A 55,963-nucleotide genomic window follows, 5' to 3' on the forward strand; every position below is an offset into this window, starting at 1 on the left:
CGGTGTCGTCGACGCGGTCGAGCACGTCGCTTCCGACCCCGCCGCTCACGTGGAGCATGTCGCAGTGCTCGTTGCACCACAGTTCGACGCTCGCGGCGTTGCCCGCCGTCGCCGCCGCGTAGGCGCTGTCGTCCCTGATTCGGAGGCTCGCCTCGTACATACGCGGACCGTACTCTCGGCGTGAATATATAAACCATGCACCGCATGGTGGGGGAATCGCTACCCGTCTCGCGCCCGAAGTCTGTGGTATGCACGACCAGCAATCGTCGGCGCGTCGGGACCGGCTCGGCGACCCGAGCGACGAGTGGCGCGCGTATCAGGGCGCGCCCACCGGGACGGACATCGAGTGCAAGGGGTGGCGACAGGAGGCGGCGCTCCGGATGCTCAACAACAACCTCGACCCCGAGGTGGCCGAGCGCCCCGAGGACCTCGTCGTTTACGGCGGGACCGGCCGCGCCGCCCGCTCGTGGGACGCCTACGACGCGATTCTCGCCGAACTCCGCGACCTCGACGACGACGAGACGCTCCTCGTCCAGTCGGGCAAGCCGGTCGGACGGTTCCCGACCCACGAGCGCGCCCCGCGCGTCCTCATCGCCAACTCCAACCTCGTCGGCCGCTGGGACGACTGGGAGCACTTCCACGAACTGGAGGCCGAGGGGAAAATCATGTACGGCCAGATGACCGCCGGCTCGTGGGCGTACATCGGCACGCAGGGCATCATTCAGGGCACCTACGAGACGCTGGCCGAACTCGCCCGCCAGCACTACGACGCCGACCTGCGGGGCAAACTCGTCGTCACGGGCGGCCTCGGCGGCATGAGCGGCGCACAGCCCCTCGCGGTGACGATGAACCACGGGGTCTGCATCGCCGCCGAAGTGCAGGCCGACCGCATCGAGCGCCGGGTCGAGACGGACTACCTGATGGAGTCCGCCGACTCGCTGGACGAGGCGCTCGAAAACGCCAAGGACGCGATTGAGGCGGGCGAGCCCTACAGCGTGGGCGTCGAGATGAACGCCGCCGACATGCTCGAAGAACTGCTCGCGCGCGACGAGATTCCGGACGTGGTCACGGACCAGACGAGCGCCCACGACGAACTCGAAGGCTACTACCCGAGCGGCTACACCGCAGCGGAGGCCGACCGACTCCGCGAGGACGACCCCGAGAAGTACGTCGAAGAGAGCCTCGACACGATGGAGCGCCACGTGCAGGCGATCCTCGATTTACAGGACGCGGGCGCAATCGCCTTCGAGTACGGCAACAACATCCGCGGGCAGGTCCAGGACCACCGTGGGATGACGACCGCCTTCGACTTCCCCGGCTTCGTCCCGGCGTACATCCGCCCGATGTTCTGCCGCGGGCGCGGGCCGTTCCGGTGGGCCGCGCTCTCCGGCGACCCCGCCGACATCCACCGCACCGACGAGGCGATTCGAGAGCTGTTCCCCGACCACGAGTCGCTCATGCGCTGGATAGACCTCGCACAGGAGCAGGTGTCGTTCCAGGGGCTCCCCTCGCGCGTCTGCTGGCTCGGTTACACCACCGACGACGAGGGGCTCACGGAGCGCGCCCGCTTCGCGCTGAAAATCAACGACCTCGTCGCCTCGGGCGAGGTTTCCGCGCCGGTCGTCGTCACCCGCGACCACCTCGACGCCGGGTCGGTCGCCAGCCCGTACCGCGAGACCGAGGCGATGCGCGACGGCACCGACGCGGTCGCCGACTGGCCCATCCTGAACGCGCTTCTCAACACCGCCGCAGGCGCGGACATCGTGAGCGTCCACGACGGCGGCGGCGTCGGCATCGGCAACTCGCTGCACACGAACAACCACGTCGTCCTCGACGGCTCGGACCTCGCGGCGAAGAAGGCCCGCGCCGTCTTCACGACCGACCCCGGCATGGGCGTCATCCGCCACGCCGACGCCGGCTACGAGGACGCGCTTGACGAGGCGGCCCGGTCGAACGTCCGAATCCCGATGCGAGACCACGACGCGGCCGACCGCGCCGAACGTGCCGACCGCGCGGCCGAAGACGGCGGCCACGCGACCGAGACCGGCGAATCCGCCGCCCGAGGTGACGAATGAGCCGAACCGACCCACCCGCGTGGGAGGGGACGTCGTCGGACCCGAACGACGAGCAGTTTGGCCACGTCATCACCCCGACCGAAATCGAGGACGTGGGCGACTTCCGCGCCGTCCTCGTGGGCGAGCCGTACGACGGGGCCGTCATCGGTCGGCGCGGTGCCCGCGAGGGCCCCGCTGCGATTCGGTGCGCCCTCGCCGGCGTCAAGACCCACCACTTCGACGAGGGGCCGGTCGCCGGCGTCGCCGACCTCGGCGACCTCCCGGTCGAGGCGTACAACGACGCGGACGACCCCGAGAACCACGTCGCGGACGTGCAGGCCGTCGTCGCCGACGAGGCCGCGGCCGTCTACGAGCGCGGCGCGCTCCCGGTCTTCCTCGGCGGCGACAACTCCCTGACGGTCGGGAACGTCACGCCGCTTCTCGGCGGCGACGACTCGGTCGGGGTCGTGAGCTTCGACGCCCACCTCGACTGCCGCGACCCCGCCGACGGCCCGACGAGCGGGACGCCCTACCGCCAGCTGTTCGACGCCGGTCTCGACCGCCTCGCCGTGGTCGGCGCGCGCCACTTCGAGACTTCGACCGCCTACGCCGACTTCCTGCGCGACTCGGGCGGCACCATCCTCACCGCCGACGAGGTCGGTCGCGGCCCCGTCGAGACGGCCGACTTCGCCCTCGATGCGCTGGCCGCTTGCGACCGCGTCTTCGTCAGCCTCGACGTGGACGTGCTGGACCAGACGGCCGCGCCGGGCGCGAGCGCGCCGACCCCCGGCGGCGTCACCACTCGCGAACTGTTCTCGATGCTCCGCCGCGTCGCGGCCGACCCCCGCGTCGTCGGCTTCGAGGTCGTGGAGTGCGCGCCGCCGCTGGACGACGAGGACGGTCGAACCGTCGGCGCGGCCGCCCGTGCGGTCGCCCACTTCCTCGCGGGGGTGACGTCGCGTGACTGACGCGGGTTCCACGGCCGGCCTCACGGTCGTCCACGACGCGGCCGAACTGGTCGTCGGCCCCGACGAGGGAACCGGCGTCGTCGTCCTCGAAGACGCCGCGTTCGCCGCGCTCGACGGCGAGGTAGTCGCCGTCGGGTCGACAGACGAAGTGCTCGCGGACTACCCGCTCGCCGACGCCGACACCGCCGTCGACGCGACCGGCAAGACGGTCCTGCCGGGCTTCGTCGACCCCCACACCCACGCGCTGTTCGCCGGCGACCGCTCCGACGAGTTCGTGGCGAAGCTACGCGGCGCGACCTACGAGGAGATTCTCGCCGACGGCGGCGGCATCCTCCGCACCGTCGACGCGGTCCGAGAAGCCTCCGACGAGGAGTTGGCGGCGAACCTCACGGAACACCTCGACGCGATGCTCGCCCACGGGACGACCACGGTCGAGGTCAAGAGCGGCTACGGCCTCGACACCGAGACCGAACTGCGGATGCTTTCGGCTATCGACGCGGCCGGTTCGGACCACCCGGTGGACGTGGTTCCGACGTTCATGGGCGCGCACGCCGTCCCGCGCGGCGTGGACACCGAGGAGTACACCAAGTCGGTCGTCGCCGACCAACTCCCCGCGGTCGCCGAACAGGGCATCGCGGAGTTCTGCGACGTGTTCTGCGAGCGCGGCGTGTTCACCGCCGAGCAGTCCCGTCGGATTCTGGAGGCGGGCCGCGACCACGGCCTCACGCCGAAGATTCACGCCGACGAGTTCGCCGCCATCGGCGGCACCGACGTGGCGGCCGCGGTCGGCGCGGCCAGCGCGGACCACCTGCTTCACACCGACGGCGGGGGCCGCGAGACGCTGGTCGAAGCCGGCGTCGCGCCCGTGATGCTCCCGGGCACGGCGTTCGGCCTCGGTGCCGACTACGCCGACGCCCGCGCCTTCCTCGACGCGGGCCACGAGGTCGCGCTCGCCACCGATTTCAACCCGAACTGCTTCTCTCGAAGCATGGGATTCGTCGCCACGCTCGCCAGCGTCGGAATGCGAATGACTCCACACGAGGCCATCCGCGGCGTCACGAGCGCCGCCGCGGGCGCGCTCGACCGCGACGACGGCACGGGCACGCTCCGCGCCGGGGCTCCCGCCGACGCCGTCGTGCTCGACGTGCCGACCGCGTCGCACCTCTCGTACCGGTTCGACACGAACCCCGTTTCGACCGTGCTGAAATCGGGGGTGGTCGTCCGTGGGTGACCGCACAGGCCTCCCCGATTCGGTCGTCCTCGACGGCGAGTCGCTGACGCCGGAGGACGTGGCCGCCGTTTCACGCCACGACGCACCCGTCGAACTCGCCGCCGAGTCGCGAGAGCGGATGCGCGAGTCGCGCGAGCGCGTCGAGTCCGTCCTCGACTCCGGCGAACCGGTCTACGGCGTCAACACCGGTTTCGGCCACCTCGTGGAGACCCACATCGACCGCGAGGACATCGAGCGCCTCCAGACGAACCTCGTCCGCAGCCACGCCGCCGGCGCGGGCCGCGAACTCACCCGCGAGGAGGTCCGGTCGATGATGGTCAGCCGGGCCAACACGCTCGCCAAGGGCTTTTCGGGCATCCGACCCTCGGTCGTCGACCTGCTCGTCTCGATGCTCAACGAGGGCGTCCAGCCGGTCGTCCGCTCCCGCGGGAGCCTCGGCGCGAGCGGCGACCTCGCGCCCCTCGCGCACATGGCGCTCGTCCTCATCGGGGAGGGCGAAGCCCGCGTCGACGGCGAGCGACTCCCGGGCGACGAAGCCCTGCAAGCGGTCGGTCTGGAGCCGGTGACGCTCGCCTCGAAGGAGGGCCTCGCGCTCATCAACGGGACGCAACTGACGGTCGGCCTCGCCGCGCTGTTCGTGGTCGACGCCGAGCGGACCGTCGAGGCCGCCGACGCCGCGGGCGCGCTCGCGACCGAGGTGACGATGGGGACGACGGCGAACTGCGACCCCGCCATCCACGACGTTCGCCCCCACCCCGGCCAGCAAGAGAGCGCGGCGGCGATTCGCCGCCTCACCGCCGGTTCGACCGTCCTCGAATCGCACAAGGACTGCGAGCGCGTGCAGGACGCCTACTCGATTCGCTGTCTCCCGCAGGTCCACGGCGCGGTCAGAGACGCCGTCTCGCACCTCCGCGAGGCCGTCGAAGTCGAACTCAACAGCGTCACCGACAACCCGCTCGTCTTCCCGGCGGGCGCGGTGGACGAGCGCGCGCCCGGAACCGACGTGGCCGCCGTCGTCTCCGCCGGCAACTTCCACGGCGAACCGCTGGCGCTCCGCCTCGACTACGCCGCCGGCGCGCTGACGGAACTCGCGGCCATCTCCGAGCGCCGGACCGACCGGATGCTCAACCCGGACGTACAGGAGTCGTACCTCCCGCCGTTCCTGACCGAGCGCAGCGGGCTCCGGTCGGGTTACATGATTGCGCAGTACACCGCCGCGGCGCTGCTCAACGAGTGTCGGTCGCTCGGTCGCCCCTCCATCGACTCGACGCCCGTCAGCGGCGGGCAGGAAGACCACGTGAGCATGAGCGGCCAGAGCGCCCTCAACGCCCGCACGGTCGCCGAGAACGTCGCGACCATTGTCGGCGTCGAACTCCTCTGTGGCTCGCAGGCCGCGGAGTTCCTCGACGAGGGCCTCGAACTCGGGACCGGAACGGGGGCCGTCCGCGACGCGATTCGGTCCGTGGTTCCGCCGCTCGACGAGGACCGCCGACTCGACGGCGAACTGGAGACGGCGGCCGACCTCGTCCGGTTCGGCGCGATTCGCGCGGCCATCGAGGACGCCGGGCTCTCCGGCTGATTCGTCCGCACCCACCATCGGGAGGCGGTGAGTGACCGTCGCCCCCGACTGCAAAAAACGGCCATCGCGTCGCCGGTGACACGCCCGGCGCTCGCCGCGGTTGCCGACTCAGAGGTTCCCGTTGACGATGTCGGCGACGCGCTGCCGGTCGAACAGCTGTTCCTCCTCGGGAATCTCGGGGTACGGCCCCTCGCTGTACTGGGGCCACGCGCCGAACTGGTCGGGGTAGAGCTGTTTCGCGGTCATCTCCAACTGGAACAGATTGAGTATCGGTCCCTGGTAGCGGCCGCCCTGCGCGTAGATGCGGTCGTTCTTCACGGCCGAAATCTCGGCTCCGACGGGGTCGTCCTGGAAGCCCGTCCGGATGTCGGGCATGCTCGTGTTCGGGTGCATCCCGCCGAGCGTGAGAATCACGTCGGGGTCGGCTTCGAGGAGCGTCTCGAAGTCGACGGTCGAGCCGGATTCAACGTCGTCGCCGAACGCGCTGACCGGCCTCAGCGGGCGGGTGTGGGCGGTCAGGAAGCCCGGCGTGCTCAGGTTGTAGGCGTAGATGGACTCCAGGTCGCTCGGGCCGAGGAGCACGGCGGTCGGGCGGTCCTCTTCCGTGGGGAGGTCCGCCGCAATCCCCGCGAGCAGTTCCTCGCGGACCGTAGTGAGCGCCTCGTACTTCGCCTCTTCTTGGAGCACCTGCGCGACCTTGGCGAATATCTCCCAGAGGCCGTAGTACTCGTAGGCGTCGGTCCACTCGGTCGGCGGCGCTTGATGCCGCGCGCTGAAGCTGTTGCCGAACCACGGACTGACGTTCTCCTCGATTTCGTCGAGGTCGTCTTGGCTCCAACTGCCGAGCGCCGAGACGCTGGCGGGGTCCGCGAGGTGCACGTCGCTGTCGAGTTCGTAGAGCCGCTCTTTCGACGGCTCCCACGACGAGTACAGGCCGGTCCAGTCGAGTCCGACGCCGGGGAGCCGCGGCGTGAACTGGTTCCACAGCGCGTCGTAGTAGTCCGGGGCGTGCATCGAGTTGACGGCGTCGCCGTGGCCGAGGGCGAACGCCATCCCCGCGTGGTGGGTCAGCCGCGTGAAGATGCTCTCGGGGACCGATTCGAACGTCACCTCGCCCATCGGGGCCATCGACACCGTGTACGAGTCCGCCTCGGCCGTCGATTCCGCGGTCGACTCGGTCGCCGTCGATTCGGTCGCGGCGGTCTCCGTCGCGGTCACGCCGGTCGTGGTCGCGTCCGACTCGGACGAACCGGTACAGCCGGCGAGCAGTCCGCCGGCGGCGACCGAACCGCCGTAGGTCAAGAACTTCCTGCGCGTTGGTCCGTCGCTGTCTGCCATCGTACTTTTAGGCCCGCCTAATACATATAGGCGTACCGATTTAGGCCGGCCGAAATTCCGAAACGGATTTATCCGTTTGGGAGTGGCTAAAACCATGGACCAAGACCTCGTCGACCGGGCGGCGCGCACGCGCCGAGCGTACCTCAAGGGCGGCGGTGCGCTTCTCGCGGGCGGCTTGCTGGCCGGCTGTGCCGGGCAGAACGACGCGGAATCAGCGACGGACGCGACCGAGACGGCCGCGGCGACGGAGGCCACGACCGAAGCGTCTCCCGAGCCAGAGACCGAGGCCGAACAGGCCGGCTACACGGTGTCGATGTCTCCGGCGGGCGACGTGACGTTCGAGTCGGTTCCGGCGGACGTGATGGTGTACAACCTCGTTTACGCCGACGCGGCGGTCGCCTTCGGCCACGGCGACGCGGTGAACTCTCTCGGCTTCGACAGCGACGCCGGCGGCCGGACGCTCGACGCCTACTACGAGCGCCTCGACGGCGTCTCGTTCGACCGGAGCGAGCTCGCGCAACTCAACTCCGGGTCCGGGAGCGTCAACATCGACAAGGAACTCGTCTACGAACTGGACTCCGACCTCCACCTCGTCGACCCGGCGCTCGTGGCCAGCTTCGACGGCTGGGACCAGTCGGACGTCGAGGAGATTCGCGAGCAGGTCGGCCCGTGGTTCGGCAACGCCTACAGCCGCACGCACGCCCAACCGCCCGAGCCGTACGCCGCCGACTATCAGTACTACACGCTCTGGGAAATCGTGGAGAACGTCGGGCAGGTGTTCCGAGAGGAAGACCGCTACGCGGCGCTCGAGTCGGTCCACAGCGACCTCCTCGACACGATTCAATCGGACCTCCCGCCCGAGTCGGAGCGCCCGACGGTCGGCGTCGTCATCTACATGGACGAGACGTTCTACCCCTCGAAAATCAACGTTCCCGGCTTCGCCACCTCGCACATCCGTCCGCTCGGCGTCACCGACGCCTTCGCGGCCGGCGACGTGACGTTCGAGACCTCCTACGACTTCGAGACGATGCTGGAAATCGACCCCGACGTGTTGCTCCACAGCTACGGTATCGACTCGTACTACGACGTGGCGTCGACTCGCGAGACCCTCGAAGACCACCCCGTCGGGAGCGAACTCAGCGCGGTCCGGAACGACCGCGTCTTCCCCTCGGGCACGCCGGTACAGGGGCCGATTATGAACTTGTTCCAGTTGGAGATGACCGCGAAACAGCTCTATCCCGGCCGCTTCGGCGCGTGGCCGGAGTACACCGGCGGTGCGTACCCCGAGATTCCCGAAGAAGAGCGGCTATTCGACAGGCAGCGCGTCGCCGACATCGTCACCGGTAACTGAGCCGGCCGGTTTTCCCCGGCCGTTTCTCTCGCCACCCGGCGCTGGCGGGTGGCTCGTTCGACCCGCTCGGCCCGCTCGCCTCCACGGTGGCTCGTCCGCCTACCAGAGCTGGACGGCCGGCGTCCCGCAGTCGTCGCAGACGATGGCGTCGTTGTCTTTGTAGCTCCCAGTCACGAGGTCGCCGTCGCAGTAGGTGCAGTCCTCTTCGTCGAACGAATCGAGCAGGTACGCGGATTCGGGCATATCCGACGATTCGGCTCCAGTCGTAAGAACATTTCTCCGGTTCGATATATCGCGGTCCGTGACACTCCCGAGAACTGCTCGGTTCGAACCGTCGTTTCGTCGGCGACAGTCGCGACTCGGGGCGTGGGACGCGCAAAACGGGGAACCGGGAGAACGGTGGTGGGATGCCCGGTGAGGTGGTGGTGGTGATGGATTGTCCGGGCGCAGAAGCTCCCCGGAGGAGCGTGGGAACGCGTCGAGGGGGGAGGCGAGTCGGACTTAGTAGCCCAGTTGCTCGCGGATGAGGACGACGGTGGTGCGGCCCTCTTCGACTTCCTGCCGGAAGATGAGCTGCTTCGCAATCATCGACTCGACGCCGTAGGCCTCCTTCGCGCGCTCGTTTTCGAGGGGGTACGCGACGGATTCGAGGCGGTCGAGCGCGTCGTCGAGCGTCGGCACGATTTTGTTGACGCCGCTGACGATGACGACGTTGCTGGCGGCGAAGGGGTACGCGCCGATGCGACTGCCCGAGAGGTCCGCGGCGACGAGTTCGCCCGTCTGGGCGATGGCGTTGATGCCGCCGAGGAAGTAGTCGGCGGTCTGGGAGTCGCGGCGGGCGGCCTGTCGCTCCGCGTCGTCGTCGATGCTCCAAATCTGGTCCGGCAGGCTCTCCCACTCGTGGTCGCCCTCGCTCAGGTAGTCGTCGAACCCGATCTCTTCGAGAGTGGTCGAGTGGCCGTTCATCACGGAGACGCCCGCGGGGATGTGCGACTGCAGGGTTTCGAGCGCCTCGTCGGCCGTGTCGACGACGACGACGTCGAACCCGCTCGCTTCGAGGTTCTCGACGGTCGCTTCGACGACCTCGTCGTCGGGGAGCTGGTCGAGTTCGGCGTCGATATCGGCGTCGTCTGCGTAGTCAGATTTCTGTTGAGACATGTGTGAGTGTGGTGGTGGAGCCGGTGGGTACTCCGACGCCCGAGTGTAGCGGCTAACGGGTGTTAAACGCTCGCTGACGGCGGTGTCAGGTGGTTACGGTCGTGTTACCGCCCCCGCCGCGACGGGTCGCGGTTTGGTCACTCCGCTACTCCAGTCCGAGCGCGTCGCAGAGCGCCGCCACGTCGAGGTTGTCGGCGACGAGCGCGGCGGCGCGGTCGTAGGGGTCGCCCGACGCGCCGGCGTCCGCGTCGGCCTCGGGCGTTCCCGCTGTCTCCGCTCGTTTTCCCCCTGTCGCGCCCGCCGCTCCCGTCGCCGGACGGTCGCGCCCGGCGGACTCGTACACGGCGTCCACGAACGCGTTCCGCGGCGAGTCGTTGGCGAACAGGTCGTGAATGTACGTCCCCGCGACCCGTCCGAGCGCCGCGCCGTCGCCCGAAACCGGGGTCGCGTCGCCGACGATTCGGCTGTCGCCCATGTGTATCTCGTAGCCGTCGATAGCTCCCGTCGCGCCGGCCAAGGGTCCCGCGCCGTCGAACTCGACGGAGACGGGTTCGACCCGCTTGTCGCGGGAAAAGCGCGTGACTATCGGCAGCAGGCCGAACCCTTCGACCGTCTCGTCGGCCGCCGTGCCCTCGACGTCGGCGTTCTCGATGGTCTCGCCGAGCAGTTGGTAGCCGCCGCAGATGCCGACGACCGGGCCGTCGAAGGCGGCGAGTTCGTCGCCGAAGCCGGCGTCGCGGAGCGCGAGCAGGTCGTCGACCGTGTTCTTGCTGCCGGGGAGGACCACCCCGTCGATGCCGTCGAGCGTCGCGTCGAGCGGGAGGTAGGCGACCCGGACGCCCGGCGTCTCGGCCAGCGGGCCGAAGTCCGTGGCGTTCGAGATGCGCGGGAGTCGCGGCACGCCGATTGTGACGGCGCGCTCGGCCGCGACGCCGTCGTCGTCGCCGACGGTGGCGCGCTCGCCTTCCGCGGGGAGCGCGAGGCTGTCTTCTTCCGGGAGACCGGGGTCGTCGTAGGGAAGCACGCCGAGGACGGGCACGCCGGTCCGCTCCTCGATTTCGTCGAGCCCCGGTTCGAGGAGGCTCAGGTCGCCGCGGAACTTCGTGATGACCGCGCCGACGACCCGCTCGCGCACGTCTTCGGGCAGAAGTTCGAGCGTCCCGAGCAGGCTGGCGAAGACCCCGCCGCGCTCGATGTCGGCCGCGATGAGGATGTCGGCGTCGGCGAAGCGGGCGGTCTCGATGTTCGCCAAGTCGCGGTCGTGGAGGTTTATCTCGGCGATGGAGCCGGCCCCCTCGGCGACGACCACGTCCGCCTCGGCCGCCAGCCGACGGTGCGATTCGACCGCCGCGTTGCGGGCGTCCTCCCAGTGGGTGGCGTAGTAGTCGCCCGCGGAGTTGAGGCCGACCGCCCGGCCGTGGACGACCAGTTGCGACGTGCCGTCGCCGTGGGGCTTGAGCAGGACCGGATTGTGGTCGGTCGTCGGCGCGACCCGAGCGGCGCGGGCCTGCACGTACTGCGAGACGCCGATTTCGCCGAAGCCGTCGCCGTCGGCGGTCGCGACCGCGCGGGCGTTGTTGCTCATGTTCTGCGCCTTGAACGGCGCGACAGAGAGGCCGCGGTCGGCGAACAGGCGACAGAGCCCGGCCGCGACGGTGCTCTTGCCCACGTGGCTCGCGGTCCCCGCGACGAGGAGGGTCGGCGTCGTCATCTGCCGGGAGTCAGGGCCGCGCGGTTCAAAGGTGTTCGTTTCGGGCGCGGGAGGGCGGCCCCATACCGCGACCGACGGCGTCTTCGAACGCCCCGACGACGTTCCCCGCCATACTGTGGTGGTCACGTCGATTCTGTGAAATGTTGCCGGAAGTGGTGCGTTTAGTTCGCTCGCCCGCTCGGTCTATCATGAATGAAGAAACAGTTACTCGTGACGGACTTCCTCGACCGGGCCCGGACGTACTACGGCGATTACGAGGCTGTCGTCGGCGTCGACGGGGAGCGCTTCACCTACGCGGAGTTCGGCGAGCGGGTGGACAGGTTTTCGGCGGCGCTCCAATCCCGCGGCGTCGAGAAGGGCGACCGGGTCGCGGTGCTCGACCCCAACACGCACTGCCACCTCGAAGCGGCCTTCGGCGCGATGCAGTGCGGCGCGCTCCACGTCCCGCTGAACTACCGGCTCACGACCGAGGACTACGAGTACCTGCTTTCGGACTCCGGCGCGAGCGTGGTCTACGCCGACTACCAGTACGCGGGGAAAATCGAGGCCGTCCGCGACGACGTGCCCGCCGAGGTGTTCGTGACGAACGACCCCGCCGCCGTCGACGGCGACTGGCTCGACTTCGAGGCGTTCCTCGACGAGGCCGACGCCGACGACTACGAGCGCCCCGAGATGTCCGAGGACGAACTCATCACCATCAACTACACCTCGGGGACGACCGGCGACCCGAAGGGCGTCTGCCGCACCCACCGCACCGAGTCGCTCCACGCCCAACTGGTGACGATTCACCACCACATCGCCGACGACGACGTCTACCTCTGGACGCTCCCGATGTTCCACGTCAACGGCTGGGGGCACATCTACGCCGTCACCGGCCGCGGCGCGAAACACGTCTGCACCCGCGGGGTCGACGCCGAGCAGGTGTTCGACGCCATCGCCACCGAGGACGTGTCCTTTTTCTGTTGTGCGCCGACGGTGCTGTCGATTCTGCGGGAGTACGCCGAGGAACACGACCCCGCGTACGCCGGCGACAACCCGGTTCGCGTGACCGCCGCCGGCAGCGCCGCGCCGAGCGCGACGATTCGCCACACCGAATCCGAGTTCGGCTGGGAGTTCACCCAGCTCTACGGCGCGACCGAGACCGGCCCGCTCATCGCCACCTCGGACGCGAACCGACTCATCCCCGACGAGGGGGGGCTTCGGTTCTCGCTCAAACAGCGGCAGGGCGTCGCCCCGCTCGGGACCGACCTGCGCGTCGTCGACGAGGACGGCGAACGGGTCCCGCGCGACGACGCCACCATCGGCGAGGTGGTCGTCCGCGGCAATCAGGTGATGGAGAAGTACTGGAACAAGCCCGACGAGACCCACGACGCCTTCAACGACCGCCTCGAAGGCTGGTATCACACCGGCGACCTCGCGGTCGTCAACGAGGACGGCATGATAGCGATTCAGGACCGCAAGAAGGACATCATCATCTCCGGCGGCGAGAACATCTCCTCGGTCGAACTGGAGGACACGCTGTTCGACCACGACGCCGTCGGCGACGTGGCAGTCATCCCCGCGCCGTCCGAGAAGTGGGGCGAGACGCCGAAGGCGTTCGTCGTCCCCGCGAACGGCGACGTAGAGAATCCCGGCGTCACCGCCGAGGAACTGAGCGAGTACACCCGCGACCGCCTCGCCGGCTACAAGGCCATCCGCGAGTTCGAGTTCGTCGAGGAGATTCCCAAGACGGCGACCGGTAAGATTCAGAAGTACGAACTCCGCAAGCGCGAGTGGGACGACGAAGAGCGGATGGTCGGACAGGGGTAGGTGGCGACCCGACGCCCCGGCGACCCCTGACTCGGCGGCTCCCCCGACCGTTTCGACGCTCGTCTCCCGGTGAGTCGGCCGCTTCGCCCGCAAGATATTATTGGCTCACCGAGTATCTCGTATCTAACATGTTTTCTCCGAGTTCAGGAGGCACCTCCGCCGGCGCGATTCTCTACGTCGCGGCCGACGGCGCTGCCTCCGATGCGGTCGTCTCGGCGCTTCGGGACGCCTTCGAGCGCCCGGTCACGCGCGCCGAGAGCGTCGACGCCGTGCGGTCGGCGCTCGACGACCGCACCGTCTCCTGTCTCGTCGCCGCCGCCGACCTCCCCGACGGACTCGAACTGGACGCGCTCGTCTCCCGCGACGGCTCCCGCGCCGAGTTTCCGGTCGTCGTCTACGCCGCCGCGGGCGACGAGGCGTTCGCCGCTCGCGCCGTCTCGCTCGGCGTCGACGACTACCTGATCCGCGACGACGCCGACGACTCCCACGCGGCACTCGTCGCGTCGGTTCGGTCGCTCGTGGACCCGGACACCGACGACTCCCGCCCCGGCACTCGGAGTCACCGCGTCATCGTCGAGGCGATGGAAGACGGCGCGTTCGTCCTCGACGACCGACGTCGCGTCGAGTACGTGAACCCCAGAATCGAGGAGATAACCGGGCGCGCCTCCGAGACGCTCCGCGGCGAGCAGTTCGAATCGCTCGTCGACGCCGGCCTGTTCCCCGCGGGCGAGTACGAGCGGTACCGCGACGCCGTCTCGCGGGTTCTCTCGGAGGGCGTCACCGAACGCCTCGACGTTCGGTTCGTCGACGCCGAGGGCGACCCGCGGCTGTTCGAGCTCCAGCTCTCTCCGGCCGTCGACGGCGAGAAGGCCATCGGCGTCGTCGGCATCCCGCGGGACGTGACCGACCGCGAGGTCGCCACCAACCAGCGCGGCGAACTCCTCGAACGCATGACGGACGCCTTCTTCGCCCTCGACACCGACTGGCGCTTCGTCTACTTCAACGACCGCGCGAAGACCATCTTCAGCGAGGTTCGCGAGCCCGAACTCGGCGAGCGCATCTGGGACCTGTACCCGTCGGTCGTCGACACCGAACTGTTCGACAACTACCACGAGGCGATGCGGACCCAAGAGCCGGTGACGTTCGAGACCTTCTCCGAGGTCTACGACGGCTGGTTCGAGGTCCGGGCGTATCCCTCGCCGTCGGGCCTGTCGGTCTACTTCCGCGACGTGACGACGCGGAAGCGCTACCTCCACGCCCTCGAATCGACCAACCAGCGCCTCGAAACCGTGTTGCAGAACCTGCCGATCATCCTCTCGGCGTTCGACTCAGAGGGCGTGTTCACCATGTCCGAAGGGGCCGGTCTGGAGTCGCTCGGCCGCGACCCCGGCGAGGTGGTCGGCCGGTCCGCCTTCGAACTGTACGACGACACGCCCGCGGCCACCGACGCCATCGCCAGCGGGCTGTCTGGCGAGGCGGTCGACACCCGAGTCGAGTACCACGGCGCGGTCTACGACGTGTGGTACCGCCCTGTCTTCGACGACGACGGCGAGGTGTCGAAGCTCCTCGGCGTCGCCATCGACGTCACCGACCGCGCGCGGTTGGAGGACGGTCTCCGGTCGCTACAGGCGGTCACGAGGGACCTCATTCTCACCGAGAGCGTCGAGGAGGTCGCGGCGCTGGCGGTCGAGGCCGTCCCCGAACTCGTCCCCGAGGCCGAGGCAGCCATCTGGCTCGCCGACGACGGCGGGGGACTGTCGCCGGCCGCCTCGACAGGCGACGGGTTCGAGTCGACGGTTCGAATCGAGACCGTCCCGGGCGGCCCCGAGTCGGACGCGGTCACCCGAGTCGACTCCGCGGCCGTGGATGACCGGCTCCTTCCCCCCGAGTCGGACGCGGCGTCTGTCCTCCGCGTCCCGCTCGGGAGCCACGGTCTCCTCGTCGTCGCGACCGACGCCGACGCGTTCCTCGACGTGGACGTTGACCTGTTCGAACTCTTCGGCTCGACGGTCGCCACCGCGCTCTCGGGAACCGTCCGCGAACAGGAACTCCGCAACCGCGAGGCGGACCTCGCCGCGGCCAACGAGCGACTCGACGATTTCGTCTCTATCGTCGCCCACGACCTCCGAAACCCGCTCGCGGTCGCCACCGGCTACCTCGACCTCGGGATTGAGTCGGGCGAGCGGGCGCACCTCGAACGCGCCGCCAACGCGGTCGAGCGGATGTCCGAACTGGTCGAGGAGGTGCTCGACCTCGCTCGCCAGCGGACGCCCGTGGTCGACGCCAAATCCGTCGACCTCGCCCGCGTCGTCGACCACGCGTGGCGCTTCGTCGACACCGGCGACGCGACGCTCGTCCGCGGGGAACTGTTCGTCGTCGAGGGCGACGACGGCCGCCTGCTCAGGCTCTTCGAGAACCTGTTTCGGAATTCCGTCGAACACGCCCGTCCCCCCGACGACCCGCTCGCCGTCCGCGTCGGCGCGCTCGACGACCGGACGGGGTTCTACGTCGCCGACAACGGCGTCGGCATTCCCGAGGAGATACGCGAACGCGTTTTCGACCACGGCTACACCACGACGCCGCGGGGCACCGGCTACGGCCTCGCCATCGTCCGCGACATCGCCGACGCCCACGGCTGGTCCGTCTCGCTCGCCGAGTCGGCCGAGGGTGGTGCGCGGTTCGAGTTCGTGACGCCGTCGGAGCGATCGACGGCGACTGATTCGGGAGCCCTCGACGAATGACGTACACGATTCTCGTCGCCGAGGACGGGAACCACCTCGATGGAGCTCTCGCCGAGAGGACGGCCCCCGTGTCGGCCTCGCGCCCCGCTGTGCTCGACCCGGTCCTCGACTGAGCTTCGACCTCTCACCGAGCGACCGAATCGCACGGTATCGCGTCGTACACCCCGATTTTCGGTCGTTCTCGATTCCTTAGATTCGGAAATCACGCTCTCTTTATATGCTATGGGGGGTCGTTCGTTCACTTGTTAGGTGAAAGACAATGGCCGCTAACTCACAAATCGAGATGCTGGGGAACAGGATGGACTTCGACTACTCGCAGGGCGTCACGGGCTACGTGCTCGTGCTGACCCGCCTCATCACCGGTTACTGGTTCTTCCACGCCGGTGTGACGAAGCTCGGCGGCTTCAGCGCCGCGGGCTACCTCGCGAACGCCCCCGCCGCCTCGCCGCTGCAGGGCTTCTTCGCGTGGGCCGCCGCGACCCCGTGGCTCCTCGAGTTCACGAACTTCATGATTCCCGTCGGTGAGACGCTCATCGGCCTCGGACTCATCGTGGGTGCACTCGTCCGGCTCGCCGCCTTCTTCGGCGGCGTCCTGATGGTGTTCTTCTACCTCGGGAACGCCGACTGGGCCCACGGCGTGGTCAACGGTGACCTGTTCGGGCTGATGATGTTCGCCATCGTCGGGACCCTCGCGGCGGGCCGCATCCTCGGCCTCGACGCTATCATCGAGAAGATGGAGTTCGTCCGCCAGCGCCCCGCGCTCAAGTACCTCCTCGGCTGAGCGGGATATCCTTCCCCCTCGCGGCCGTGTCGGTGCGCCGCGGTGACCCACCAACTCTACCGCACCCGGCGCGCTTCGGCGAACGAAAGAACACTACGAACGACGAGACTGCTTTTCTCCGATTACTTCCTGTCGAGCCTGCTGAGGCCCTGCCAAATCGCCTCGATGAGCCGCGCTTCTCCGTCGAGTTCGCTCGTCTCGTCGTCCCCATTCGCAGAACTGCCCTGTTCCGCCGCTTCCGCACCGTCGACGTCGTCCCAGCCGCGGGCGATGGCGTCTTCGAGGACGGAAAGCGAGTGGTTCTCGAAGTTGTTCATGCCCCGGAAGGATTCGAGCGCCGCGACGGCCTCGTCGTCGAACTCGCCGCTCGGCGTCCCGTCGTAGAAGCCGAGGTCGGCTAACGTTTCGAGCACCGATTCGGCCGTCTCGCCGGATAGCGACCGGGACTCCTCGGGCGCTTCGCGCTCCAAGAGCGTGATGTCGTACAGCTTGAACACGCGTTCGAGCTCGTCTATCGGGTGGTCGTGGTCGTCGACGCGAACGTCGACCCAGCGGTCGTTGCCGCCGTCGTAGCCCCCCTCGGGCTTGGCGATGTACATCGCCGCCGACTGTTCGCCGCGCTTGTCGCCGCCGGCGTCGTTGCCGGCGTGGAGCGCCGCGAGCAGGCGCTCGGGGAGGCCGCCGTCGGTCGTCTCGAACGCCTCGGCCATCGCTTCGAGCGTCGCCTCGTTTTCGAGGATGTTCCCCTGGACGGTGTAGTGCTCTCCTTGGATGTCGCCGGCCACGTCGAAGCACTCGTCGCCGGTGAAGGCCGCGATGCTCCCGTCCGCCCCCACGACGCCGACCTGCCTGCTCGGGGCCTCGCCGTCGGCGTCGGTCAGTTCGGCGACGACCTCCTCGGCCGAATGCCCCTCGCGCAGGAGGTCCAATCCGTCGGGACCGTAAGCGACGTTCGCGAAGCTCTGGGTGGCGATTGCGCCGGCGTCCGCGCTGACGAACGGGACGACGGAACCGACGCTCACGAACTTCGACTGGACGGCCACGCCGACGGCGTCCTGTTCCGGGTCGCGGGCGACGATTGAGAAGGTCGACGGTCGCGGTGTCATGGTCGGAACCGACGGACGCCGGGCGAATAAGGGTTCACGTCCCGGCGGAACCGTTGGGGAGGTCGGGTCGCCCCGCGGCCGGCGCGGCCGGCTCGGTGGCCGCACGCCTCGGCGGCGACTACGCCGAGATGCGGTCGATGTGCGACTCGATAGCCGCCCGGAGCGACTCGATGGACTCGTCGGGCTCGAACACCGTCAGCCGGCGGGCGCGCGTCCCGGTCAGAATCGAGAGAAACAGCTCGGCCTCGGCCTCGGGGTCGATTGCCTCGAACTCGCCGGCCTCGATTCCGCGGACGAGGATATCCCGCAGCAGCTCCGTGAGTTCGTCGTCGATGTGGCGATACTCCTCGCGGTAGTCCTCGTCGTGCCGAGCGTTCATCCGCAGTTCGAACATGGACAGTTGGAGCCGGTAGGCCTCCTCGGAGAGCGTCTCCGGGAGGAGCGTCTCGACTACCGTTTCGAGTTCCTCTCTGGGCGTGCGGTCCCCTCGGGGGAGGCCGTCCAGGAACTCCGCGAGGACGTAGTCGAGGAAGTCGACCAGTAGCTCGTCTTTCCCGTCGTAGTGGTAGTACAGGAGTGCCTTGCTGTTCTCGAACTCGTCGGCGATGTCCTGCATCGTCAGGTTGCCGTAGCCGTGTCTCTGTAGCGCCCTGTACGTCGCCTCCATGATGCGCCGCTTCGCCGGCTCCAACTCCTCGGCGCGCCCGTCCCGCGTCATGTTCCGGGAGTTCGCGTTCGGCGGACGTGTCGCTTTCGGGTCGTCGCGGGCGGGCGCTTGGGTCCCACATCTCACTTCCGTGCCTGCAACGCGAACAGGAGCGCCACCGACCCGACGAGAAGCGCGAGGAGCGCGACGACCGACCGTCCGCCGGTGACGCCGGCGTATATTCCGTAGCCGAGCGTCGCCCCGGCCGCATACACGAGGGTGCTGCTCAGCCCGTGGACGGCCTCGATTCGGAACGTCGAGGGCTCCCGCCCGACCTCGCGCGCGATGCTGAACCCGTGTTTCCCCACGTCCCACGCGAGGAGTACGAGGAACGCGGCCGCGAGCAGGAACGGCGGTGTCAGACCCAAGACGCCGGCGAGCACGACTGACCCCGCGAGGAGCGCGATGCCCGGCGCGTAGGCCGACTCGACGCCGAACGTGAGTGCACCAGCGAGCGAGAGCACTCCCAGCGCGCCCATCGCGAGCGCGGGGACCGAGACCGCGGTAATGACGGCCGCACCGGTCGCGGCCGCGAGCGCACCGCCGCTGCTCCGGAGCGGCGGGGCGCTATCTGGACGTCGTGGCACGGCTTTGACCACCGCGCGTCACCTCCCGTAGCGGTTCGGTCGGGTCCCAATCGCTCGCGGGGATACCGGCCGCTCGAAGCCGCCGCAGCCGTCGCTCCCTCGCGAGCGACGCGTATCCGGACTCGTAGCCGCGAGCGTGCGTCCGAGCCGTCGGGTCCGGACTGAGAACCGAAACGGGGTGCCCGTGCGCGTCGAACCGCCGCGCGGCGGTCACGCTCGCGTCGTCGGAGAGCGGCGAGACGAAGACGACCCGCGTGTCCGCCCGAACTCGCCGGTGAATCTCGTGAACTGCCGCGGACGCGTCCACCTCGCCGTCCGGAGGCTCCCATCCGAACGCGGGGTTGGCCACCAGCGCCTCCCGAAGCCGGCGGTGGTGGTCGCCTCCGCGGCCGGGCGGGAGCCGACAGGACCGCGGTGAGAGCGCCGCGAGACCGACCGGCACGCCCGCGGAGCGGAAGCGAGAGGCGAGGGCGTCAGCGGCGGCGACGCCCTGCTGGACGACCGGCTCACCGTTGCCGTCGCCGTCGCCGTCGCCATCGCCCCCGCCACCCCATGCGACGTAGGCCTCGGTCCGCGCGTCGACGACGACGAGCACTCGCTGGCGTCGGTGTTCGTGAAACGCCACCGTCGAGAACTCCCCCGTCTTGGCCTTCCGTCTCCAGTCGATTCGCGATGGGGGGTCACCCGGTCGATACTCTCTGACGGAGTGGAACTCGACGCCCGGCCCCGGGGCGTCCGACCGCGACCGACCCGCTCGCGTCGTCGTTCTCGCGGGGGCGCGACCGGAAAGCGGTTTTGCCGGCGGGCGGCACGAAACCGTCGTCTCGGTGTCGACGAGCGTTTCCCGCTTGCGTACCCCGAGGGCGTCGCGCGTGACGACGAGCGCAGGGTCGAACGCGTGGTCGCCGCGGACGGCTTCGACCGTGTACGTGACGCTCGCACGCTTCCCCGGTCGGAGCGCGGTCGCGAACTTCGGCGACCCGTCGACCACGGCGAGCCCCGGCGGAACCCCGTCGACGAGTCGGAGGTCCGCGAGCGTCGCGTCGCCGACGTTCCGAACCGAGAGGGTCACCTCGACCTCGTCGCCGACCGCGGGTTCGGCGTCGCTGACCGCTCTTTCGACCGCCACCGCCTGCGATGGGGTCGGAACCGCGCGGGCGTACCCCGAGACGGTGATTCCGAACAGCGCGAGGAGGAGCAGTCCCGGTCGCAGCGTGACGATTCCGAGCCCGCCGACTGCGAGCGCTGCGGCGGTCACGCCGTGGACCCGGTCAGTCGCCGACTCGCGTTCGAGGCTCTCTTCGCCGTCCGGGAGATATCGGCTCGTCCGCACGGCGGGTTCGTCCCCGAACGCCGCCCGAACGTCGGCCGACGGGGCCGGTGTCACGTCGCCCGCGCCGGACCGCTTCGACAGCGCGGCAGCGGCGCGACGCGCCCGACGAGCGAACGGCGGCTCGCCGCGGACCAGCGCGCGGGCGTATCCCGAGGGCGACAGCGACGGGACGAGGTCGCCGGCGAAGAACGCCGATGCGAGCGGGTCGTCCGTCCAACTCCCGTCGCGGAGCCGCGTTTCGACCTCACTCGGGCTCGGCCCGTCACCCCGAGAGAGCACGCTCGTCGCCGCGCCCCGGAGGTCGTCGCGGAGCTCCCGGCGGTTCGCCGGCTCCGCGTCGCGCCGGTCGGTCCACTCGATTGCGTTCACTCGCCGGGCGAACTCCGCCCCCGACGGGTCGTACTGCGGACGACGCTCCGGCGAGGGGAACGCGTCTGCGGTGGCCGCCTTTCCCCCACTGTCGCTCGCGGCGTCCCCGCTGAGAGCGTTCAACAGCGAGCGGGCGGCGAGGGCGGCGGCGGCGACGCCGACGACGGCGACGGGTGCCGTTCGGGCGGCCCCTGTAAGTGAGACGCCGCGGGCGACGCCCGGAGAAGCGACGAGCAGTACGCCGACGAGGCCCGACGCGAGGCCGACGAGCAACAACCCGCGGCGAGCGCGGCTCACGGTTCGCGCCCGTCCGGCCAGTTCTCGTCTCGCCGCAGCGCGTCGAGCGCGTCTTCGGCCCGTCGCTCGCGCTCGTCGGTCGGCCGTTTCCCGCCGTACCGAACTGCGCGGAACAGCTCGGTGAGTGACTCGACTGTGCCCGCGGGCAAGCCGGCGTCGGCGGCCGTGCGGGCGAGTTCGGCCGGCGTCTGTCGCGGGGTGGCCGCCGCGCCGAGCGCGGACACCATCGCGAACCAAGCGCGGGAGATGCCGTTCGCCGGCGGGCCGCCCCAGTCGGACGGCGCCGGCGCGTTCCGTTCCGACGGTTTGTGGTCCGCGCCTCCCCGCTCCTCCGTCGTCTCGGCCGCCCGCGCGTCGTCGTCGGTGAGTCGGCGGAAGACGAGCACCACCGCACCGACGACGAGTGCGCCCCCGACGGCGAGGCGCGAGCGCAGTCCGCCGGCCGGCGACGACTGCTCCCCGAGACTGCCGAGTACGCCGTCGTCCGGAAGCACCAGCCGACCGACTGAGGGTCGGTCCGGACGGTCGGGTTGCCTGCTCGGCCCCGACTGCTCGCGGGGCGCTACCGACCCATCGGCCGACTCCGCGACGGCCGGTCCGTCCGGTCTCGCGGCGTCGAGCGACCCCGCGGCGAGGCCGAGGGTGATGAGCGCGAACGCGGTGATGGCGAGGGCGGCGACGTGGGTGGTTCGCATGGGTGTGCGGACTGTGTCGGGTCGTCACCGCCTCGCGACGAGGCCGATGAGGGCGACCAGTGCGACCAGCGCGCCCCCGAGCAGTACGCCCGAGAGGTCCGACGACGCGTCCATGCTGAGCCAGAGCCCGCTGACGAGACAGGCCAGCGCACCGGCGGCAGCAGCTGTTTCGAGGGGTCTGACGGCCGCCGGGCCGTCGCCGAGTCGTCCGACCACAGAGCGTCCGAGCACGACGAGCGGGAAGACGCCCGCGACGACGACGCCGAGGTGAATCGCCACGACGCCGGCGATTTCGAGTGGTGGGACGATGCCACTAGTGGCCGCCCCGAGGGCATACGTTCCGAGGAGCCCGGCGAGGAAGGCCGCGAGGAATCGTTCGACGCTGTCCGTCGAGACGCGGGGGAGGGTGTCCGTAACGGGAGCCATGCGCAAACATTTCAATTCATTGCTAAAAATACCCGAGGTTCCCCGACCGCGGGCGAGCGGTTCCGGTCGGCTGCGACCGAAGGTACTTTATGATTTTAGGTTGGCCTAAAAATATGGGAGAAGACGACGCCTCTCGAATCGGGCTGACGCGGCGACGGTGCCTCAAACGTGGCGGTGCGGCCGCCGCGGGCGGATTGCTCGCCGGGTGTACGAGCGACCCGTCGGGGTCGACAGACTCGACGGCGACCGAAACCGCGGACGCGACCGCGACCACGACGACGTCCCCCACCGAGACGGAGACGACGACCGACGGTGAGGGGGACAGCGGTTCGTACTCGGTGTCGATGGCACCGGTCGGCGAGGTCGAGTTCGACGCCGTGCCGACGAGCGTCCTGACCTACTACCCGGTGTCGGCCGACGCGGCGGTCGCTTTCGGCCACGGCGACGCCATCACCGGTATCGGCTACGACAAGGAACTGTTCGGCAACACGGTCGACTACTACTACGACGCGCTCGACGGCGTGGAGTTCGAGTGGGAAGAGCTCGGTCGCGTCACGCCGGCGTCGAACCCGAACGCCCTCGACAGAGAGCTGTTCTACGAACTGGACAGCGACGTTCACTTCCTCGACCCGGCTCTCCTCCGGAGTAGCTCGTTCGATTGGTCCGAAGACGAGGTCGCGTCGATCGCGTCCGACGTGGGTCCGTGGTTCGGCAACTACTACAGCCGGACGAACGCCGAACCGCCGGAGCCCTACCGCGACCGCTACGAGTACTACACGCTGTGGGAGTACCTCGGCCACATCGCGGCGGTGTTCCGGGAAGAAGAGCGCTACCGAGCGTTCAAGTCGCTTCGCGACGAGCTCGTCGCCCGGATACAGGCCGACCTCCCGCCGGTGTCCGAGCGGCCGTCGCTCGCGGTCGTCGCCTACACCGGCGGGACGTTCTGGCCGTACGACTTCACGCAGGAGGGCTACCTCTGGGCGCACCTTCGACCGTTCGGGATGCCGAACGCCTTCGCGGCCACCGACGCCGAGACCGGGTCGGGCGGGTCGTACGACTACGAAGCGATGGTCGAAACCGCGCCCGACGTGGTCTTCCGGTACTGGGGGACCGCGCTCGGCGACTCGTTCAGTTCGAACCGCGAGGCGGTGCTTTCTGACCCCCTCGCGGACGAGGTGCCCGCGTTCCGCGACGGGCGGTACTTCCCGTCCGGAAACGGGATGCAGGGGCCGATTATGAACCTGTTCCAGCTGGAGATGACTGCGAAACAGCTGTTCCCCGACCGGTTCGGGGAGTGGCCCGGCTACGGCGATGGCGAAGCGTACCCCGAGATACCCGAGGACGGGCGGCTGTTCGACCGTGACCGCGTCACCGATATCGTCACCGGCGAGTTCTGACCGTCGGTCGGGCGACGGCCGGACAATCTCGGTCGGCGACGCCGCACCTCGAACCGAAATTATTAGATTCGAAACCGAGCGCCGTCTCGCTCGGTCCCTAACTATAGAGGTCGAACCTATGTGTCACCTCGGGAGTTATCATTTGATAACTACCGATGACGACCTCGAAATCTCCGCACATCGTCTACGTTGACGACGATTCGGCGCTCTTGGACCTCGGCGAGACGTACCTCCGAAAGCTCTCTTCGTTTGAGGTGACGACCTGTGCGGACCCCGAAGTCGCTCTCGATATCGTTCGTGATTCTGATATCGACTGCGTGGTCAGCGACTACGACATGCCGGCGATGACCGGCGTCGAACTCCTCGAAACGGTCCGCGAGGAACACGGCTCGCTCCCTTTCATCCTCTTTACCGGCAAGGGGAGCGAGGAGGTCGCGAGCGACGCCATCTCCGCGGGCGTCACCGACTACCTGCAGAAACAGCCCTCCTCCGAGCAGTACGAACTGCTCGTCAACCGCATCGAAAACAGCGTCTCGGAACACCGGGCGACCCGCCGCGCGGAGCGCTACGAGACTGTCCTCGAAGCCCTCGGCTACCCCGTCTACGTCGTCGACGAGCGCGGCCGCTTCACCTACGTCAACGACGCCTTCGCCGACCTCTCGGGCTACGCCGTCGACGAGATTCTCGGGCGCGGCCCGGAACTCGTGAAAGACGACGGAGACGTGCGGAAGGCCGCCGACGAACTCGGGGGGATTCTCTCGTCGCGCGGCCCCGACACGACCCAGTTCGAAATCGAGATACGGACGGCCGACGGCGAGGTAGTCCCGTGCCGCGACCACATGGGGTATCTCCCCTACGAGGGCGAGGCGTTTCGTGGCTCGGTCGGTATCCTCCGGGACATCTCCGGTGAGCGGGCGCGCCGGGACGAACTCGCCCGCGACGAGCACATCATCCGCGCCGCGGGCGACCCGGTTTACTCGCTCGACTCCGACGACCGCTTCGAGTACGTCAACGACGCCTTCGTCGACCTCGTCGGCCACGACCGCGAACGCGTCCTCGGCTCGCACCTCTCGTCGTACCTCCCCGACGCGGACTACGAGACCTACGAGTCGCTCCGGGCGTCGCTCGGCGACGGCGCGGAGACCGACCGGCTCACCTTCGAGACGCAACTCCTCGCGGCCGACGGCGACGGCCGCGACCGCGTGCCCATGGAGTGTCACCTCACGCTCTTACACGACGACGGCTGCGAGGTCGTCGGCACGACGGGCATCCTCCGGGACATCTCCGAGCGACTGGCCCAGGAGGCCGAACTGTCGCTGATGCGCCGCGCCATCGACGAGGCCTCGGTCGGCATCACCATCACGGGCCCGAGCGAGGACGACTGTCCCATCGTCTACGCCAACGGCGCCTTCGAGGACCTCACCGGCTACGACGCCGAGGAGGTTCTCGGCGAGAACCACCGCGTCCTGCAGGGACCGGACACCGCCGAAGAGGACTGCGAGCGGTTCCGCGAGGCCATCGCCGACGAAGAGCCGTGCAGCGTCGAACTCCTCAACTACCGCCGCGACGGGACGCCGTTTTGGAATCAGTCCGAGATAACGCCGGTCCACGGCGACGACGGGAGCGTCACGAACTACATCGGCTTCCAGCGCGAGGTGACAGAGCGCAACGCCCGCCAGCGCCTGCTCGAACGCCAGAACGAGCGCTTCAGCGAGTTCACGCGCGTCGTCTCCCACGACCTCCGGACCCCGCTGACGACCGCGCGGGGGTACTTCGACATCGTCGCCGAGTCGCCCGGCGACGCGGACGCCGAGGACCTTCGAAAGCTCGGACAGAGCCTCGACCGGGTCGAGGAGTTGCTCTCGGACCTGACTGCGCTCGCCGCGCAGGGTGATGCGGTCGCCGAGCCGGAGCCCCTCGACTTCCGGCGCGTGGCCGAACGCGCGTGGGAGACGGTCCCGACCGCCGACGCCGAACTGCGGTTCTACCGGACCGACGGCGGCGCGTCGCGGACGATAGCGGCCGACGAGAGCAGGCTCCGACAGCTCCTCGAAAACCTGTTCGAGAACGCCGTCGTCCACGGCGGCGAGGACGTGGTCGTGACGGCCGGCTGGACCCGAAGCGGGTTCTTCGTCGAGGACGACGGCGAGGGCTTCCCCGACGGCACGCCCCCTCACGAGTGCTTCGAAGCCGGGGTGAGCGAGCGCCGCAGCGGCGGTCTCGGCCTCGCCATCGTCAAGCAAATCGCGGCCGCCCACGACTGGACGCCCGCCGCCGAGTACGGTTCGAACGGGGGCGCGCGGTTCGTCTTCACCGAGTCGACGACGGTCGCGAGACCGCCCGCCCAGCGATAGCGGGGCGACGCCTGACACCCGCGCCGCCGATTACAATTTCTAAAATTTTCACACTTTTTGGCCGAATAGTCCCGGTTCGTCACTCGTTCGAGGCTCGCGGCGGCCGTCCGCACATCCTTAAGAACCCCTCGGAGAGTTAGACACCCATGGTCACGAATCGCATCACGGTGTCGCTCGACGAGGACGCCCAGTCGGCGCTCGACGGCCTCGCCGGCCGGACCGACAAGGCGCAGAGCGAACTCGTCCGGGAGGCGCTCGTCTTCTACGCGGCCAACTTCGAGGCGGCGACGACCGACGCCGGGCCGAACCTCGAAGCCTACCACCAGATGCTGTCGAGCGGCGAGCACGTCCTCCTCGACGTGGATTTCCTGCACACGTTTCTCGACTACGTCGAGGACGACGACGGCGACCCCGACCCCGCGTTCCTCGACGCCGTCGACCGGGTGGCGTCGTTCCACGCCCACGAGTACCGCGACCGGTTCGAATCGCTGGGCGAACTCCTCGACTGGCTGTCGTTCTGCGGCTTTCTCACGGTCCGCGCCTCCGAGGGCGACACCTTCCACGTCGTCTTCCCCACCGAGTCGGTCAAGTGGTTCATGTCGCGGTTCATCGCGCTCAGCACCGAGCAGTCCCCGTTCGACATCGAGGTCGAAGAGGGCGTCTCGAAGGTGCTTCTCACCGAGGTTCGGTGAGGTCCACACTCGCCGCCGATTTCACACTCGTTCATACTCCTTCATACGCGCTATCTCGGCGGTACACGGCCTTCTCAACGGGGATTTATCAATCAGAGTTTGATACGTCAATCCACCTCACAGGTAGAACCATGAACTTCATCGAACGCTTGAAATCTATCGGCCCGGGCGCGATGGTCGCCGCCGCGTTCATCGGTCCCGGCACGGTCACGACCGCGAGCGTGACGGGTGCGCGATTCGGCTACGCGCTCGTCTGGACGATCGCCTTCTCCATCGTCGCCACCATCGTCCTTCAGGAGATGAGCGCCCGACTCGGCCTCGTCTCCCGCGAGGGGCTCGGCGAGGCGCTCCGCAGCCAGTTCGACAACCCCGTGCTGTCCGGGGTGAGTATCGTGCTCGTCGTCAGCGCTATCGGCATCGGCACGGCCGCCTACGAGACCGGGAACATCCTCGGCGGCGCGGCCGGACTGGAGGGCCTGACCGGTATCAGCGCCAATCTCTGGGGGCCCGCGATGGGCCTCGTCGCCGGAGCCCTCCTGTGGTCCGGCAAGTACAAACTCATCGAGAAGGCCCTCGTCGGTCTCGTCTCCATCATGGCCGTCTCCTTCCTCATCGACGCCATTCTCATCGGTCCCGACCTCGGCGCGCTCGCCCGCGGGTTCGTCCCGAGCGTCCCGGAGGGGTCGGCGTTCCTCATCACCGGCCTCATCGGGACGACCGTCGTCGGCTACAACCTCTTTCTCCACGCCGGGAGCGTCCAAGAGCGGTGGGCCGGCCCCGAGGAGCTAAACGAGTCGCGGGCCGACACGATTCTCTCTATCGTCCTCGGCGGCTTCATCACTATCTCGATTCTCGTCACCGCCGCGGCGGCGTTCCCCGTCGGAACGAACATCCAGAACGTCAGCACGATGGCCGAACAGCTCGAACCGCTCGTCGGCACGCAGGCTAAGGTGTTCTTCGGCATCGGACTGTTCGCCGCGGGCTTCACCAGCGCGACGACCGCCCCGCTGGCCGGTGCCTACGCGACGGCGGGGGCGCTCGGCTGGGACACGGACCTCAAGTCCACGAAGTTCCGCGCCGTCTGGGGCTCCATCCTGCTCGTCGGTATCGTCTTCTCCGCGGTCGGCTACAGCCCCGTGCAGGCCATCGTCTTCGCGCAGGTCGCGAACGGCGTCCTCCTGCCCATCGTCGCCGTCTTCCTCATCTACGTGATGAACGACCGCGACATCCTCGGGTCGTACGCCAACACCACGCTCCAGAACGTCGTCGGCGGGCTGGTGACGCTCGTCGTCGTCTGGCTCGGCCTCCGAACCCTCTATACGGTCGCCGCCGATATGGGGGTGTTCTGATGGACGCAGAAACCCGAATCGGCGTCGACGTCGGCGGCACCTTCACCGACGTGGCGCTTTTGACCCCAGAGGGCCGCCTCGTCACCGCGAAGGTCCCGAGCACGGACGACCAGAGCGTGGGCGTCGTCCGCGGCATCGAGAAGGCCTGCGACGACGCCGGCGTCGACCCGGCCGAGGTCGACGCGTTCACCCACGCGATGACCGTCTCCGTGAACGCGCTCCTCGAAGACGACGGCGCGAAGACCGCGCTCGTCACCACCGAGGGCTTCCGCGACGTGCTCGAAATCGGCCGACAGGCCCGTCCCGACCTCTACGACGTGACCGCCGACAAGCCCGACCCGCTCGTCCCGCGACGCCGCCGGTTCGAGGTGACGGAGCGCGCGACGGTCGAGGGCGTTCAGACCGAAGTCGACGAGCGCGAGGTCCGCGCGCTGGCCGACGACATCCGCGACTGCGGCGCTGAGAGCGTCGCCGTCTCGCTCTTACACGCCTACCAGCACCCCGAAAACGAGCGCGTCGTCGCCGACGTGCTCCGCGAGGAACTCGACGCGCCGGTCTCCGCGTCCCACGAGGTGCTCGCCGAGTTCCGCGAGTTCGAGCGTACCTCGACCACCGCGGTCGACGCCTACGTGACGCCCGCCATCGACAGCTACCTCGGCCGCCTCGAATCGCGGGCCGCGGACCTCGGCGTCCCGGTTCCCAAAATCATGCAGGCCAACGGCGGCATCGCCCCGGCCTCGACCGTGCGCGAGCACGCCGTGACGACCACGATGTCCGGCCCGGCCGCGGGCGTCGTCGGCGCGGCGGAGACCGCGACCGACTCCGGCGACGACCTCGCGGGGCTCGTCACCTTCGACATGGGCGGCACCTCCAGCGACGTGAGCCTCGTCCGCGACGGTGAAGTCGAGCGGACCACCGACGCCGAAATCAACGGCCGGCCAATCAAGACGCCGATGGTGGACGTGAACACCGTCGGCGCGGGCGGCGGTTCCATCGCGTGGGTCGACTCGGGCAACGCGCTCCGCGTCGGGCCGCGCTCGTCGGGTGCGAACCCCGGCCCGGCCTGCTACGGTCGCGGCGGCACCGAGCCGACCGTGACGGACGCGAACGTCGTCCTCGGCTACATCGGCGGCAGTTCCGCCCTCGGCGGCGAACTCTCCCTGGACGTGGACGCCGCCCGCGACGCGCTCGCGGGACTCGCCGACGAGACCGGACTGGACGACGCGCTCGCGGCCGCCCGCGGCGTCTACCGCGTCGCCAACGCCAACATGACGCGGGCGATTCGCGCCGTGACGGTCGAGCGCGGCCGCGACCCGCGGCAGTTCGGCCTCGTCGCCTTCGGCGGTGCCGGCCCGATGCACGCCGCCGCCCTCGCCGAGAGCCTCGACATCGAGACCGTGGTGGTCCCGCGGGCCTGCGGCGTCCTCTCGGCGTACGGCCTGCTCGCGGCCGACCAGAAACACGACTCGGTGCGGACGCTCCGCCGACCCCTGTCCGGCCTCGACGCGGAGGCGGTCGACGCCGCCTACGCCGACCTCGAAGCCGACACCCTCGAAGACGTGGCCGACCCCGCCGACGCGGCGGTCCGGCGCGCCGCCGACCTCCGGTACGTCGGCCAGAGCTTCGAACTGACCGTCCCCGTCGGCGAGACGTTCGACGCCGAGGCGGTCGAAGCGCGGTTCCACGAGGCCCACGAGAGCGCCTACGGCTACCGCCTCGACGACCCGGTCGAACTCGTCAACGTCCGGGCGACCGCCGTGGTCGAGCGCGACCCGCTCGACGTGACCTACCGCGGCGGCGGCGACGCCCGCAAGGACACCCGCGAGGCCTTCTTCGACGGCGAGTTCCGCGAGACGCCCGTCTACGACCGCGACGGCCTCGGCGCGGGGACGACCGTCGAGGGGCCGGCCATCCTCGAACAGCACGAGAGCACCGTCGTCGTACCTCCGGCGTGGGGTGGGACGGTCGGGGCCGACGGGACGCTCGTCCTCACCAGCGGGGGTGACGGCGAATGAGCGACCGCGAGGTCGACCCCGTGACGCTCGAAATCATGCGCAACCAGTTCGAGAGCGTCGCCGAGGAGATGGGGCAGGTGCTCATCACCTCGTCGTACTCGCCGAACATCAAGGAGCGCCGCGACTGCTCGACGGCGCTGTTCGACGCCGACGGCCGCCTCGTCGCGCAGGCCGAACACATCCCGGTCCACCTCGGCGCGATGCCCGAGGCCGTGGACACGGTCCTCGACTACGACCCGGAACCGGGCGACGTGTTCGTCCTCAACGACCCCTTCGAGGGCGGGACGCACCTCCCCGACGTGACGATGGTGTCGCCGCTTTCGGTCGACGGCGAGGTGCTCGGCTACGCCGTCTCGCGGGCGCACCACGCCGACGTGGGCGGGATGACGCCCGGCAGCATGCCCGCCGGCGCGCGCGAAATCTATCAGGAGGGGCTTCGACTCCCGCCGGTCAGACTCGTCGCCGGCGGCGAGACCAACGACGACGTGCTGTCGCTGCTCCTCGCCAACGTCCGCAACCCCGGCGAGCGCCGCGCCGATATCCGCGCCCAAATCGCGGCGAACGAGCGCGCCGAGGAGCGACTGGCCGACCTCGTCGGGGAACACGGCCGGTCCCGCGTTCTCGCGGCGTTCGACGCCGTGATGGACTACTCCCGGAACCGCGTCACCGCGGAACTGCGCGACCTGCCCGACGGCGAGTACCGCGCCCGCGACGTGCTCGAAGGCGACGGCGTGACCGACGACGACATCCCCATCGAGGTGACCGCGACGGTCGACGGCGACACCGTCGAGTTCGACTTCGCGGGGACGGCCGACCAGGTCGCCGGCAACGTCAACGCCCCGCTGGCGGTCGCGAAAAGCGCGGTGTACTTCGTCGTTCGCTGCGTCACCGACCCCGAGATTCCGCCGAACCAGGGCTGTTACGACCCCATCTCGGTCGAGGTCCCCGACGGCTCGCTCCTCAACCCCGACGCCCCGGCGGCGGTCGTCGGCGGCAACGTCGAGACCAGCCAGCGCGTGACCGACGTGGTCTTCGCGGCGCTCGCCGACGCGGCCCCCGAGCGCGTCCCCGCGCAGGGACAGGGGACGATGAACAACCTGACCATCGGCAGTCGCGCCGGCGGTTCGGACGGCTTCACCTACTACGAGACTATCGGCGGCGGCTTCGGCGGCCGCGCGGGCGGAGACGGCATGGACGGCGTGCAGGTCGGAATGACGAACACGCTCAACACGCCGGTCGAGGCGCTGGAAGCCGAGTACCCGCTTTTCGTCGAGGCGTACGGCCTCCGCGAGGGAAGCGGCGGCCGCGGCGAGTTCCGCGGCGGTCTCGGCATCGTCCGGTCGGTCACGGTCGAGGCCGACGCGACCGTCTCGCTTCTCACCGAGCGCCGGCGGGTCGCGCCTCGGGGTATCGCAGGCGGCGAGGACGGGGCGACGGGACAGAACCTCGTCGACGGCGAGGCGGTCCCGTCGAAGACGACCCGCGACGTGCCCGCCGGCACGACCGTTACAGTTCGGACGCCGGGCGGCGGCGGCTACGGCGACCCCGACGACCGCGACGCCGACGCACGCCGCCGGGACCGCGAGGACGGCAAGGCGGAGTAGCGCCGGTCGGCCAGTCGGGCTCTGGCGGGGGACACGAGGGGTCCCCGCGCCGGCGTAATCAGCCGTCATAGAAATTACACACTACTGACTAAACGGTTCGACATTCAAGCTGTACTCTCTCTTGACGAGGTGTGCCTCCGGTGGATGTGTGCTTAGATGGATTCGAGCAACAAATTTTACAATTTTTAGAATTTGTGAGCCTTTCGCTCATCGTGTCAGGAATCAGTAATCGATAACCGTTATCTCCTCGACGGGCCACTGGCTGAGCAGTTCGACGCCGTCGTCGCGGACGACGACCATTTCCTCGACGCGGACGCCCTGTCTCCCCGCCGGCTCTTGGGTCTCGACGGCCATCGTCATCCCCGCCTCGATTTCGATGGGGTGGTCCGGCGAGAGGCCGCGCCAGATGAGCGGCACTTCGTACAGTTGGAGGCCGAGGCCGTGGGCCCAATGGTTGGTCGTCAACTGCCAGTGGTCGTCCGCGCCGTACCAGTCGGCGTGTTCGCCCGCCATGTCCGGGAACGCCGCCGCGATTTCGTCGGTGGTCTTCCCCGGCTCGATTTCGTCGAGGACGGCGTAGAGGTTGTCGCGGGCCGTCTCGTAGGCGTCGCGCTGTTCGTCGGTCGGTTCGCCCATCGAGAAGGTCCGGTAGTAACACGACCGGTAGCCGAGGTAGCCGACGTTGTAGAAGTCGGCGTAGACGAGGTCGCCGGGGCGAATCAGTCGGTCCGTGGTGTTCGCCTGATGCTTCGGCCACGTGTTCGGCCCCGACGTGAGATAGCCGCCCTGCGCCATCGCGCCGTGCCGCCAGAGTTCGCGGACGGCGTCGCCCCACACCTCCGACTCCCGCGCGCCCGGCTTCGCGTTCTCGACGATGGCCTGAAAGCCCGCCTCGCAGACGGCCGCGACCTGCCGCAGACACTCGATTTCGTCTTCGGTCTTGGTCTTTCGGGCGTCCTCCATCACCGCCGCGCACTCGGCCGGTCGGGCGTCGATGCCCTTCGATTCGAAGGCGTCGAGCAGCCCCGCGTGGCCGGTGTCGATACCCATCGCCTCGTTCGCGAGGCCGTACTCGTCGAGGGCGTCGACGACGGTCTGGGCCATCTTGTCGAGGAGGAACGACCGGGCCGAGTCGCGGCCGGAGGCCCGCGGGACGTTCCCCAGTCCGGGACAGGCGTAGCGAACGTCGGTCAGCCACGGGCAGTTGTACCGCTGGTTGCTCGCGTGGTCGGCGGTGTCCCAGTGGACGACCGTGCCGTCTTCCAGAAGCAGCGAGTAGTGGTCCGCGCCCGACCCGCCGGTCATCGCCAACCCGGTCACGTACCGGATGTTCGGGTCGTCGATGAGGAGCATGCTCCCGAGGCCCGCCTCGCGCATCCGCGAGAGGGCGCGGTCCTTCCGCTCCTCGCGCATCCGCTTCACGTCGATGCGCTGTTCCCAGTCGACGGCCATCGTCCCGCGGGTCCCGCTCATGAACCCCCGCTCGTGGAAAGGCATACGCCCACCACTCGTGACTGTCACATTAATTTGTTGTAGACGGGCAGTGCGAGCATACCTCATGATTTATTGTCTTATACGTGAATCGGCAGGTGTACGCATGTACAAGCACGTAGCCCTGCTTGTCCGCAAGGCGGGGATGAGTCACGACGAGTTCGTCACGTACTGGCAGGACAATCACACGCCCATCGCCCGCGACATCGAGGGCGTCGTCCGCTACCAGACGGTGGTTCCGGTCGACCCCGAGGCCTCCGAGTTCGACGGTCTCGCGGAGTTGTACTTCGACGACCTCGGCGCGCTCCACGACGCGCTCGGCGGCGAGGGCTCGCGCGACTACGACCCCGCGAAGGGGACGGCGAAAGCGGCGAGAGCCGACGTGGACAACTTCCTCGACGTCGAGCGACGCCCCCGGTTCATCGGCGAGGAGGTCGTCGAGAAAGACGAGACCGGCGGCGACACGACGGGCCTCTACAAGCACTCGGCGTTTCTCGTCCGCAAAGACGGAATGAGCCACGACGAGTTCCTCGACCACTGGGCGAACACCCACGTCCCCCTCGCCCGCGAGATTCCCGGCGTGGTCCGGTACGCCCGCGTCGTCCCGACCGACCCCGAACGCGCCGAGTTCGACGGCGTCGCCGAACTCTACTTCGAGAGCCTCGACGCGCTCCGGGCGGGCCTCGGCCACGAGTCCTCGCGCGACTACGACCCCGACCACCCGAAGGCGAAAGCGCCCCGCGAAGACGTTGATAACTTCCTCTCCATCGGCGACCGCCCGCGGTTCGTCGGCCGCGAGACGGTCCAGAAAGACGTGACCGGAGGCCGCTGAGCGATGTCGCGCGACTACCGCGCGCAGGTCGAGGCCGCCTTCCCCGAACTCGCCGACATCGAGGACGCCGACCTCCGCGAGCGAGTCGTCGAGGCGTGGTGTCTCGGTCTCGCCCGCGGCGGCTGGCGCGACATCGACGACATCCCCTACGCGTGGAACATCCACGAGGTGACGAACGTCGAGCACGTCCGCGGCGTGACGCGAATCGCCGTCCGCGCCGCCGAGGAACAGCGGGATTTCCACGGCGCGGACCCGGAGTTCGACGTGGTCCGCGCGGCCTGCCTCCTCCACGACGTGGGCAAGTGCTACGAGTACGTCGATTTCGTCGACGACGACGTGCTCGACGCCCCCGACCCGGAGTACGCCAGCGGGGAGATTCCGCACTCGCTTTCGGGCTACGCCCTCGCCCACGAGGTCGGCTGCCCGCTCGCGGTCCAGCGCGCCATCCCCCACTTCATCGGCGAGATCCCGACCCGGACGCTCGAAGCCGAACTCGTCAAGAGCGCGAACTCGGCGTCCTCGAACGCCATCACGCAGGCCGCGATGGGAATCAGCCTCCAGGAGTGGGTCGAACGGTACTCCCAGACCCAGTAGTCCGACGCGAACCGCCGCGACACTCGTCAGCATACCTATTACCCCGCGCTTCGTAGCTCGCGCCGATGTACGAGCGCGTCAACCTCGCCGACCTCGAACCGCACGACGTGGAGAACGCCGACGCCCGAGTCAAGGCCGTCGGCTACGAGCTTCGCCCGCGGAAGATGCGCCCGTCGGTCTGGTCGTTCGACGCGGGCGGGTCGGGACCGATGCACTACCAGCGCGAACAGGAGGAACTGTACCACGTGCTCTCCGGCGCGTTCGAACTCGCCTTCGCCGACGACGACGGTGAGGTGACCGACGCGCTCGACCTCGAACCGGGCGACTTCGTGGTCGTCTCGCCCGACGAGGTTCGGCAACTGCGCTGCGTCGAGGACGGCGAGGTGTTCGTCGTCGGCGCGCCGAACGCGAAGGACGACGGCGTCGTCGTGGAGTGAGCGGGCGGCTCACCCTCCGCACTCGTCGCGTTTCCGACGAGTGCCGGATTATAAGGGCGCTCGCGACGATTCGGTGATATGGTCATCCCCGGTTACGACCCGGACGACCTCGACGACAGACTCGAGGAACTGCTCACAGAACGCGACCTCGCGGACTATCTCACGCCCGACGAGCGCGAGCGCTACGACTCGGGCGAGAGCCTCGTCGACCTGCTGTCGCCCGACGATATCCGCGACCTGCTGGACGGTCCCGAGACCGAGGGTGCCGACGACGCTCGGCGGCCGTGACCGACTCCGCGGCGGCGTTTCGGCCGGTCGGACCTTGGCCCGTCGGGTCTCGGCTCAGACCGGCTCCAGTCCGTGTTCCTTCCGAAGCACGTTGAGGTAGTCGCGGAACCCCGTTTCGAGGTCGTACTCGGGGTCGTAGCCGAGGTCGGCTCGCGCCTTCGTCATGTCGAGTTCCTGGGTCCACGGGAGTTCGCCCTCGTCGGAGACCGTGAGGTCGGCGTCGGGGAGGAGTCGCCGCACCGTCTCCGCGGCCTCGCGAATCGTCGCCAACTCCCCGCGGACGTTGTAGACGCGTTGGGTGAGGTCGTCTTCGGGGGCGAACGTCGCCTTGCGGAACGCCTGCGCGATGTCGCGGACGTGTTGCCAGTCGATAACTTGGTCGCCGTAGTCGACGCTGAAGGGCTCGCCGAGCGCCGGTTTCTCGACGATGTTCGCGAGGAACGCGGACCCGCCGGTCTCACGGTACGGACCGTAGGCGACCGTCGGCCGGAGCGCGACGTGCGAGACACCGAAGTCCTCGTAATAGACCCGGGCCTGGTGCTCGTTGTACTCCTTGGTCGCCCCGTAGAGCGTGTCGGGGTAGACGAGGTCGGACTCGGTCACGAAGTCGCCGCCGTAGTTCGCGGGCGGGGCGTACACCGCCGCCGACGACGCCCACGCGACGCGCTCGACCTGTTCGGGGAGGGCGCGCGCCGCCTCGAAGACGTTGTTCGTCCCCTGGACGTTCACGTCGAGCGCGGCCCGCGGGTTCTCCCGCGCCGTCGTCGTCAGGAGCGCCGCGAGGTGGACGATGTGCGTCGAGCCGGTCTCTCGAACCGCCCGGAACACGTCGGTCGGGTCGGTCACGTCGCCGCGGCGTATCGTCACGTCGTCGGCGACGCCGAGTCTGTCGAGGATGCGCGGGTCGGTCGAGCGGTCGTAGGCGACCACGTCGTGGCCGGCCGCGACGAGGTCCGACGCGACGTACGAGCCGATGAACCCGGTCCCGCCCGTGACCATCACGGTCGATGATGACATGCTATCGTAGTTCTCCCTGCGTGCGAGAAAAGTGTTTCCCGGGGAGCGGACCACCGGGAGGGCCGGCGACGGCCACTCACCGCGGCCGGCGCTACTCGTGGAGTCCGCCGACCGACGCGTAGAACGACGACTGGAGCGTCGCGGCCATGTCCTGACTGCGGTCGATGCGGGCGTCGATGACCGTCGGGAGGCCGTGCGTCTTCGCGTCGGCGAGTGCATCGCCGAGTTCGCCCGGCGTCTCGACGCGGACGCCCGTCGCGCCGAACGCCTCCGCGACCCGCGCGAAGTCCGTGTCGTGGAACTCGACGCCCGCGATGTCGTCGGGCGCGTGCTGCATCTGTCTGACCATCCCGAGGCTGGTGTCGTTGAGGACGACGAACGTCGGCGCGACGCCGTGTTCGACCGCCGTCTCGACGCTCGTCATCGTCATGGCGAAGCCGCCGTCGCCCGCGACGCCGACGACGCGCTTGTCTGTCGCCAGCGCGGCCGACACCGCGGCGGGCGTCGCCCAGCCCATGCCGCCGACGCCGCCGGAGCCGAAGTAGGTCCGAACCGCCGGCGTCTGGAGGTAGTTGAGCAGCCAAAAGCGGTTGTTGCCGGAGTCGGCGGTGACGATGGTGTCCTCGTCGACGACGCGCTCGATTTCCTTGACGGCCCGCTGGGGGAGGATGGGGGCGGCGTCCGACTCGCACTCGGGCGCGTGGAACGACTCGCGGGCCTCCCGAGCTCGGTCCTCGGCCCAGTCGTTTTCGGAGCCGCCGGCGGCCGCGAGTTCGCGCAGCGATTCGGACGCGTCGCCGATGAGCCCCACGTCGGCGGGGTAGACCCACCCGGCGTTCCGCGGGTCGATATCGGCGTGGATAATCGTCTGCTCGTCGGGGCGGATGAAGTCGGGGGCCTGCCAGTTGGTGTCCATCGGGTTCATGCGACAGCCGACGACGAGGAGCGCGTCGGCCTCGCTGACGAGCCGGTTCGCGCCCTCGTGACCGAACGAGCCGATGACGCCGCCGGCGAGGCGGTGCGTCTCGGGGACCGTCGATTTCCCGAGGTAGGAGGTGACGACGGCCGCCTCGTAGGTCTCGGCGACCGCGGCCAACTCCTCGTACGCGCCCGACGCGTGGACGCCGTTGCCCGAGACGATGACCGGTCGCTCGGCCGCTTCGAGCGCTTCGGCGGCGGCCGCGACGTCGCGGGCCGTCGGCGCGGCGGTCCACGTTCTGGTCTGCGTCTCGTCGTCCCAGACCGGCGGCACGGACTCGGCGGGGAACTCCTCGGTGACGGCGTCGCCGTCGAGCACGACCGCCGTCGGACCGGGTCGCCCGGCGACGGCGTGTTTGAACGCGAGTTGGAGGCTCCGAACCGTCTCGGTCGGGGTCCGCGGGAACCAGTGTTCCTTCGTCACGGCGTCGAGAAGCTTCGGGAGTTCGAGGCCGCCGTAGTCGCCGCGGGACTGCTGGTAGGGCGCGAGCGTCGAGTAGTTCCCGCGCTCGGAGGCCTCGGTGATGGCGACCATCGGCGACGAGGCGAGGCGCGCTTCCATCTGCCCGATGAGGCCGAGACTCCCTATCCACGGCCCCTGTCCGGCGAGGACGCCCGGTTCGCCCGTCAGCCGGCCGTGCATCTCGGCCATGACGCTCGCCTCGCGCTCGTCGCGGGGGCGCACGAGGTCGATGTCCGACTCGGGCAGCAGGTCGAACAGCTCGATGACGCGGCCGCCGGGATAGCCGAAGATTCGCTCGACGCCGAGCCGTTCGAGGCTCTCGACGAGTCGTTCGCTCGTGTTCATGGATTCAGGACCTGTCGAGGTGGACCGTCTCCTCGACGTAGAGCGTCGGCCCCTGCTCCATGTCGCTGAACTCGGCCGCGTCGGCGTTCACGCGCTGGCCGACCTCGGAGTCGAACGCCGCCTTCAGGGCGGCCATGTCCTCGAAGTAGAGTTCGACGATGCCGTCGTACTCGGACCGCTCGGGGTCGGTCGGGACGCTCGTCGCGTACTTCACGAGCCCCGGTAGCTCCGCGGCGAGTTCCGCGTGGCTCCCCCGCCACCGCTCGACGAACTCCTCGTGCGTGTGGTCGTCGTCCCGGACGAGCATATTCACCAATTTAATCATGCACGTCTGCTATCCAATCGGACGCTACTTTGCTCTATCGCCGACTCGCGGTTCGAGCGTCCGCCGCGGTCGTTCGAGCGAGTGGAACCCCCGTTCGAACTGTTCGAACAAGATTTATCACGAACGAACACCGAAGTTAGGTGATGACAGACGACGAACAGCGCCGACCGGTGACGACGGCCGCCACGTCGCTCGGCATCCTCGAACGGCTCAAGTCGGGGGGCCCGATGGGGCCGACGGGACTCGCCTCGGAACTCGGGTTGGCCAAGAGCACGGTCCACCGGCACCTGAAGACGCTCGAACGCGAGGGGTTCGTCGTCCCCGACGACGACGGTTATCGGGTCGGGCTTCGGCTCCTCGACTTCGGCATCTACGCGCGAGACCAGCACCAGCTCTACGAGGTGGCCAAGCCGAAACTGGACGAACTCGCCGAGCAGACCGGCGAGAAGGTGTGGTGCGTCACGGAAGAGCAGGGCCGCGGGTTCCACCTCTACGGCGCGGCCGGCGCGCACTCGGTTCGGACGCCGGCCCGGGAGGGGACGCGCTCGTACCTCCACCAACTCGCCGCCGGCAAGGCCATCCTGTCGGCGTTCCCGGACGAACGCGTCCGCGACATCGTCGACCGACACGGCCTCCCGGCGAAGACGCCGCGGACGATAACCGACCCCGACGCGCTCTTCGAGGAACTGGCGACGATTCGCGAGCGCGGGTTCGCGCTCAACCGCGAGGAAATCGTCCCGAAACTCCACGCCGTCGGCGTCGCGGTCACCGACAACGAGGGCCACCCCGTCGGGGCGATAAGCATCTCGGGGCCCTCGAACCGGCTTCGGGGCGACCGACTGACCGGCGACCTCGCCGACCTCCTCCTCGGCGCGGCCAACGAGGTCGAAATCAACCTCAACTTCTCCTGACCCGGTCGCTCGCCCCGCCGGCGAGCCGAGTATGCGGACCGTTCGTTCGAATGGTTCGAACCCGCTCAGCGGACGCTCTCTCGCGCGAAGTCCGATAGTTCCGCTTTCGAGGGGTCGAGACGACGACTCGACTTCGACAATCGCTGTTCGAACCCCTCGAACAGATTGTGATTATATACTTATTATACTATCGTAGACTGACGCGGCGGGAACACGAACAATTACAGAATTAAATCTGTCACGGACCGCGGCGAGCGGACGAACCGCCCGTCTGCCGTCCTGTGGACCGGACGCGTCGTCGCTGGGTCTCGTTCGCCCCGAAACCGCCGTATCCCCGTCATTCGAGACTCGGTGTTCGGTTCGCGCGCGAGACGGTCATCGATAGCGACTGCCGATACGGCGGCGTCGCTCGATTACGGACTCGCGTTCGAAAGGACGGAACGCTCGGTCCTCCACCGGCGCGCCCCCGATTCGGCCTCGCTCGCGGGCGGGTCGCTCTCGAAGACGTGTTCGCGTCGTGAAACTAGCGCTCGCGCCTGCGCTGTGAGTTCTCGCCGGGCGGTCGCGGCGGTTTCGAAGCCGTTCGAGCAGTTCGAACGGTTCGAGCGGGGGTCTATCGTTCGCGCTCGTGCCACTCGGGCTCGCGGTCCTCGAAGAACGCGTCGATACCCTCGTCCTTGTCGGGCGAGCCGAACAGTTGGGCGAACAGTTCCGCCTCGTACTCGATGCCCTGTTCGAGGTCCGTCCGCGAGGCGGCCTTGACGGCCTTCTTGGCGAACTCCAGGGCCACGGGGCTCTTCGTCGCCATCATCTCGGCGAGTTCGTACACCCGGCCGTCGAAGGTTTCGTCGCCGTGGACCTCCTCTACGAGGCCGATGTCCGCGGCCTCCTCGGCGGAGATGAGCTCGCCCGTCAGGATGAGTCGCATGGCGTGTCCCTCGCCGACGAGTCGCGCGAGTCGCTGGGTGCCGCCCCCGCCGGGCATGATACCGAGATTGATTTCGGGTTGGCCGAGCTTCGCCCGCTCGTGGGCGATGCGCACGTCGCAGGCCTGCATCAGCTCGCAGCCGCCGCCGAGCGCGTGGCCGTTGACCCGGGCGATGACCGGCTGTCTGAGGTCGTCGACGCGCTCGTACACCCGCGGTCGTTTGCTCGCCTCGCGCTGTTCGAGCATGTCGCGCTCGCGGAGCTCCGTCACGTCCGCGCCGGCGACGAACGCCTTCGCCTCGTCGGACCCGGTGAGGACGACGACGCGCGCGCTGCTCTCTCCGATGGCGTCGAGGACGCGCTTGAGTTCTGCCCGGAGCGTCGCGTTGAGCGCGTTCCGCGCGTCGGGGCGGTTCAGCGTCACGGTGACGACGCCCTCGACGCGGTCGCCGACGACGGCGTCGACCGTCTCGCACTCGGCGGCGACGGACTCGACGGCCGACGTTCCGCCGTCGGCTCGGGGGCCGCCCGTCTCTCGGTCGTCGGCGCTCGGACCGTCGGCGCTCGGGTCGTCACCGCTCATCGGTCCATCACGTCCTCGCTCGCGCCGACGATTTCGCCGTCCTCCCAGACGTAGAACCCCTCGCCGGTCTTCTTGCCGAGCTTGCCGGCGCGGACCTTTCGCTTGAGAATCTGCGGCGGGCGGAAGCGCTCGCCGAGTTCCTCGCGCAGGTACTCGAGGATATCGAGTCGAACGTCGAGGCCGACCACGTCGCCGAGTTCGAGCGGGCCCATCGGGTGGTTGTAGCCGAGTTCCATCGCGGTGTCGATGTCCGCGGGCGAGGCGACGCCCTCCTGCACCATGCGCATGGCCTCGACGCCGAGGGCGACGCCGAGCCGCGAGGAGGCGAAGCCGGGCGAGTCACCGACCTCGACGGCCGTCTTGTCGATGCCCTCGACGAACTCGGTGGCGAACGCCAGCGTCGCCTCGCTGGTCTGTTCCGCGACGACGACCTCCACGAGCCCCATGATGTGGACCGGGTTGAAGAAGTGGAGCCCGAGGCCGCGCTCGGGACGTTCGAGGGCGCTCAGTATCTCGGTCACGGAGAGCGACGACGTGTTCGACGCGATGACGGCGTCGTCGTCGACGAGGGATTCGACCTCCGCGACCGTCTCGCGCTTGAGCCCCATGTCCTCGGGAACCGCCTCGACGACGAGGTCGGCGTCGGCGACCGCCGCCTCCAGCGAGGTCGTCCCCGAGAGTCGGTCGAGCGTCGCCGCCATCTCGTCGGGCGTCACCTTGTCGCGGTCGACGCCGCCCCGGAGGTTTGACTCGATGGCGTCAAGCCCGTCTTCGACGTACGCCGCTTCGATGTCGCGCATCGTCACCTCGTGACCGGCCATCGCGGCCACCTGCGCGATGCCGTGGCCCATGGTTCCCGCGCCGAGTACACTCACTTGCATCACCGGAAGGGGTTCGGGAACCATCATAATCGTTTGCCCTCGTTTCGGCATCGGTGACCCCGTCCTGCTCCCGCGCCCCCGGACGGTTACTCCCGCCGCGCCTCGGTCGGGACGACCTTGAAGCCGTATCTCACGACGCCCTCCTGCTCGTAGATGCGGCGCGGGACGGCCTCGACGCGGTCGCCGATTGCGGGCGTTCCGGCGGGCGAGTGGACGACCTGCGCGGGCGCGCTCACGGCTCGGTCGTCGGCCTCGCCGTCCGGGCCGTCGAAGGCGACGACGGCGACCGGGAACGACCCGGCGCGCTGCTGCTGCTCGACGAACTCCGGCGGCGCGCCCCCTTGTCCGATGGCGGTCGCGGCCTCGACGGTCCCCGTCCCGGGGAGCGTCGCGTCGTCGTAGCCCGCGAGCGACCCGCAGTCGGGACACGCGCCCTCCGGCGGGAACGAGAGCGCGCCGCACTCGGTACACTCGCCGGCGACGAGGCGGTGGCGCTGCGGAATCGTCCGCTTCCACGTCGGCACACTGACGTACGCGCCCCCGCCGGCCGGCTCCCCGCCGGTGATGGTCCCGCGCCGCCGGAGCGCCTCCGCGTAGGAGAGTTCCACGTCGCCGTCGAGGGCGGCCTCGACCGGGACGGCAGAGGTGGCGGAGGTGGCGGAGGCGTCGGAGGCGGCATCTGACGCCCTCGTACTGAGCGCGAGCGCGGTCGCCCCCGCGCCGCCGCCGTAGCCGACGAGGAGCACCGAGGTCGCGGGGGACCGGCCGTTCGACTCGTCGCCTGCCGCGTCGTCCTCCGAGTCGGCGAGCGCCGACGCGAGTCCGAGAAACGGCCCGGCGGCCCCGGTGTCGCCGGTTCGCGAGACGACGGTCCCGGCCGCGATTCGCGCCGGTTCGACGCCGAGCGCGGCGGCCGCGCGGTACGGGAGTTTGCCGTCCGGCGCGGTGAGCGCGACGGCGTCGGGGTCCAGTTCGGCGTCGTCGACGCCGAGGGCCTCGACCGCCCCGCCGACCGCCCGCGTGTAGGCGTCGCGCTCGTACTGCGTGACGCCGATGGAATCCGTCTCGGCGCTTCCGAACTCTCGGAACCGCGTGCCGGGCGCGGGGTCGCCGAACTCGCCCACGGCGTCGACGGCGAGCGGAGCGTCGTCGGTGAGGACGAGCGCGGCCGCCCCTGCCCCGGCACCGGCCGCCTCGTCGCTTTCGGGCGCTCCGCGCGGGCTGTCGGCGACGACGACGAGCGCCGGACCGCCGCTCCCCGTCCCCGCACCTGCGTCCGAGCCTCGGGTCGCCTCGACCGTCGCCGCCAGCGCCACCGCGCCGGCGCGGGTGCTTCCGCCGAACTGCCGGGTCGGAACCGACGGGTCGACGCCGAGGAGCGAGACCAGTCGGACCGCGCTTTCCTCCTCGTCGTTCGGCGGCGTCGTGGTGGCGAACGCGAGGTGTCCGATATCGCTCGCGTCCACGCCGGCCGCGTCGAGCGCGCGCCGGCCCGCTTCGGTCGCCATCGTCAGCGTGTCTTCGTCCGCGTCGGCGACGGCGACCTGCTCGACGCCCGGCGCGCCGCCTTTGCCCCACGCCTCGCGGTAGGCCGACGCGGGGAGGGAGAGTCTGGGGACGTACGCGCCGACGCCGGCGATTCCGGGGGTCGCTCGCGCCGAGTCGTCGGCGCTCATAGCGCCCCTCCTTCGAGGACGTGGACGACGGCGGCACCGCCCGACCCGCCGACGTTGTGGGTGAGGCCGACGTTCGCGCCAGAGACCTGTCGGTCCCCCGCCCGGCCGCCGAGCTGTTTGAACGCTTCGACGACCTGTCCGGCGCCCGTCGCGCCGATGGGATGGCCCTTCGATTTCAGGCCGCCGGAGGGGTTGACGGGCAGGTCGCCGCCGAGTTCGGTCGCGCCCGAATCGACCAGTTCGGGCGCGTGTCCGCGCTCGCAGAAGCCGAGGTCCTCGTACGCCAGCAGTTCGGCGATGGCGAAGCAGTCGTGGACCTCCGCGAAGTCCACGTCGTCGGGGCCGAGACCGGCCATCTCGTAGGCGGCCGCGGCGGCCCGCTCGGACGATTCGACGGCGGTGTAGCTGTCGCGCTGGAAGAGGCCGACGCGCTCGGAGGCGGCACCCACGCCCGCGACGCGGACGGCGTCGTCGCACGCGCTGGCGACGTCCTCGCTGGCGACGAGGACCGCGGCCGCGCCGTCGGAGGTCGGACAGCAGTGATAGAGGTTCAGCGGGTCGGCCACGACGGGCGCGCTCCGGGCGTCGTCGAGCGAGCACTCGAAGCCGAGGTGCGCCTTCGGGTTCTTCGCGCCGTTCGCGTGGTTCTTGACGGCGACCTTCGAGAAGTGGTCCGGCGAGGCGTCGTAGGCGTCGAGGTACGCCGAGGCCATCTGGGCGTAGACGCCCGCGAACGTCGTCCCGGTGAGCCGCTCCCACTCCGTCTCGCCGCTGACGCCGAGCCAGTACTTCGCCACGTCGCCGCTCATGTCGGTCATGACCTCGTAGCCGCCCGCGAGGGCCACGTCCGCCATCCCGCTTTTGACCGCCTGCACCGCCTGTCTGACCGCGTAGCCGCTCGCTGCGCAGGCGTTTTCGATTCGGGAACAGGGGACGCCGTGGAGGCCGACGTGCTCCGTCACGGCCGGCCCCGATAAGCCGAGTTGCCGCCCGCCGACGCCGAGCGACCCGACGACGGCCTCGTCGATATCGGCCGCCTCGACGCCGCCGGCGCTCCCCAGCGCCTCCTCGAACGCGGTCGCGAACAGCGACCGATAGCTCTCGTCCGGAAACGCGCCGTACTTCGATTGGCCCGCTCCGACGATGTATGCGTCTCGCATGGTAGTCGATTGCGTATCCCCCGCGAAATAGGTTCGCCCCGCGGCGCGGTCGTCCGACCGCATCATTTTTATCATATTCTATCATCGACTTCAAACGTACATGGTATTCGATAGCACGGAGACCGCCTCGCGGGAGGAACTCCGCGAGGTCCAGGACGGTCGCCTGCGGGAGACGGTTCGGAACGCGTACGAGAACGTCGAGTTCTACCGCGAGACGTTCGACGAGGCCGGACTCTCGCCCGCGGACATCGAGAGCGTCGAAGACCTGTCGAAACTGCCGTTCACGACGAAAGAGGACTTCCGCGACCACTACCCCACGGGGATGTTCGCGGTCGACATGGACGACGTGATTCGCGTCCACGCGTCGTCGGGCACGACCGGCAAGCCCAAAATCGTCGGCTACACCCGCGAGGACCTCGACGTGTGGAGCAAGGCCGTCGCGCGGTGTCTCGTGGCGGCCGGCGTCGGTCCCGACGACGTGGTTCAGAACGCCTACGGCTACGGCCTGTTCACCGGCGGTCTCGGCCTCCACCAGGGCGTCGAGGAGCTCGGCGCGACGGTCATTCCCATCGGCGGCGGCAACACCCAGCGACAGGTGGAACTGCTCTCCGACCTCGGAAGCGACGTCATCGCGTGCACCCCGTCGTACGCGCTCTACCTCGCCGAGGTCGCAGACGACATGGGAATCGACATCCGCGACCTGCCGCTTCGGACGGTCATCTTCGGCGCGGAGCCCTGCACCGAGCCGATGCGGAACGAAATCGAAGCGCGACTCGGCGTGACCGGCATCGACATCTACGGCCTCTCGGAAATCGTCGGCCCCGGCGTCTCCGTCGAGTGCGAGGCGCAGGACGGCCTCCACGTCTGGGAGGATTACTTCTACCCCGAGGTGGTCGACCCGAACACCGGCGACCCCGTCGAGGAGGGCGAGGAGGGCGAACTCGTGTTGACGACCCTCGCGAAGGACGCGCTGCCGGTCCTCCGGTATCGGACGGGCGACCTGACCACGCTGGACTACGGCACCTGCGAGTGCGGCCGAACCTGCGTCCGCATGGACAACATCACGGGCCGGTCGGACGACCTGATAATCGTCCGCGGCGTGAACTTCTACCCAAGCGAGGTCGAGTCGGTCGTCCTCGAGTTCGACCAAATCGCGCCGCACTACCGCATCGACCTCCGCCGCGAGGGGAACCTCGACCGGGTGGAAATCACGGTCGAACTGGTCGAGGAGTTCGGCGGGTCGCTGTCGGACCTCGAAGGTCGGATTCAAAAGCGGCTCTCGAACGTGCTCTCGTTCACGCCCGACGAACTGAACCTCGTCGAGTACGGCGACATCGCGCGCACCGAGGTCGGAAAGGTCCAGCGCGTCTACGACCACCGCGGCCAGTAACGCGCGCCGTCAGCGACCGCCGGGTTTGTAGACGCGGCCTCGAAACGTCGCGATTCGCTCGCCGCCCCCGTCAGAGACGACGACCTCGTACTCAGCGGTTCGCCCCCCGAGATGCGTCTCCTCGGCGACCGCGCGGAGCGTCTCGCCCACCTCGGCGGCCGCGAGGTACGAGATGTTCGTCTCCAGCGCGAACGCGGCGTCGCCGTGGCTGTTCGAGGCGGCCGCGAAGGCCGCGTCGGCGAGGCTGTACACCGCGCCCCCGTGGGGCGTCCCGTGGAAGTTCAGGTGGTCTTCGGCCACGGTCAGCGTCGTCTCCGCGTACCCGTCGCCGACCTCGGCGAGGTCGATACCGACGCGCCCGCAGTAGGGGTCGTTCGAGGCGCGCTCCCGTATCTCCGCGTAGTCGTCTTGCTCCGACATGCGACCACACGTCGTCCTGCGCTCCCCAAGTAGGCACCGACTGTCAGGAAAGATAGGTATGTAAACTACTTTATCTGATGACGGTGACGGCGAGATATGGCATACAGCTACGAACCGCACTACTTCGAGGACTTCGAGGAGGGCAAAGAGTTCCAGAGCGTCGGCCGCACCGTCACCGAGGCGGACTTCATGATGCACTCCGCGCTCTCGGGCGACTGGACCGAACTCCACACGAACAGCGAGTACGCGGAAGACACCCAGTTCGGCCAGCGAATCGCCCACGGGCCGATGACGTTCGTCCAGTCGACCGGCTTCGTGTATCGCTCGGGCATCGTCGAGCGCACCGCCATCGCCTTCCTCGGGATGAACTACATGGACCTGCCGAACCCGGTGTTCATCGGCGACACGCTCTCGCAGACGATGGTCGTCTCGGAGCGAAAGGACCTCGGGAGCCGCGACGACGCCGGACTGGTCGTCCTCGAAATCGAGATGACGAAGCAGGACGGTACCGTCGTCCTCGAAGGCGACATGAAGTTCCTCATCAAGACGAAGTCGGCCGAGGAGTAAGCCGGCTCCCCGACAGGAGACTCACGAATCCACCCGCTCGCCGCGGACGAACAACGCGTCGTCGGCTCCCTTCTCGCCGTAGTCGTCGTGGTACTCCATCAACTGAAAGAGCGCGCCGGTCGGGTTTCGCGGCGAGACGAACGCCTCGGTCCAGCCGTCTTCCACCGCGCGCCCCACGACGCGCTCGCCCGCGGCTTCGAGGGCGGCGACCATCGCGTCGACGTCCGACACCTCCAGCGTGACGTGGTGGAGGCCGGGGCCGTGCTCGTCGAGGAAGGTCGTCAGAAACGACTCCCCTTCGACGGGCGCGACGAGTTCGATTCTGGAGGCGTCGCCGAGGACGTAGGTCGCCCACTCGAACGAGCCGTCCGCGACCGTCTCGCGGTGGACGCGCTCGCAGCCGAGCGCGAGCAGCGTCGGCTCGGCGGCCTCGACGTCTTCGACGGCGATGCCCACGTGGTCGACGCGCGCGGCCGGCGGCGCCGGCTCCGTCGCGGTCGCGGTCGTCGAATCCGGGGGTACCGAGTCGTCGGGAACCATCTCCGACGAACTCGGTGTTCCTAACTATTAATAGCTAAGGTGCGAACTCCGAGTCATGAAACTCGGGACGGGACTGTTCACCTGCCAGCGGCGGCCGGACGACGACCGGCCGATGGCCGACCTGTACGACGAGATGCTGACGCTCGGGCGCGCGATAGACGACGCGGGCCTCGACAGCGCGTGGGTGTCCGAACACCACTTCATGGCGGACGGCTACCTCTCGGGGACGATGCCCTCCCTCGGGGCGCTCGCGGCGGCGACCGAGTCGGTCGAACTCGGCACGTGTATCGCGCTCGCGCCGCTGTACGACCCGATTCGGCTCGCCGAGGACGCGGCGACGGTCGACCTCCTCTCGGGCGGCCGAACGACGCTCGGCCTCGCGATCGGCTCCAACCCCCGCGAGTTCGACGCCTTCGGCGTTCCGCGAGACGAGCGCGTCGACCGCCTCGCCGACACGGTCTCCCTCCTCCGCGACGCGTGGTCGGACGGTCCGATAGCGCACGAGTCGCCGTTTCACGAGGGTGCGACCGGCGTCGACGTGACGCCCAAACCGGCACACGACGTGCCCCTCATGCTCGGCGGCGCGGCCAAGCCCGCGGTTCGCCGGGCGGCCCGGACGGCGGACGCGTGGTGTGCGCCGTCGTCGCTCTCCCTCGGGGGCCTGCGCAAGCGCGTCGAGGACATCCGGAGCGTCCGGGAGGCCGAAGGACTCGACGGTGAGTTCACGATATACGTCCTCCAACACGGTTTCGTCGGCGACTCGAAGGCCGAGGCGTGGGACGCGATGAGAGACGGTTACCTCTACCTCCAGCGCCGGTACGCCGAGATATTCTCCGGCGACGAGGTCCCCGAACTGTCCGACGAGCGCCGGGCGGAACTCAAGGCACAGGCCGTCTTCGGCACGCCCGACGACGTGGTCGCGGAACTCGACCGCTACCGCGACGCCCTCGGCGACGATATCCACTTCATCTTCCGCACCTACCACCCCGGAATCGGCACCGACCGGATGGTCGAGTGCGTCCGCCGACTCGGCGACGAGGTCCGCCCGCGACTCGTCTGAAGGGGCCGAATCGGCGGTTCAGGGCCGAACGCGACGTTCTTGTCGCCAGCGAAACGCAAACATTTAAACGTGAAGTTTTTCATGTTACATGTGAACATACATACCATGAGAGACGATTGTTCAGCGGACAGCGGCGCACAGCCGCGTCCGTCGCGGCGACGGTTCGTACAGGCGGCTGGGTTGGCGGGCGTGACCGGGCTGACGGGCGTCGCCGGCTGTCTCGGCGGCGGTGGGGGCGGCGGGTCGAACGCCATCACCTATGGAGTGATTAGCCCGATGACCGGCCCGTACGGCGGTCTCGCGGTCGGCCAGCGAAACGGGGCCGAGTTGGCGATACGACACGTCAACGAGAACGAGGACATCGACGTGGAGATAACGGGCGTCTACGAGGACACCGAGGCGGACCCCTCGACCGGCCGGCGGAAGGCGCAGTCCGTCGTCGAGCAGGACGGCGCGTCGTATCTCATGGGCGCGATATCGTCCAGCGTCGCGCTCGCGCTCAACGAGTTCGCGGCCGAAGAGGAGCTCATCTACAACCCCGGCGGGGCCGCGGTTCCCATCACGGGGTCGAACTGCAACGAGTGGGTGTTCCGCGCCGAGACGAACACGGCGCAGATGGCCGAGGCCGTCTCCGACTACACCGCCGAGAACCTCGGGACCAAGGTGTGGTTCCACATCGCCGACTACGCCTACGGCGAGTCGGTGATGCAGCGCGTCGAGCGCCGCATGCGCGACGGCCACGACATCGAAGTCGTCGGCCGGAGCCGCTCGCAGCTCGGCTCGACCAACTACAACTCCTACGTCAGCCAAATCGCCAACTCCGACGCCGAGGTGGCGGTTCTCGGCATGACCGGCGGCGACCTCATCAACTTCGTCAAGCAGGCGGCGAGCCAGGGGCTCAAAGAGAGCGTGAACCTCATGTCGCCGACGATGACGTTCTCGGTCGTCCGCGGCGCGCTCGGCGAGGCCGCCTACGGAACCTACGGCGGGGTCCGCTACCTGCCGACGCTCGAAACGGGCGACAACCAGTCGTTCGTCGAGGCCTACCAAAGCGAGTACGACTCCCTGCCGGACAACTTCGCGCGGGCCGCGTACATGTCCATTCGGATGACGGCGCGGGGCATCGCGGAGGCCGGCTCGACCGACCCCGCGGAGGTCAAGGAGGTGCTTCCGGGCCTCGAAATGGACACGATTCTCGGGCCGAACCAGTTCCGCGACTGCGACCACCAGGCGATGAACCCGGTGTGGCCGGGCGAACTCGTCGCGCCGGACGGCGGGAGCGGTCCCGCGACCGTCGAACTCGGCGAGATGATAGCCGGGGCGGACGCGCTCCCCGACTGCGGCGAACTCGGCTGCTCGCTCTAGCATGTCGGTCGCTAGTGCCGTCGCCGAGCAGGTCCTCAACGGGCTCGTCGTCGGGATGGTGTACGTCCTGCTCGCGGCCGGGCTCTCCATCATCTTCGGCGTCATGGACGTCATCAACTTCGCCCACGGAGAGCTGTTCGCCCTCGGCGCGTACTTCGCGTTCGCCATCGCCGGCCCCCTCGGCGGCGCGGGCTTCTGGGTCGCGCTCGTCGTCGCGCCCCTCCTCGTCGGCGTCGTCGGGATGGGAATCGAGCGGCTCACCGTCAAGCGGCTGTACGGCCGCGACCCGCTGTACCACATCCTCCTGACGTTCGGACTCGTCCTCATCATCAACGACCTCATCACGTCGGTGTGGGGCAAGTCCGCCCAGCCGTTTCCGGTTCCCTCGGTCCTCGACCAGCCGGTCGCGCTGTTCGGGTTCAACTACTCGCTGTACAACTACGGCATCATCGTCTTCGGGTCGGCGCTGGCGCTCGGCACGTGGCTCCTGTTGAACCGCACCCGCTTCGGGATGATAATCCGCGCCGGCTCCGAGGACCGCGAGATGGTCCGCACCCTCGGCATCGACATCGACCGCTACTACACCCTGACGTTCGGATTCGGCGCGGCGCTGGCCGGCGTCGCCGGCATCGTCCTCGGCGCGTACCAGAACGTCAGCCCGACGATGGGGAGTTCGGTCATCATCCCGGCGTTCGTCATCGTCGTTCTCGGTGGCCTCGGGTCGTTCCGCGGGGCCGTGGTCGGCGGGCTGTTCGTCGGCCTCGTCCAGACGTTCGCCCGGACGTACGCGCCGTTCCTGGAGGGACTCATCGTCTTCCTGCTCATGATCGCCGTGCTCGTCGTCAAGCCGACGGGGCTGTTCGGCACGAGCGTCGGCGCGGGCGACCACCACGACGGCGCGCTCCTCCACGGCTCCGGCGGCGGCGTGCTGTCCGCGGAGACGCGCGCGAAACTCGGCTACGCCGGCGTCGGCGCGCTCCTCGTCGTCCCGCTTCTCGCGGAGGTGACCGGCGTCACCTACTCCGTGACGCTCCTCGAAGACATCCTCATCTGGGCGCTGTTCGCGCTCAGCCTCGACCTCGTGCTCGGCTACGCGGGTCTCGTCTCGCTCGGTCACACGCTGTTTTACGGGGTCGGCGCGTACGCCTCGGTCCTCACGCTCATGCACGTCTCGCCGTCGGTGTTCGTCGCGCTCGTCGTCGCCGTCGCCGTCTGCGCGGCCATCGCGTGGGGCGTCGGTTACCTCTCGATACGCGTGTCCGGGGTGTTCTTCGCCATGATAACTCTCGGGTTCGCGGAGCTGTTCTACAACGCCGTGTTCAAGTTCGACTTCACCGGCGGCTCCGACGGCCTGTTCGGCGTCGACGCGTTCTACGGCCTCGCCGGCCTCGGCATCGACCCCGGCGAGTTCGCGGTCCCGCTGGGACCGGTCGTCCTCGACGGCGGCGTCGTCCAGTACTACTTCCTCCTCGCCGTCGTGGTCGGGTCGTACCTGCTGGCCCGCCGCCTCATCCGCGCGCCGTTCGGCTCGGTGCTGCAGTCCATCCGCGAGAGCGAAGAGCGCGCCTCCTTTATCGGCTACGACGTGACCGCCTACAAGCGCCGCGCCTTCGTCGTCTCCGGCGGCCTCGCAGGGCTCGCCGGCGGACTGTTCGCCGCCAACAACGGCTACGTCGCGCCGTCGTTCCTCCACTGGATAAACTCGGGCGAGGTCATCGTGATGACCGTCCTCGGCGGCATGGGGACGCTCTACGGACCGATGCTCGGCGCGGGCGTCTTCGTCGCCGCGGAGGACGTGCTCTCGTCGTACATCGACCAGTGGCAGCTCGCCATCGGCGTGCTGTTCGTCCTGTTCGTCATCTTCGTGCCGCGGGGGCTCGTGTCGCTCCCGCGGACGGTGGCCGACCACCCGCTTTTCGAATCGGCCGTCGGCGACCGGTTCCGCGACCGCGTCGGCGAACAGGCCGGTGTCACCGACCCGGAGGTAGACCGCCATGAGTGACCCCATACTGCGGACGGAGAACCTGACGAAGGAGTTCGGAAAGCTCGTCGCCGTCGACGACGTGACCCTCGACGTGGAACGCGGCGAGTTCCGGAGTCTCATCGGCCCCAACGGGGCCGGCAAGACGACGACGTTCAACCTCCTGACCGGCGCGCTCCGGCCGACCCGCGGCACCGTGACGTTCAACGGCGAGAACGTGACCGCGCTCCCGCCGCACGAGCGCGTGCGCCGCGGCCTCGGCCGGTCGTTCCAAATCACGAACGTCTTCTCGGGGCTCACGGTCCGCGAGAACGTCCGCCTCGCCGCGCAGGCGGCCCGCGAGGGCGGTTTCACGCCGGTCGAAGAGTACCTTCGGCGAAGCGACGCTTTCGACGACGTGAACGAGCACACCGACCGCGTGCTCGACCGGTCCGGCCTCCTGGGCCGCGGCGACGAACCCGCGGACGTGCTCGCCTACGGCGACAAGCGCCGGCTCGAAATCGCCATCGTGCTCGCCACCGACCCGGACATGGTGCTTCTGGACGAACCGACCGCCGGCATGAGCGCCGAGGAGACGCGGGCCACGATGGACCTCATCGACGAGGTGCTGTCGGACCGGACGCTCCTGCTCATCGAACACGACATCGACCTCGTGATGCGGGTGTCCGACCGCATCACGGTCCTCCACCGCGGCGAGGTGCTGGCCGAGGGGACGCCCGAGGCCGTCTCGGAGGACCCGGAGGTCCGCGAGGCCTACTTCGGGGGTGTCGAGGCGTGAGCGACGAACCGCTCTTGTCCGTCCGCGGACTCGTCTCGGGGTACGGGTCGACCCGCGTTCTGCAGGGCATCGACCTCGACGTGCCGCGGGGGTCTGTCGTCACGCTCATCGGGCGCAACGGCGTCGGCAAGACGACGACGCTCCGGAGCATCCTCGGGAACGTCCCGCCGTCAGCGGGGACCATCACCTTCGACGGGACGGACATCACGACGCTGTCGCCGGAGAAGACCGCTCGCGAGGGCATCGCGCTCGTCCCCGAGGAGCGCCGCGTCTTCCCCGGCCTGACCGTCACCGAGAACGTCGAAATCGGCCGTATCGGCGGTCGGCGAGACGTCGAGAAGCCGAGCGTCGACGCCGTCGTCGACGAGTTCGAGAACCTCGCGCGCCACCGGAACAGCCGGGGGGCGAACCTCTCGGGCGGCGAACAGCAGATGCTCGCTATCGCCCGCGCGCTCGTCTCCGCGCCGGACCTCCTGTTGCTCGACGAACCGACCGAAGGGCTCGCGCCCGCTATCGTCAAACAGGTCCAGCGAAAAATCGAGGAACTGAACGACGACGGCGCGACCATCCTTCTGGTCGAACAGAACGTGCAGGTCGCCCTCGACGCCGCGGACTACGTCTACATCCTCGACAAGGGCCGGGTCGTCCACGAGGGCCCCGCCGACGAGGTCGCGGCCGCCGACGAGGTCCTCGACCGGTACCTCGGCGTCTCGATGGCCGACTGACTGCGACCGGCGTCTCGCCGGTCGCTCGGTCGGGGCCGACCGACGAAACGAACTTAACGCACCTGTGCGAACTGGTGGCATGGACATCGAAGAGTTCTTCGAGAGCATGCCGTTCGCGCGGCTCTTGGGCGTCGAAGTCACCGAGGCCGCAGACGGGCACGCGGAGGGCCGCATCGAGATGCGCGAGGAACTGTCGTGGAACGCCGACCGGGTGATGGCCCACGGCGGCGTGACGTTCACTCTCGCGGACACGGTCGGCGGCGCGGCGCTCGTCAGCGAGGTCGACCAGCCCGTCCCGACTATCGACATGCGAATCGACTACCTCAACGCGGGGACCGGTGACCTCCGCGCCGAGGCCGACGTGGTCCGACTCGGCGGCGACGTGGGAACCGTGGACGTGGACGTGTACGCGACGGACGGGAATCACGTGGCGACTGCGAGGGGAGTCTACAAGACCGGTTGAGTTCCCCGCCCGTCGCACAGTTAGTAATCAACAATAGTTAATATTATGCGCGAAAAGGGTATTTCGTAATGGAATACAGTGGCCCGACCAGTCTCTACATCGACGGGGACTGGGTAGCCGCGGCATCGGACGAGACCATCGAGACGCGCGACCCGGCGACCGAAGCGCCGTACGCCGAGGTCGCCCGCGCGGGCGAGGCGGACGTCGACGCCGCGGTGCGGGCGGCGAACTCGGCGGGCGCTCGCGGCGGCGAGTGGGAGACCACGAGCGCGGCCGAGCGCGGCGAGAAACTGCGCGCGATGGCCGACTTCATCGAGGCGCGGAAAGACGAGATAGCGCTCGTCGAGTCCCACGATAACGGCAAGACGCCGTTCGAGGCCGGTATGGAGGTCCAGATGGTCGTCGACACCTTCCGCTACTACGCCGGGTGGACCGACAAGGTGACCGGCGAGTACAACCCCGTCCCCGGCGGGCGCGTCAACTACACGACCCGCGAACCGCTCGGCGTCACCGGACACATCGTCCCGTGGAACTACCCCTTCCAACTCGCGGGGCGCAGCCTCGCGCCGGCGCTCGCCTGCGGCAACACGGCGGTGGTAAAGCCCTCCAGCCAGACGCCGCTTTCGGCGCTCTACTACGGCCTCGCGGCCGAGGAAGCCGGCCTCCCCGACGGCGTGGTGAACGTGGTTCCCGGGAGCGGGTCCGAGGCGGGGTCGGCGCTCGCCTCGCACCCCGACGTGGCGCACGTCACCTTCACCGGCAGCACCGAAGTCGGTAAGGGCGTCATGGCCGACGCCGCGGCCACCGTGACCGGCGTCACGCTCGAACTCGGCGGGAAGGGCCCCAACGTCGTCTTCCCCGACGCCGACCTCGACGCCGCCGCCAAGGGCGTCCACTACGGCATCTTCATGAACGCCGGCCAGATGTGCTGGGCCGGGTCGCGCCTGCTCGTCCACGAGGACGTGGCCGACGACCTCGTCGAGCGAATCGTCGCGCGCGCCGAGTCGACCCCGCTCGGTTCCGGCATCGACGACGACGGTCGGATGGGGCCGGTCGTCAGCGAGTCCCACCGCGAGGACGTGTTGGAGTACATCTCCCTCGGCGTCGAGGAGGGCGCGACCGTCGCCTGCGGCGGCGGCGTTCCCGAGGACAAGGAGACCGGCTACTTCGTGGAGCCGACGGTCCTCACCGACGTGACGAACGACATGACCGTGGCCCGCGAGGAGATATTCGGCCCGGTCCTCGTCGTCACCGAGTTCTCGGACCGAACGGAGGCGATCGAACTCGCCAACGATTCGCCGTACGGGCTTCTCGCCGGCGTCTGGACCGAGGGGCTCTCTCGCGCCCACCGCGTCGCCGACGCGCTCGACTACGGAATGGTCAGCGTCAACGAGTACCCGGTGACGTTCCCGCAGACGCCCTTCGGCGGCACGAAACAGAGCGGCCACGGCCGCGAGCAGGGCGCGGAGGCTGTCCGCGAGTTCACGCAGGCGAAGAACGTGAACCTCAACATCGGCTGACTCGGCCGCCAATTCGGCCCGTAATCCGCTGGACGCTTCGGCCCTCAACTCACTTCCCACTGAACGCCTCGGCCCTCGACCCACTTCCCGCTGAACGCTCCGGACCGCGACCCGTCGTCCCCGGACCGACCGCCTCGGCTCTCCGCGGTGGTCGTTCCCGAAAAACGCTCTTCTCCAGTCTCTCCGCCGACGCTATTCGAACCGCTGGAACGGCTCTTGACAGTCGTTACAGAAGTGCATCGACCGGCACAGTCCCGGCCCCTTCGGATGCTCGCGGACGGTGTTCGTGCCGTCGCAGTACGGGCACTCCGCGCCCGACGTTTCGCCCGTCGTCTCGGTGCTGGGGTCGAAGCGGCGCATCGCTCACACCCCCAGTCCGAACTCGCGGAGGGCCTCGCGGCCCGCCTCGGTCACCATGTCGACGGTCCACTCCGGCGTGAACCGGAGTCGCACGGACGCCTCGTCGACGCCGGCCGACAGAATCGCGCACTGCACGTCGTTTTCGAGGTAGTCGCGCGCCGGACAGCCGGTGTAGGTCAGCGTCATCTCGACGATGCCGAGCGTCTTCGCCTCGCCGTCTTCGCCCCCCCGCTCG

The 55,963-nt window shown here is 69.0% G+C and carries 51 protein-coding genes (2 of these 51 cut by a window edge); 28 read left to right on the top strand and 23 right to left on the bottom strand.

Going from position 1 to position 55,963, the window contains the following annotated elements:
• A protein-coding gene (locus tag DEQ92_RS17100) for a helix-turn-helix domain-containing protein (RefSeq protein ID WP_004978217.1) crosses the window boundary here: on the bottom strand, nucleotides 1–160 show its start. 491 nt of this gene lie to the left of the window's left edge; the window shows 160 of its 651 coding nt (coding positions 1–160); its start codon is at nucleotides 158–160; its stop codon lies beyond the left edge, outside the window.
• 88 nt (nucleotides 161–248) lie between these two features.
• On the opposite strand from DEQ92_RS17100, the gene hutU reads away from it, so the two are divergent.
• The 4 genes from hutU to hutH are packed head-to-tail and all read left to right on the top strand — an operon-like array spanning nucleotide 249 to nucleotide 5,832.
• Nucleotides 249–2,075: a urocanate hydratase gene (hutU, locus tag DEQ92_RS17105; RefSeq protein ID WP_115805757.1), complete on the top strand. Its 1,827-nt coding sequence runs from the start codon at nucleotides 249–251 to the stop codon at nucleotides 2,073–2,075.
• On the top strand, nucleotides 2,072–3,022 hold the full coding sequence (gene hutG, locus DEQ92_RS17110) for a formimidoylglutamase (RefSeq protein WP_115805756.1): 951 nt from the start codon (nucleotides 2,072–2,074) through the stop codon (nucleotides 3,020–3,022). The genes hutU and hutG overlap by 4 nt, the downstream gene beginning before the upstream one ends.
• A complete protein-coding gene (gene hutI, locus DEQ92_RS17115) occupies nucleotides 3,015–4,253 on the top strand; it encodes an imidazolonepropionase (RefSeq protein WP_115805755.1) in 1,239 nt (412 codons plus the stop codon). The genes hutG and hutI overlap by 8 nt, the downstream gene beginning before the upstream one ends.
• Nucleotides 4,246–5,832 (top strand): histidine ammonia-lyase, encoded by a 1,587-nt coding sequence (hutH, locus tag DEQ92_RS17120; protein WP_115805754.1) that lies wholly within the window; start codon nucleotides 4,246–4,248, stop codon nucleotides 5,830–5,832. Before hutI ends, hutH begins: the two co-directional genes overlap by 8 nt.
• A 108-nt stretch (nucleotides 5,833–5,940) precedes the next feature.
• Here the strand turns inward: hutH and DEQ92_RS17125 are convergent, their stop codons facing one another.
• Nucleotides 5,941–7,170: an ABC transporter substrate-binding protein gene (locus DEQ92_RS17125; protein WP_115821161.1), complete on the bottom strand. Its 1,230-nt coding sequence runs from the start codon at nucleotides 7,168–7,170 to the stop codon at nucleotides 5,941–5,943.
• Nucleotides 7,171–7,264: 94 nt separating this feature from the next.
• Between DEQ92_RS17125 and DEQ92_RS17130 the strand changes: the two genes are divergently transcribed.
• Nucleotides 7,265–8,521 carry an ABC transporter substrate-binding protein gene (locus tag DEQ92_RS17130; protein WP_115821162.1) on the top strand — a complete coding sequence of 419 codons (1,257 nt, stop codon included), beginning with the start codon at nucleotides 7,265–7,267 and terminating at the stop codon, nucleotides 8,519–8,521.
• Between the two features lie 99 nt (nucleotides 8,522–8,620).
• On the opposite strand, the gene DEQ92_RS23950 is transcribed toward DEQ92_RS17130, so the two are convergent.
• The 3 genes from DEQ92_RS23950 to DEQ92_RS17140 form a co-directional block, all read right to left on the bottom strand.
• Complete coding sequence (locus DEQ92_RS23950) at nucleotides 8,621–8,764, bottom strand: HVO_A0556 family zinc finger protein (protein ID WP_007276288.1); 144 nt, start codon at nucleotides 8,762–8,764, stop codon at nucleotides 8,621–8,623.
• Nucleotides 8,765–9,022: 258 nt separating this feature from the next.
• Nucleotides 9,023–9,679 carry a lactate utilization protein gene (locus DEQ92_RS17135; protein ID WP_004978235.1) on the bottom strand — a complete coding sequence of 219 codons (657 nt, stop codon included), beginning with the start codon at nucleotides 9,677–9,679 and terminating at the stop codon, nucleotides 9,023–9,025.
• A gap of 145 nt (nucleotides 9,680–9,824) precedes the next feature.
• Nucleotides 9,825–11,390: a cobyric acid synthase gene (locus tag DEQ92_RS17140; protein WP_115821163.1), complete on the bottom strand. Its 1,566-nt coding sequence runs from the start codon at nucleotides 11,388–11,390 to the stop codon at nucleotides 9,825–9,827.
• Between the two features lie 192 nt (nucleotides 11,391–11,582).
• On the opposite strand from DEQ92_RS17140, the gene DEQ92_RS17145 reads away from it, so the two are divergent.
• From DEQ92_RS17145 to DEQ92_RS17155, 3 genes are all read left to right on the top strand, one after another.
• Nucleotides 11,583–13,199, top strand: a complete 1,617-nt coding sequence (locus DEQ92_RS17145) for a long-chain-fatty-acid--CoA ligase (protein WP_004978241.1) — start codon at nucleotides 11,583–11,585, stop codon at nucleotides 13,197–13,199.
• Nucleotides 13,200–13,327: 128 nt separating this feature from the next.
• Entirely contained in the window at nucleotides 13,328–15,940 is a 2,613-nt protein-coding gene (locus tag DEQ92_RS17150; RefSeq protein ID WP_115821164.1) for a PAS domain-containing protein, read from the top strand.
• Between the two features lie 298 nt (nucleotides 15,941–16,238).
• Nucleotides 16,239–16,721 carry a DoxX family protein gene (locus DEQ92_RS17155; RefSeq protein ID WP_004978247.1) on the top strand — a complete coding sequence of 161 codons (483 nt, stop codon included), beginning with the start codon at nucleotides 16,239–16,241 and terminating at the stop codon, nucleotides 16,719–16,721.
• Between the two features lie 122 nt (nucleotides 16,722–16,843).
• Here the strand turns inward: DEQ92_RS17155 and DEQ92_RS17160 are convergent, their stop codons facing one another.
• The 6 genes from DEQ92_RS17160 to DEQ92_RS23465 form a co-directional block, all read right to left on the bottom strand.
• The gene (locus tag DEQ92_RS17160) at nucleotides 16,844–17,827 is read right to left on the bottom strand and encodes a DUF1028 domain-containing protein (protein WP_115805749.1); all 984 of its coding nucleotides are present in this window, start codon (nucleotides 17,825–17,827) and stop codon (nucleotides 16,844–16,846) included.
• Nucleotides 17,828–17,945: 118 nt separating this feature from the next.
• The gene (locus tag DEQ92_RS17165) at nucleotides 17,946–18,545 is read right to left on the bottom strand and encodes a TetR/AcrR family transcriptional regulator (RefSeq protein ID WP_115805748.1); all 600 of its coding nucleotides are present in this window, start codon (nucleotides 18,543–18,545) and stop codon (nucleotides 17,946–17,948) included.
• Nucleotides 18,546–18,616: 71 nt separating this feature from the next.
• Nucleotides 18,617–19,042, bottom strand: coding sequence for a hypothetical protein (locus DEQ92_RS17170; RefSeq protein ID WP_049905317.1), 426 nt, complete (start codon nucleotides 19,040–19,042; stop codon nucleotides 18,617–18,619).
• Between the two features lie 58 nt (nucleotides 19,043–19,100).
• Entirely contained in the window at nucleotides 19,101–21,095 is a 1,995-nt protein-coding gene (locus DEQ92_RS17175; protein WP_082220728.1) for a DUF58 domain-containing protein, read from the bottom strand.
• A gap of 20 nt (nucleotides 21,096–21,115) precedes the next feature.
• Nucleotides 21,116–21,814: a DUF4129 domain-containing protein gene (locus tag DEQ92_RS17180; protein WP_004978258.1), complete on the bottom strand. Its 699-nt coding sequence runs from the start codon at nucleotides 21,812–21,814 to the stop codon at nucleotides 21,116–21,118.
• Nucleotides 21,815–21,838: 24 nt separating this feature from the next.
• Nucleotides 21,839–22,240: a hypothetical protein gene (locus tag DEQ92_RS23465; RefSeq protein ID WP_004978261.1), complete on the bottom strand. Its 402-nt coding sequence runs from the start codon at nucleotides 22,238–22,240 to the stop codon at nucleotides 21,839–21,841.
• A 113-nt stretch (nucleotides 22,241–22,353) separates the two neighbouring features.
• Between DEQ92_RS23465 and DEQ92_RS17195 the strand changes: the two genes are divergently transcribed.
• The 6 genes from DEQ92_RS17195 (at nucleotide 22,354) to DEQ92_RS17220 (ending at nucleotide 31,651) form a co-directional block, all read left to right on the top strand.
• Nucleotides 22,354–23,637 (top strand): ABC transporter substrate-binding protein, encoded by a 1,284-nt coding sequence (locus tag DEQ92_RS17195; RefSeq protein ID WP_115805745.1) that lies wholly within the window; start codon nucleotides 22,354–22,356, stop codon nucleotides 23,635–23,637.
• A gap of 155 nt (nucleotides 23,638–23,792) precedes the next feature.
• Nucleotides 23,793–25,991, top strand: a complete 2,199-nt coding sequence (locus DEQ92_RS17200; RefSeq protein ID WP_115805744.1) for a PAS domain S-box protein — start codon at nucleotides 23,793–23,795, stop codon at nucleotides 25,989–25,991.
• A gap of 146 nt (nucleotides 25,992–26,137) precedes the next feature.
• Entirely contained in the window at nucleotides 26,138–26,683 is a 546-nt protein-coding gene (locus DEQ92_RS17205; RefSeq protein ID WP_004978266.1) for a ribbon-helix-helix protein, CopG family, read from the top strand.
• A gap of 131 nt (nucleotides 26,684–26,814) precedes the next feature.
• Nucleotides 26,815–28,032 (top strand): Nramp family divalent metal transporter, encoded by a 1,218-nt coding sequence (locus DEQ92_RS17210; RefSeq protein WP_115821165.1) that lies wholly within the window; start codon nucleotides 26,815–26,817, stop codon nucleotides 28,030–28,032.
• Nucleotides 28,032–30,047: a hydantoinase/oxoprolinase family protein gene (locus DEQ92_RS17215; RefSeq protein ID WP_115805742.1), complete on the top strand. Its 2,016-nt coding sequence runs from the start codon at nucleotides 28,032–28,034 to the stop codon at nucleotides 30,045–30,047. Before DEQ92_RS17210 ends, DEQ92_RS17215 begins: the two co-directional genes overlap by 1 nt.
• On the top strand, nucleotides 30,044–31,651 hold the full coding sequence (locus tag DEQ92_RS17220; RefSeq protein ID WP_115805741.1) for a hydantoinase B/oxoprolinase family protein: 1,608 nt from the start codon (nucleotides 30,044–30,046) through the stop codon (nucleotides 31,649–31,651). The genes DEQ92_RS17215 and DEQ92_RS17220 overlap by 4 nt, the downstream gene beginning before the upstream one ends.
• Before the next feature lie 222 nt (nucleotides 31,652–31,873).
• On the opposite strand, the gene DEQ92_RS17225 is transcribed toward DEQ92_RS17220, so the two are convergent.
• A complete protein-coding gene (locus DEQ92_RS17225) occupies nucleotides 31,874–33,148 on the bottom strand; it encodes a Xaa-Pro peptidase family protein (protein ID WP_115805740.1) in 1,275 nt (424 codons plus the stop codon).
• A 100-nt stretch (nucleotides 33,149–33,248) separates the two neighbouring features.
• Between DEQ92_RS17225 and DEQ92_RS17230 the strand changes: the two genes are divergently transcribed.
• The 4 genes from DEQ92_RS17230 to DEQ92_RS17245 all read left to right on the top strand — a co-directional run bounded on the left by DEQ92_RS17230 (nucleotide 33,249) and on the right by DEQ92_RS17245 (nucleotide 35,293).
• Complete coding sequence (locus DEQ92_RS17230) at nucleotides 33,249–33,974, top strand: EthD family reductase (protein ID WP_115805739.1); 726 nt, start codon at nucleotides 33,249–33,251, stop codon at nucleotides 33,972–33,974.
• Nucleotides 33,975–33,977: 3 nt separating this feature from the next.
• Nucleotides 33,978–34,568, top strand: a complete 591-nt coding sequence (locus tag DEQ92_RS17235) for an HD domain-containing protein (RefSeq protein ID WP_050460300.1) — start codon at nucleotides 33,978–33,980, stop codon at nucleotides 34,566–34,568.
• Between the two features lie 65 nt (nucleotides 34,569–34,633).
• Complete coding sequence (locus DEQ92_RS17240; RefSeq protein WP_004978278.1) at nucleotides 34,634–35,005, top strand: cupin domain-containing protein; 372 nt, start codon at nucleotides 34,634–34,636, stop codon at nucleotides 35,003–35,005.
• 78 nt (nucleotides 35,006–35,083) lie between these two features.
• Nucleotides 35,084–35,293 carry a hypothetical protein gene (locus DEQ92_RS17245; protein WP_004040881.1) on the top strand — a complete coding sequence of 70 codons (210 nt, stop codon included), beginning with the start codon at nucleotides 35,084–35,086 and terminating at the stop codon, nucleotides 35,291–35,293.
• Between the two features lie 54 nt (nucleotides 35,294–35,347).
• Here the strand turns inward: DEQ92_RS17245 and DEQ92_RS17250 are convergent, their stop codons facing one another.
• The 3 genes from DEQ92_RS17250 to DEQ92_RS17260 all read right to left on the bottom strand — a co-directional run bounded on the left by DEQ92_RS17250 (nucleotide 35,348) and on the right by DEQ92_RS17260 (nucleotide 38,403).
• Complete coding sequence (locus tag DEQ92_RS17250; protein WP_004978282.1) at nucleotides 35,348–36,292, bottom strand: NAD(P)-dependent oxidoreductase; 945 nt, start codon at nucleotides 36,290–36,292, stop codon at nucleotides 35,348–35,350.
• 109 nt (nucleotides 36,293–36,401) lie between these two features.
• Nucleotides 36,402–38,096 (bottom strand): thiamine pyrophosphate-binding protein, encoded by a 1,695-nt coding sequence (locus DEQ92_RS17255; protein WP_050460296.1) that lies wholly within the window; start codon nucleotides 38,094–38,096, stop codon nucleotides 36,402–36,404.
• A 4-nt stretch (nucleotides 38,097–38,100) separates the two neighbouring features.
• Nucleotides 38,101–38,403 (bottom strand): EthD family reductase, encoded by a 303-nt coding sequence (locus DEQ92_RS17260; RefSeq protein WP_004978286.1) that lies wholly within the window; start codon nucleotides 38,401–38,403, stop codon nucleotides 38,101–38,103.
• 161 nt (nucleotides 38,404–38,564) lie between these two features.
• Between DEQ92_RS17260 and DEQ92_RS17265 the strand changes: the two genes are divergently transcribed.
• Nucleotides 38,565–39,332 carry an IclR family transcriptional regulator gene (locus DEQ92_RS17265; protein WP_004978289.1) on the top strand — a complete coding sequence of 256 codons (768 nt, stop codon included), beginning with the start codon at nucleotides 38,565–38,567 and terminating at the stop codon, nucleotides 39,330–39,332.
• A gap of 613 nt (nucleotides 39,333–39,945) precedes the next feature.
• On the opposite strand, the gene DEQ92_RS17275 is transcribed toward DEQ92_RS17265, so the two are convergent.
• From DEQ92_RS17275 to DEQ92_RS17290, 4 genes are all read right to left on the bottom strand, one after another.
• Entirely contained in the window at nucleotides 39,946–40,842 is an 897-nt protein-coding gene (locus DEQ92_RS17275) for an enoyl-CoA hydratase/isomerase family protein (protein WP_115821167.1), read from the bottom strand.
• A complete protein-coding gene (locus DEQ92_RS17280; RefSeq protein WP_115805736.1) occupies nucleotides 40,839–41,723 on the bottom strand; it encodes a 3-hydroxyacyl-CoA dehydrogenase family protein in 885 nt (294 codons plus the stop codon). Before DEQ92_RS17280 ends, DEQ92_RS17275 begins: the two co-directional genes overlap by 4 nt.
• An 86-nt stretch (nucleotides 41,724–41,809) precedes the next feature.
• On the bottom strand, nucleotides 41,810–43,399 hold the full coding sequence (locus DEQ92_RS17285; RefSeq protein ID WP_115805735.1) for a zinc ribbon domain-containing protein: 1,590 nt from the start codon (nucleotides 43,397–43,399) through the stop codon (nucleotides 41,810–41,812).
• Entirely contained in the window at nucleotides 43,396–44,559 is a 1,164-nt protein-coding gene (locus DEQ92_RS17290; RefSeq protein WP_004978297.1) for a thiolase domain-containing protein, read from the bottom strand. Before DEQ92_RS17290 ends, DEQ92_RS17285 begins: the two co-directional genes overlap by 4 nt.
• 100 nt (nucleotides 44,560–44,659) lie before the next feature.
• Here DEQ92_RS17290 and paaK point away from each other — a divergent pair, with 100 nt between their 5' ends.
• The gene (gene paaK / locus DEQ92_RS17295; protein WP_004978300.1) at nucleotides 44,660–45,949 is read left to right on the top strand and encodes a phenylacetate--CoA ligase PaaK; all 1,290 of its coding nucleotides are present in this window, start codon (nucleotides 44,660–44,662) and stop codon (nucleotides 45,947–45,949) included.
• A gap of 9 nt (nucleotides 45,950–45,958) precedes the next feature.
• Here the strand turns inward: paaK and paaI are convergent, their stop codons facing one another.
• Nucleotides 45,959–46,369 carry a hydroxyphenylacetyl-CoA thioesterase PaaI gene (gene paaI, locus DEQ92_RS17300; protein ID WP_115821168.1) on the bottom strand — a complete coding sequence of 137 codons (411 nt, stop codon included), beginning with the start codon at nucleotides 46,367–46,369 and terminating at the stop codon, nucleotides 45,959–45,961.
• A 96-nt stretch (nucleotides 46,370–46,465) separates the two neighbouring features.
• Here paaI and DEQ92_RS17305 point away from each other — a divergent pair, with 96 nt between their 5' ends.
• Complete coding sequence (locus DEQ92_RS17305) at nucleotides 46,466–46,936, top strand: MaoC/PaaZ C-terminal domain-containing protein (RefSeq protein WP_004978303.1); 471 nt, start codon at nucleotides 46,466–46,468, stop codon at nucleotides 46,934–46,936.
• Nucleotides 46,937–46,957: 21 nt separating this feature from the next.
• On the opposite strand, the gene DEQ92_RS17310 is transcribed toward DEQ92_RS17305, so the two are convergent.
• The gene (locus DEQ92_RS17310) at nucleotides 46,958–47,476 is read right to left on the bottom strand and encodes a VOC family protein (RefSeq protein ID WP_050460289.1); all 519 of its coding nucleotides are present in this window, start codon (nucleotides 47,474–47,476) and stop codon (nucleotides 46,958–46,960) included.
• 55 nt (nucleotides 47,477–47,531) lie between these two features.
• Here DEQ92_RS17310 and DEQ92_RS17315 point away from each other — a divergent pair, with 55 nt between their 5' ends.
• The 7 genes from DEQ92_RS17315 to DEQ92_RS17345 all read left to right on the top strand — a co-directional run bounded on the left by DEQ92_RS17315 (nucleotide 47,532) and on the right by DEQ92_RS17345 (nucleotide 55,368).
• The gene (locus tag DEQ92_RS17315; RefSeq protein WP_115805734.1) at nucleotides 47,532–48,536 is read left to right on the top strand and encodes an LLM class flavin-dependent oxidoreductase; all 1,005 of its coding nucleotides are present in this window, start codon (nucleotides 47,532–47,534) and stop codon (nucleotides 48,534–48,536) included.
• Between the two features lie 180 nt (nucleotides 48,537–48,716).
• Complete coding sequence (locus tag DEQ92_RS17320) at nucleotides 48,717–49,901, top strand: ABC transporter substrate-binding protein (protein ID WP_004978309.1); 1,185 nt, start codon at nucleotides 48,717–48,719, stop codon at nucleotides 49,899–49,901.
• Nucleotide 49,902: 1 nt separating this feature from the next.
• The gene (locus DEQ92_RS17325) at nucleotides 49,903–51,903 is read left to right on the top strand and encodes an ABC transporter permease (RefSeq protein ID WP_004978310.1); all 2,001 of its coding nucleotides are present in this window, start codon (nucleotides 49,903–49,905) and stop codon (nucleotides 51,901–51,903) included.
• Nucleotides 51,896–52,660, top strand: coding sequence for an ABC transporter ATP-binding protein (locus DEQ92_RS17330; RefSeq protein ID WP_004978312.1), 765 nt, complete (start codon nucleotides 51,896–51,898; stop codon nucleotides 52,658–52,660). The genes DEQ92_RS17325 and DEQ92_RS17330 overlap by 8 nt, the downstream gene beginning before the upstream one ends.
• Nucleotides 52,657–53,385 carry an ABC transporter ATP-binding protein gene (locus tag DEQ92_RS17335; protein WP_004978314.1) on the top strand — a complete coding sequence of 243 codons (729 nt, stop codon included), beginning with the start codon at nucleotides 52,657–52,659 and terminating at the stop codon, nucleotides 53,383–53,385. The genes DEQ92_RS17330 and DEQ92_RS17335 overlap by 4 nt, the downstream gene beginning before the upstream one ends.
• Nucleotides 53,386–53,464: 79 nt before the next feature.
• Nucleotides 53,465–53,848, top strand: coding sequence for a PaaI family thioesterase (locus DEQ92_RS17340; RefSeq protein WP_004978316.1), 384 nt, complete (start codon nucleotides 53,465–53,467; stop codon nucleotides 53,846–53,848).
• Nucleotides 53,849–53,916: 68 nt separating this feature from the next.
• Nucleotides 53,917–55,368: an aldehyde dehydrogenase gene (locus DEQ92_RS17345; RefSeq protein WP_115821169.1), complete on the top strand. Its 1,452-nt coding sequence runs from the start codon at nucleotides 53,917–53,919 to the stop codon at nucleotides 55,366–55,368.
• 192 nt (nucleotides 55,369–55,560) lie between these two features.
• Here the strand turns inward: DEQ92_RS17345 and paaE are convergent, their stop codons facing one another.
• Complete coding sequence (paaE, locus tag DEQ92_RS23955; protein WP_004978321.1) at nucleotides 55,561–55,728, bottom strand: 1,2-phenylacetyl-CoA epoxidase subunit PaaE; 168 nt, start codon at nucleotides 55,726–55,728, stop codon at nucleotides 55,561–55,563.
• 3 nt (nucleotides 55,729–55,731) lie between these two features.
• A protein-coding gene (gene paaD / locus DEQ92_RS17350) for a 1,2-phenylacetyl-CoA epoxidase subunit PaaD (protein ID WP_115821170.1) crosses the window boundary here: on the bottom strand, nucleotides 55,732–55,963 show its 3' portion. Its footprint extends 212 nt past the window's final position; the window shows 232 of its 444 coding nt (coding positions 213–444); its start codon lies off the right edge, out of view; the stop codon is at nucleotides 55,732–55,734.

This window comes from Haloferax sp. Atlit-6N, from assembly GCF_003383195.1.
GTDB lineage: Archaea > Halobacteriota > Halobacteria > Halobacteriales > Haloferacaceae > Haloferax > Haloferax gibbonsii.

Excerpts from the sequence above, each read along its gene's own strand:
- DEQ92_RS17135 (WP_004978235.1), bottom strand. The coding sequence starts at position 9,679 with ATGTCTCAACAGAAATCTGACTACGCAGACGACGCCGATATCGACGCC.
- DEQ92_RS17155 (WP_004978247.1), top strand. The coding sequence starts at position 16,239 with ATGGACTTCGACTACTCGCAGGGCGTCACGGGCTACGTGCTCGTGCTG.
- DEQ92_RS17305 (WP_004978303.1), top strand. The coding sequence starts at position 46,466 with ATGGCATACAGCTACGAACCGCACTACTTCGAGGACTTCGAGGAGGGC.
- DEQ92_RS17200 (WP_115805744.1), top strand. The coding sequence starts at position 23,793 with ATGACGACCTCGAAATCTCCGCACATCGTCTACGTTGACGACGATTCG.
- DEQ92_RS17310 (WP_050460289.1), bottom strand. The coding sequence starts at position 47,476 with ATGGTTCCCGACGACTCGGTACCCCCGGATTCGACGACCGCGACCGCG.
- DEQ92_RS17195 (WP_115805745.1), top strand. The coding sequence starts at position 22,354 with ATGGGAGAAGACGACGCCTCTCGAATCGGGCTGACGCGGCGACGGTGC.
- DEQ92_RS17260 (WP_004978286.1), bottom strand. The coding sequence starts at position 38,403 with ATGCTCGTCCGGGACGACGACCACACGCACGAGGAGTTCGTCGAGCGG.
- DEQ92_RS17225 (WP_115805740.1), bottom strand. The coding sequence starts at position 33,148 with ATGCCTTTCCACGAGCGGGGGTTCATGAGCGGGACCCGCGGGACGATG.
- paaE (WP_004978321.1), bottom strand. The coding sequence starts at position 55,728 with ATGCGCCGCTTCGACCCCAGCACCGAGACGACGGGCGAAACGTCGGGC.
- DEQ92_RS23950 (WP_007276288.1), bottom strand. The coding sequence starts at position 8,764 with ATGCCCGAATCCGCGTACCTGCTCGATTCGTTCGACGAAGAGGACTGC.
- DEQ92_RS17280 (WP_115805736.1), bottom strand. The coding sequence starts at position 41,723 with ATGCAAGTGAGTGTACTCGGCGCGGGAACCATGGGCCACGGCATCGCG.
- DEQ92_RS17235 (WP_050460300.1), top strand. The coding sequence starts at position 33,978 with ATGTCGCGCGACTACCGCGCGCAGGTCGAGGCCGCCTTCCCCGAACTC.
- DEQ92_RS17130 (WP_115821162.1), top strand. The coding sequence starts at position 7,265 with ATGGACCAAGACCTCGTCGACCGGGCGGCGCGCACGCGCCGAGCGTAC.
- DEQ92_RS17285 (WP_115805735.1), bottom strand. The coding sequence starts at position 43,399 with ATGAGCGCCGACGACTCGGCGCGAGCGACCCCCGGAATCGCCGGCGTC.
- DEQ92_RS17145 (WP_004978241.1), top strand. The coding sequence starts at position 11,583 with ATGAAGAAACAGTTACTCGTGACGGACTTCCTCGACCGGGCCCGGACG.
- DEQ92_RS17345 (WP_115821169.1), top strand. The coding sequence starts at position 53,917 with ATGGAATACAGTGGCCCGACCAGTCTCTACATCGACGGGGACTGGGTA.
- DEQ92_RS17160 (WP_115805749.1), bottom strand. The coding sequence starts at position 17,827 with ATGACACCGCGACCGTCGACCTTCTCAATCGTCGCCCGCGACCCGGAA.
- DEQ92_RS17255 (WP_050460296.1), bottom strand. The coding sequence starts at position 38,096 with ATGAACACGAGCGAACGACTCGTCGAGAGCCTCGAACGGCTCGGCGTC.
- DEQ92_RS17340 (WP_004978316.1), top strand. The coding sequence starts at position 53,465 with ATGGACATCGAAGAGTTCTTCGAGAGCATGCCGTTCGCGCGGCTCTTG.
- paaI (WP_115821168.1), bottom strand. The coding sequence starts at position 46,369 with ATGTCGGAGCAAGACGACTACGCGGAGATACGGGAGCGCGCCTCGAAC.
- DEQ92_RS17210 (WP_115821165.1), top strand. The coding sequence starts at position 26,815 with ATGAACTTCATCGAACGCTTGAAATCTATCGGCCCGGGCGCGATGGTC.
- DEQ92_RS23465 (WP_004978261.1), bottom strand. The coding sequence starts at position 22,240 with ATGGCTCCCGTTACGGACACCCTCCCCCGCGTCTCGACGGACAGCGTC.
- DEQ92_RS17315 (WP_115805734.1), top strand. The coding sequence starts at position 47,532 with ATGAAACTCGGGACGGGACTGTTCACCTGCCAGCGGCGGCCGGACGAC.
- hutU (WP_115805757.1), top strand. The coding sequence starts at position 249 with ATGCACGACCAGCAATCGTCGGCGCGTCGGGACCGGCTCGGCGACCCG.
- DEQ92_RS17165 (WP_115805748.1), bottom strand. The coding sequence starts at position 18,545 with ATGACGCGGGACGGGCGCGCCGAGGAGTTGGAGCCGGCGAAGCGGCGC.
- DEQ92_RS17245 (WP_004040881.1), top strand. The coding sequence starts at position 35,084 with ATGGTCATCCCCGGTTACGACCCGGACGACCTCGACGACAGACTCGAG.
- DEQ92_RS17290 (WP_004978297.1), bottom strand. The coding sequence starts at position 44,559 with ATGCGAGACGCATACATCGTCGGAGCGGGCCAATCGAAGTACGGCGCG.
- DEQ92_RS17230 (WP_115805739.1), top strand. The coding sequence starts at position 33,249 with ATGTACAAGCACGTAGCCCTGCTTGTCCGCAAGGCGGGGATGAGTCAC.
- DEQ92_RS17215 (WP_115805742.1), top strand. The coding sequence starts at position 28,032 with ATGGACGCAGAAACCCGAATCGGCGTCGACGTCGGCGGCACCTTCACC.
- DEQ92_RS17205 (WP_004978266.1), top strand. The coding sequence starts at position 26,138 with ATGGTCACGAATCGCATCACGGTGTCGCTCGACGAGGACGCCCAGTCG.
- DEQ92_RS17330 (WP_004978312.1), top strand. The coding sequence starts at position 51,896 with ATGAGTGACCCCATACTGCGGACGGAGAACCTGACGAAGGAGTTCGGA.
- DEQ92_RS17125 (WP_115821161.1), bottom strand. The coding sequence starts at position 7,170 with ATGGCAGACAGCGACGGACCAACGCGCAGGAAGTTCTTGACCTACGGC.
- DEQ92_RS17325 (WP_004978310.1), top strand. The coding sequence starts at position 49,903 with ATGTCGGTCGCTAGTGCCGTCGCCGAGCAGGTCCTCAACGGGCTCGTC.
- DEQ92_RS17180 (WP_004978258.1), bottom strand. The coding sequence starts at position 21,814 with ATGCGAACCACCCACGTCGCCGCCCTCGCCATCACCGCGTTCGCGCTC.
- DEQ92_RS17250 (WP_004978282.1), bottom strand. The coding sequence starts at position 36,292 with ATGGTCACGGGCGGGACCGGGTTCATCGGCTCGTACGTCGCGTCGGAC.
- DEQ92_RS17220 (WP_115805741.1), top strand. The coding sequence starts at position 30,044 with ATGAGCGACCGCGAGGTCGACCCCGTGACGCTCGAAATCATGCGCAAC.
- DEQ92_RS17265 (WP_004978289.1), top strand. The coding sequence starts at position 38,565 with ATGACAGACGACGAACAGCGCCGACCGGTGACGACGGCCGCCACGTCG.
- DEQ92_RS17240 (WP_004978278.1), top strand. The coding sequence starts at position 34,634 with ATGTACGAGCGCGTCAACCTCGCCGACCTCGAACCGCACGACGTGGAG.
- DEQ92_RS17275 (WP_115821167.1), bottom strand. The coding sequence starts at position 40,842 with ATGAGCGGTGACGACCCGAGCGCCGACGGTCCGAGCGCCGACGACCGA.
- DEQ92_RS17140 (WP_115821163.1), bottom strand. The coding sequence starts at position 11,390 with ATGACGACGCCGACCCTCCTCGTCGCGGGGACCGCGAGCCACGTGGGC.
- paaK (WP_004978300.1), top strand. The coding sequence starts at position 44,660 with ATGGTATTCGATAGCACGGAGACCGCCTCGCGGGAGGAACTCCGCGAG.
- hutG (WP_115805756.1), top strand. The coding sequence starts at position 2,072 with ATGAGCCGAACCGACCCACCCGCGTGGGAGGGGACGTCGTCGGACCCG.
- DEQ92_RS17150 (WP_115821164.1), top strand. The coding sequence starts at position 13,328 with ATGTTTTCTCCGAGTTCAGGAGGCACCTCCGCCGGCGCGATTCTCTAC.